Raw genomic sequence first — 57,671 nt, 5'->3', positions numbered from 1 at the left:
ACATACAACGTTTGGATGTGCGCGACTTATGCAAACAGCTCATCGCTCTCATACTATAGCATGTACAAAGACAAATAACAATCTTTTTTTAAGTTTCTTGGTCCTGTTGATAAGATTGTTTTGCTTTTTCTGACGCTTCTTTAACAATTGTCTTTAGTTCATCTTCATTCACTTTTTCAATATAATACGCTTCAGCTGCTTTTCCCATTGCATACGTGCCAGAGTAGGCAATCGTGCTTGAAATGACACTACCTGAACCAGGTAAGATCAGGTTTAAAAATTTACTGCCTTGTTGGGCGATCATACGAAAACTATACCCCATTGCACCGACACCACCTAAACTTAAAACAAAATCTTTTGCTGTTGATTTCGATACTTCAGCGCCGCTTAAATAAGCAATAAACGTCACAAGGACAATTTGTAATGGAATTAGAACCGACATATCACTGACCGGAATAGGAGTCAAGGCCACCGTGGATGCTGCAACAGAAAAGGCTTGAATAAGTTGCTTTGTCATTTTTTGAATAGCACGTTCGATCCGTGCCGACATTAAAAGATGGATCGACGCTTCAGGTTGTAAGTTTTGTTCGAAAAAATCAATCAACGCATCCATGTTGTATCGGCCATCAAAAGTAATCGATAGTTCCCGTTGTTCAGTTTCTGTTAGTGTGTGTGGTTCAAATGAATCCCATTCAATATAGGCTGATACAGGTATAATCGCTTTACTATCTACATCAAATTGATCAATCAGTTGCTCGACTTTTTCGACTTTATCATTTATATGTTGATGTTTAATAGCCGGGTACTCACTAGGATTTTTAATTCTTGCCGGCTCCAAATGATCGACATGCGTTAAGACAGTCACAAGTGGGATTGGCGCGTTCGCTTGCTTTTGAAGATACTGAACAGCCTTAAAATCATTATCCATATGCGCACGCTCAGTAGCATTCATGACAAAAAGCATCGCATCTGGCTGAAATGTTTCAATCGCTTTAACGAGATCTTTTTCAGCTGAAGTTTGGCTTGTTGAAACCGACTCAGCGATCCCTCTTGTGTCCATGACCTCAAACAATGTCTCACCATCAGATTCATACGTGTATGACTGTACATCCTTCGTCCCTATTTCAACCGGTGATGTTTCTGCCAAGTATTGACCAAAGATTGCATTGATTAAACTGGATTTTCCAACGCCTGTTCTTCCTACTAAAATTAAACGAGGTGGACGTCTCGAACGTATTGATTCCATTAATGACTCCAGCTCTTGATTATGAAAAATTATTTTTTCTAGTTGCTTTTTAGCTGCCTGTGGCATTTTGACAGGTAGATGTTCAATTAAACCATCAACATTCTCATATAGATCAATTAAACGCTCAAGGCGTTTATCAAGTACTCTTTTTTCCATATTCGCACCACCCTTTATTAAATTGATCATATCACATTTTACTGAATTAATCTGTCAATAAAAATCGAGCTTTGCTAATTGGTGAAGCATTCTTGATTCATCTGTGAAGATAAGTGATTCTTTTGATGATTGAATAATCCGATCATTTCCTTTCTTTCGTTTTTCATGTGATAATTGTAGTAAGGTATAAGATTTTATCCGTTCAATAGCTTTTGCTTCTTCCATTAATTCACGCTGATCATCTTCGTCTTTTACAAATGAATAGTAATAAATCTCGCCCTTTTGATCACCACTTAGGTAGCGAATGACACCCAAACCCAACCCAATCGCATCTTTAATGGATAATGGAACATCTAATTGATAGAAAATCACAGGTTTTCCTTTCTCTTGGATCGGTGTCGGAACCACGTAAATTGAGCTGTCTTTTGACATTTGATTCATGATGTAAGCAAATGTATCCATTTGAGAACGAAATCGACTGATCGTATAGGTATCAATATTTAAATAATGATCGATTGATCCTTTTATTTCATCTGGTGTCATCGCTAAAAATGACAACACCTCAAAATCGCTGTTTAATTGATCTTTCGCTCCAAATTCAACATTTTTTATGTAGTCATACCATTCTTTTTTCATCACAACACGTCCTATTCTTGTTTGTCTAGTATTTAATGATCACGAGTCATATATTTATAACTTAAGAACCATTACATATATCATAGTTATATATAACCTTTTTAGGACATGTTGAAAAGTCTTTTCTCAATAAAACGATCTATTTTTGTGTAAATGATATAATTTTTAGAAGAAGAGGAGTGATAAAATTGTTACAACTACAGCCAAAATGGGCCAAAACCATTGATTCTAATGATTTAACTTTTTATGAAAACTTATATGAGAGATTACAAGACCAAACACTTAAATCCAAAGCTTCTATCTCATCACCACGTTCATTCTCGTTCACACCATTAGTAAAAGCCTTTAATCATGAAGAAAAACTCCTCATTATTTGTTTTGTGACTAATATGAGTGATGAACCACTCGATCTAATTGATGTGCCGATTACTTTTTATGCTGAAGAACACTCATTGCAAACAGACGTAACGATTGACCAACTTAACTTAGATGCTGGAAATACAACGCTCTGGACGCTTATTTTTGAAAACCATCCTTATGAAATCAAAAAACAGCCATCATTCTTGTTTGAATGATGGCTTAATCTTCATCTTTCACATCTAAGCTTTCTGGAATTGGCTCATTTAAATAAGCCTGTATCTCACGTCGAATGCGCTCCATTTCTTTTAAATGGGTATCGAATTGTTGGGTGTTGATGAGTGGTACTTGGTTGTAGTACACAACTCGAATTTTATTTTGTAAAATCAATTGACGCAGTTTTGTTTCATCAATTTCCAAATAACTGGCCGCTTCTTCAATCGTCACGTACATTATACATCTCTCCTAACTCAGTTTGAATGACGACGGTTCATCTGACGTATAAGATACATATTCATTTGTAATCGGATGGTCAAAGGCTAAACTATATGCATGAAGGCCCAGTCGTTTAATGGGATTTGTTTTAGCGCCGTATTTTTTATCCCCAACAATCGGATGCCCTATTGAAGCTAATTGGACACGAATTTGATTTTTTCGACCTGTTTCTAACTGCACTTCGAGCAAGGATTGCTTGTGGGCACGCTCTAACACCTTAAAATGTAAGATCGCTTCTTTAGCACCTTTAGGTGAATGGGATACATACACTTGGTGGGTCTTCGATTCTTTTAACCACGAACGAATCGTTCCTTCATCTTTTTCCACATGACCTTCCACTCTCGCTAAATAGACACGTTTTTTGACACGCTCTTTCCACTCAGACTGAAGAATGTTTTTCGCCTTGGCAGATTTGGCAAATACTAACAATCCAGATGTATCTCGATCTAATCGATGGACGATGTAAATACGATTTTTGGGGTGTTTCGCTTTAACATACGCGTTTAACATACGATAAGCCGTTTTTTCATCTGCCATCTTGTTCGTGCTCATCGTTAAAAGTCCCGCTTCTTTATTGACGACTAAAATATGATCATCTTCATGGATCACTTCAAGCCCTTGTAAGGGACTCGGTTTACCGCTCTCGGTTTTAATTTCAATGACTTGTCCCTTTTTTAATGGATAATTATGTTTTGTGATGCAGTCCTGATCAACATACACTTGTTTTCGTTTTAAAAAAGCTTTCGTTGCATTGCGCCCCTTCGGACTTTTATCAAGTAGAAATTCTAATAACTCTGCTTCTTCTTCAACGATCCACTTCATTTTGACTTTCCCACTCTCGTCTTAACAAACTATAGACACAATGGTCAACGTACTGACCTTGAATCATTTCTGCTTCTCTTAAAACCCCTTCTTCTTTGAACTGAAGTTTTTCAGCAACACGTCGACTCGGTTTATTATAAAAAGCAGCCTTTAACTGAATTCGATTTAAATTAAAATGATGAAAACCGTAATCAATGATCGCTTGTGTCGCTTTTGTTGTAATCCCTTGGTTCAAATAAGGTTCAGCGATCCAATAACCAATTTCGCCCGTTTTATTTGTATGATCTAAACTATTAAATCCAACTAACCCACATACAGCTTCATCATATAACAATACCACGACAAACGATTTTTCTTCTGCGTTCTCGATGACTGTTTCATTGACAAATTTCCTTGTGTCATCTACTTTATACGTGTAATCGACAAACCCTAAAAATTCACGCAAATGTTGACGTGATTGTGAAATTAAATCAAAAAGTTTATCAGCATCTCTTTTTTCTAATAGTTTTAAAGCAATTGAGTCTGTCACGTTGTAACGAAACATATCTTTCCCCACCTTTATTTGATTTTCTAGTTTGTTGCTTGTTCTAACAGTCTTGGGGCGGTGAATTTAATTAAGAGCGCACCAATAGGGGCTGTCACGACAATTGATAAAACAGCGAAAGCTAAAATCGTTCCACCTGCATCAACGCCACTTGCTAAAGGGATTGAACCAATGGCAGCTTGAACCGTTGCCTTTGGCATATAGGCAATGACACAAAAGAGGCGTTCTTTATACGATAGATTGCTTCCCATTGTTGCGACCATCGTTCCAACACCACGGCCTACTAAGCCGATTAAAATGACAACTAAGCCGACTAACCCCGCTTCAAATGCAACTTCAAGATTCACTTCAGCCCCGACTAATGTAAATAAAATAATTTGAGCGAAGATCCATGTGCTCGCGAGTTGTCCAGAGAAAAATGCAGATTCTTTAGGGATTTTCTCAAGTAGGACAAAACCAAGCGTCATCACACCTAACAGACTCGCGATGCCAATCCATTCCCCAAATTCATAATACAAAATCGCTAAACTTAAGATTAACACCATTTTTTCCGTTTGATGATCAAATAGTGCTTTCCATTTAAAAACATAAATTAATAAAAAGGCGATAATAGCCCCACCTAAAACACCAAAAATAATGCTAAACGGGATATTAACAATTTCTAAGAAAACATTCGTATTTCCTGTTGTTGTGCCTAACCCTAAAAAGAATGTAAATAATGTAATCGCAAATACATCATCAATAGATGTTCCTGTTAAGAGTAAGGTTGGTACTTGTTTGTTTTCCCCGAGCCTCGCTTCTTTAAGTTCGAGCACACTTGGGACAACAACAGCTGGCGAAACAGCCGCTAAAACAAAGCCAAGCATACCCGCTTCTGCAAATGAAAAACCGAGCCAGTAATAAGCAATAGCAAGTACGGTAAAGCCTTCTAATAAACAAGGGATACTACTAATTTTAGCAACCAACACGCCGACTTTCTTTAGTTGTTGACGTTTAATCCCAAGACCTGCTCGTATTAAAATTACAATCAGCGCAAAACTACGCAAATCCTGTGACACGAGTAATAAGCCATCATCTAAAACATCCATGGCATAAGGACCGACAATGACTCCAATAACTAACATACCTAAAAGTCCTGGTAACTTAAAAGCAGATACAACTTTTGCCATGATAAATCCTAACAATAATAATAAAGCAATACTTTCTAACATGCCCTTTCCTCCAAACTCGATATCAAACAAAACTGTTATTGTTTTTCATTTTTTTCTCTTTTGAGTCGCCTAACATATCGGATTACTTCTTTTACAACAATTAAGGTAAATACACTAACTATTAACTGATGAATGAGCTCACTTAAATCACCCATGATGAGGTAAGTGACTAAACCGAGCACATAGAATGTAATCATAAGTCCGTGCACAAGTTTCCAGTCAAATTGAGTCCATTTCATCGGTCATCACCTGAAGAATCTTTAAATCGCTTTTTTCGATGATAGTAAAAGAAATAACCTAAATTCACCAATCCGACGACTAACTGAAAGTAGAACAGTTGCGTCAGTTCTGTCCGAACGGGGTCGTGAAGTGGTAGGTCAGGCTCGAACAACATATAAATATTGACAGAAAACAACAAGGAAGCGACGAGTAAGTAAATAAAATACGATCTTTCTTTAAGCCACTTCCAAACCGTTCTAAAACGTGTCATAAAATCATCCTTTTATCTTTGCTTTCATTATTTTAACACAGAATGATCATGAGCACCTTAAACGAAAAAATCATTTATTTCGATAAATATTTCGTATTTTTATAATCGCTTTTCGTTTCCAGTGCCGTACGGCGTTTGCACTCACACCTTGTTCAAGTGCGATATCAACTAAGCGCTTACCCTCAACGATTTCACCAACAAACCAAAACCATTCATTTTTTGTTAAACAATTTCGGATGTCTAATATCCATTCCGTTAAATTATGATCGACGCATACAAAACTCATATCTTCTGCTCTCAGACATTTTTTGAACCGTTCTTCACTTTCTTTCATTTTACTATTTTTACGTATTAAGTCTATTAAGCGAAATTGCATTGTTTGATAAGCATAAGTGGAGAATTTCATGCGCGCTTGATCATAGGATGTACTTGCTTTCCATAATGTAATCGAAAGCTCTTGAAAATAATCGCCATCTGAATCACGAATATGATACTTATTTAATAAGTGATAAATCATCGGTTTAAAATCTTCTAATAATTGTGTAAAGGAGACTTCCATCTATTAAACTCCTGCTGAGTCGGTACCAAACTCTTGTTTTTCCGCGGTAAGACAAGCTTAAGTTAGGGCGATGGTTTTGTCATATGCCGTTTTTGAAATATACATGCCTTCTTCGACAACATATTTGAAAAACACTTAGCGAAACATTAATAACGGTGTCTAATACATCAATATTTTTCAAAAACGGCCTTTTAACTAATATGTTATAATTTAAACAATCTTAATTTTTAAAAGGAGCGTTCACTATCTTTGCACAACTTATAATCGGCATTATTTTTATTTTTCGTGGCGTACGTAAAATGATCACGAAAAAACCATCTACATATCTAACTTCATCCACCCTATTAAAAGTACCTAAAGATCAACAAGAACGATATATTAAAAAAATGGGACTAAATGAGATTCTTTTAGGTTTGTTATTTGCGATTATGGGACAGGTTGAGGCTCATCTAAACATATCCACGCCTCTATTCATAACCCTATACGTAATACTAGCTTCTGTGTTGCTTGGACAAATTCTCGTCTTAAACAAAAAGTTTTTAGGCACCTTCCGCTAAAATGTGACGATTCTCTGACAATTCCCTTTTTGTTGATTAGATAACACGCCACCGGGTATAGACAATTGTAAGCGTTATGATCATCAAGAAGGGAGAACTAAACATGACGAAACAATTTGCTAACAAAACCGTTATTGTTACCGGAGGGGCAAGTGGAATTGGGGAAGCGAGTACGATTGAATTTGCAAACCGCGGAGCGAATGTTGTCATTTCTGACCTGTCAGACGAAGGGAAAACGCTTAGTGATGATTTAAACCAAAAAGGCCACAGCACAACGTTTATTAAAGCAAATGTCACCGACGAAGAAGAAGTTAAACTACTAGTTGCACAAACAGTTGAAAAGTACGGTAAGCTCGATGTGATGTTCGCTAATGCCGGTATCGGGGCGATGGGGGCAACACATGAAACAAGTTACGAAGACTGGAAGAAAACGATCGATGTTAACTTAAATGGGGTTTTCTTGTGTAACAAATATGCGATTGAACAAATGCTCACACAAGAATCTGGTGGTGCAATTGTGAATAATGATTCGATCCATGGTGTCGTCGGAAAAGCTGGTGTTGGTGCCTATGCTGCTTCTAAAGGGGGCGTAAAGCTACTCACCCAAACAGAAAGTGCAGAGTACTCACACAAAGGCATCCGCATCAATAACGTAAACCCTGGTTACATTGAAACGCCACTTTTAGAAAACGTACCAAAAGAAATAAAAGATGAACTCATCGGTCTACACCCGATTGGACGGTTAGGTAGACCTGAAGAAGTCGCAAAAGCCGTTGCCTTCTTAGCGAGTGACGATGCTTCCTTTATTACAGGCGCAAGTCTTCTCGTTGATGGTGGTTACACAGCTGTATAAATTATAGATATAGAAAAACCAGATCTCTGAAATGAGAGATCTGGTTTTTAAAATGCTTATTGTTTAGCCGTTTGACGGCGGTGAAGAATAAATAATGTTGCGCCACCTGCTAGAATGAATAGTAGACCAATCAACAACCCATTAAATGTTGAAGTTGCTGTATCAGGTAAGGTTTCACCTTCATCAGTCATTGTAACCTTATCATCTTCATCCTCTGACGTTTCAGTTTCTTCATCTGTTTCTTCAGATTCTTCTTCTACTTCCTCTTCTTGTTCGGAAACAGATTCATCAAGTGTTTGAACCCGATCCGCTAAATCATCAATCATCGCTTGTTGCTCATCATTATCTGCTTCTAATGTCTCAATTTCTTCATAGAGTTGCTCAACAGTATCCTCCAGCTCAGATGTATCCACACTGCTTTCTTCAAGTTCAGTTATGCGATCATCTAGATCTTCAATAACATCTAAGAGGTCATCAATTTCGACATCTTCTTCATCCTCAAATACACCGTAACGAGAGAATCCTGAAACAGCCAAACGAATCACACCATTCTCAGCTTCGCCGCCTCGACGTTCCCATTCGCTTTCTTCATCACTTGCGTAATAAATGGCTACATCGTCGTAGCTTTCATCATACTCAAGTTCAAGAATAAACTCGCCTTCATAAGCTTCTTGTTCCTCTGAATAGTCGATCGATACGTCAATTACATCACCAGCTTGAGTCAACTCAACACCAGAATCTGATGTAGACTCTTGTACTTCTTCTACAGTATTAACCTCTATTTCTGTATCAGCTGGTAAATCACTCGGTGTCGTGACCGATGAACTTGATTCACCTAAACGAACACGTTGGTTAGGGAAAACAGGTGATAAAACACCCTCTTCAACTTCAACTTCTTCAATTTCTTGTTCAAGTTCATCAACTAAATGTAAATTACCAAAGACTGAAGGGTCTTGCCATCCCTGTCCAGTTTCATCATTCCATAACGCGGCGCCTCGACGTTCTCCATCTTCAGCATCATTAACTTGCGCATCAAAGCCGACAGTTTGTCCAGTTTCTGGTGATATTTCAGTCCAAGGAATTTTAGCTTCAACTGTATAATTTGTGCCAGATAGACTTGTTGCTGACTCGAATCCCTCACTTATTTCTGGAGGATTGAAAGATGGAACATTTTCATAGTTTACACGGTATTGTCCAACACCATCCTCATAACTTGATGCTTTAGTGTTCTCTTGATCTAGGAAAATCTCAACAGAATCTTGTTCGTGTGCTTCTTCTGCTGATATATCTAATTCTGAGTTACTCACTTCCATGAAAACATATAAGTACTCTTCATCCCAAAGTGTACGCGCAATACCAGTACCAGTTTGCCACGCTTGATGCATGCGATCAACTGACAATGTTGATGCTTCATTCCAAACATCATCCATTTCTCCATCAATAGAAGGTGCTTCATCCGTATAAACCGATTCTGCTTCTCGTACTATATCTTCAGGCGGCTCATAACTATCTAAGAACCCTTCAGGATCGATTACAGCATGATAAGCTTCTTTAGCTTGTAAATCGTCATCAAATAATAATGGAGGTTGATCTGATCGCCAGCTAGACGCGTCATTTAATCCCCAAATTGTGACACGAGAAATATCATCTGCGTGTTCTTTATAAATTTCAAATAATCGAGCATAAATGTATGCTTGTTGCATTTCTTCCTCTTCAGTTAATACACCATCACTACCCGCTGTAACGTCTAATTCCGTCACACCAATTTCAACACCTAAATCAATAAAGCGCTCCATTGACGTTCTTACGTTTTCTGGGTTTAGTCCAAGACTATAATGACCTTGCATACCAACTCCATCAATAAGTAATTCACCATCATTTTCAGCTGCATGCTGCTCATTGATATCTTTTACCATGTAGTAAATGACTTGTGCTTTCGTTTGGATATGGTCGTTATAATCATTGTAGAACAATGTCATATCTAAATCGTTTTCTTCCATCGCATCACGCGCGATTTCAAATGCAATTTGAATATAATCTTCACCAATTGCCTCATACCAACCCGTATTTCTTAAATGTGCTTCCCAATTTTCCAGTGGTTCTGAGTTATCAACAACAATTGCTTCATTGACAACATCCCAGCTGTGCACATCATCGCCATAATGCGCCATGACAGTACGGATGTGCTCATCCATATTATCAATAGCCTCATCACGAGATAAGGGATTACCACCTTCATCTTCATACAATAAATCATGAGATTGTTCATGCCAAACTAATACATGACCATGTAATAGCAAGTTTTCTTCTCTTATTCTTTCAACTAAATCATACGTATGTGATGGATCTAACTCTTCTTCTGGATTATCATAATTGTATTCGGGTTTCATCGCATTTTCTGCTGTTACCATATTGTGATGATGTGTCAGTAATTCTAAACGATCACCTGACATTTCATTCATTGATACCGCATTACCAATGTAAAAGTCATCGGCATAAACATCTTTTATAGGTGTTAAACTCGTATCAACCGAAACATCTTCAGTATCTAGTGCCTCAAACATAACATCATCAATATAAAATGAAGCATCTTCATTGTCACTCTCAACATAAAGTGAGACGTAACCATCAGCACGAGATGAATAGCGATAAGTACCTGATAACTCAACCCACTCTTCATCAGTTACTTCAGCTGAACTAATGTTTTGATAGCTTGGGCTTGAATCACCAATTTGAGTGGATAATGTTAACTCAGCGCTTGATGGTTCATTTAGCTTCGCCCATAACGTAACTTCATATTCAGTTCCAGGATCAATATAATCTGCAACATTTATGGCCGGCCCTTCATGCGGCTCTTCTCGTCCTTCCACTTTTAATGCGTACTCACCATCTTCAGTATGATTCACTTCATTTGTAATACTTAAGTCTTCTACATCTTCTCTAGGATAGAAATCATTTAGTTCTTCATCCTCAAAATCAATGAATTCAAACTCTTCTGCATCTGAATAGTCTTCGTCTTCACCTTCTTCCTCATCATCTAAATCCAGATCAGAACCGACGACATATTCAATTTTAATTTCTCCAACATAAAACGGTACTTCTGCACCGTCCCCATTTGATTGAATACGAATGCCTTCATCTTCATCATTAGTGTATGGATACGTTCCAGAAACTGACATAGCATTGCCAGGCTCCATACCTGCATCTAAATACAAACTTTCATATTCTTCATAATCTTGTACGAGCATTTCTGAGCCTTCTGGAACCTCTGTATCTTCATCAACATAAGCATTAACAGTTACGACATATTCTTTACCTAGTTCCATGTCTAAATAAGACAAATCAAGATTAGCACCATGCCAATCGTCTGAGCGATCGTCAATAAAAATAGCTTCACCATTTTCATTTCCGTCAAATTCTTTGTCCGAGACATGTTCTAAATGTGCGTCCGCTCCACTTAGGTCACTTTCACCATCTTCAAACGTTTCATGATAAATCGTTTCTAACGCTTCATCCTCGTCATCAGCATCTTCTTCATCCGATTCCTCAGATTCAGTTTCTGTTGTGATTAACACGTTTGTAATATAGAACGGTGTTTCTTCTCCCTCTTCATTTGATTGAATACGAAATGCTGTTTGATCATCATCATAATCATCAAATTCTCTAGTCGTGTAGTCACCTTCATATTCGAATGCTTCACCACTTACAAATTTAGCTCCAGCTATATATTCATAACCATCAGCTGGTAATTGTAGCCATGATTCTGCATCTTCGGGAACTTCTACATCACCTGATACATAACCTTCAACTGAAATAGTATACGTTTCATTTGCCCTCAAGTCTAAATTATCAAAATGAATATCAGCACCATCATGATCACTTGCACGGTCATCGACATAGATTCCTGTTTCATCTCCATTAATGTCCGTTTCATGCTCAATTGATGCGTCACCATTTTCCTCTACATAACCATAACCATCCTCAAATGTTTCATGGTAAATAACCTCTTCACTTTCATCTTCTTCTGAACTTGCTTCTACAGGTTGAGCTAACAGTCCCTGAGGTAAAACAAGCAGTACGATCATTATCTTAACTAGAAAAGATTCTACTGATTTCCTTGACATGAAATGCCTCCTTCATAGTATTCGAACAATCGTGCCTAACTTGCCCCCTTTCTTGTATGTAAAACTACTGATGCCCATTCTATTAAACGCTTACATTATTGTTAACCTAATAGATTTAATTGAATATTTTAAAAATTAAAGATAGATTCTATTAAAAACCGTCACAGACACAAAAAAATCGACCGAAATTTTTTAGATTTCAGTCGATTTTTTTAATTATTTAATTGTTTGACGGCGGTGTATAACAAATAATGTTAAACCACCTGCAAGAATGAATAGTAGACCGATCATCAACCAATTAAATGTAAAGGTTGCTGTATCTGGTAAATATTCATCTTCGTCAGTCGTCGTAACCTCGTCATCTTCACTTTCATCTTCTGATGCCTCAGTTTCTTCGTCAGTTTCATCAGCTTCTTCTGCTACTTCCTCTTCTTGTTCGGTAACAGATTCTTCAAGTGATTGCACGCGAGCTAATAAATCATCAATCATAGCTTGCTGTGCTTCATCACTTGCTTCTAAAGCTTCAACAGCTTCGATAAGTTCACGAACTGTCTCTTCTAATTCTGAAGTATCGACACCACTTTCTTCAAGCTCACGAATACGCTCTTCTAATTCCTCAATTAAATCACTGATATCATCAATTGCATCTTCGACCTCAGCTTCAAAGACACCATACGTTGAGAATCCGGAAACTTTTAAGCTAATGACGTCTTCTTCAACCATACCGCCTCTATGCTCCCAACCATCTGCTCCTAAATAATAAATAGCAGGGTTTATAGCATCATCACTTATTCCTAATTCAAGTTCGAATTCACCTTCATAATCTTCTTCACCTTCTGGGAAGTTAAATGTAACCGTAATCATTTCACCAGCAGGAGTTAAGACTTCTCCTGAAACATTCGTTTCATTATCTGGTGAATACTTTTCAATCAATACCTCTGTACCAAATGGAATATCAGCTGGTACAGTGATTGAACCTTTTAGTTCGTTAATAATTAGTTTAGTGGCATCAACTAGTGTGACAGATTCACCTAATATAACTTCTGTTTCAGAAATTGTTTCTTCACGATCACTCACAAGAATTAATTCACCAAACAATGATGGATCTGAGAAACCTTGACCTGTTGTATCATTCCAAGCCATTACCCCTCTGCTTCCACCTTCATCATACATATCGTTCACTTGGAAATCAAAACCTAGTACATGACCATCAACTGGTTCAATCGCATAAAGTGGAATCTTCATTTCTACAACGTAGTTTGTACCGTCAACAGTAGTAGCCGTTTCAACACCATCATAAGGACCACCTGAACCTGTTGTAAATACATTATTGAAGTTAACACGATACTGACCAAATCCTTCATTTGAAGCATAGCTTGCTTGTTTTGTATTCGCTTGATCAAGGAATACTTCGACTGAATCTTGTTCCCAAGCATTTGCATTCGAATCATCTAACTCAGAAGCCGATACTTCAAGTAAGACATACAAGAAATCGTCATCCCATAAAGCACGTGTATCTGCTCTTGCCGTTTGCCAAGCTTGTTGTGCACGATTACTGTTCATAACAACAGCTTCATCCCACACTGAATCAATTTCACCATCTATCGTTGGTGCTTCATCAGCATATATTGCTTGACCTCGTCTTGGTGGTAAATCAACTTCCTCGTATCCATCTAGGAATTCAGTAGGATCTGCAACCGCATGAAATGCTGGTTTAGCTTGAAGTCTGTTGTCAAAGAGTAATGGATTTTGTTCCCCTCTCCAACTTGAACCATCGTCAAGTCCCCAGAATGTAACCCTAGAGATGTGTTCACTATGCTCTTTATAGATCTCAAAAATACTTGCGTAGACATAACCTTGTCTATTCGCTTCATCCTCTGTCAAGACATAGTCATCACCAGCCATGACATCAAGTTCAGTTACACCAATTTCTACGCCTAAACTAATGAAGCGTTCCATTGATTGTCTAACGTTTGCTGGATTCAAATTGTTATTGTAGTGTGATTGCATACCCACAGCTTCGATTAACAATTCATCAGTGTTATTTTCTGCTTGATAAGTTTCGTTAATATCCTTAACCATATAGTACATGATTTGTGCTTTATCTTGAAGATGATCATTATAATCATTGTAATATAATGTGAAGTCTAATCCTTCTCTATCTCTTACTTCTTTTGCTTTTTCAAAGATAATTTGGATATAGTCATCACCAATCACTTCAAGTGCACGTGTATCTCTTAAATGAGCAGTCCAATCATCATAAGGCTCACCTCTAACGACAATGGCTTCGTTTAAGATATCCCAAGAAACAATGTCATTGCCAAATTGTGCGTAGTTTTCGATTGCTGCTTCAATATAACTTTCCAAGCTCTCAATTGCCTCTTCCCGCTCAATGCCTTCAGGGAATAGAATATCGTAGTTCGATTGAGAGTGCCATGTAATGGCATGACCGTGAACTTTAAACCCTGCATCAATAGCCGTTTGAACAAATTCATTCTGAGTTTCAAAATCAAGGTTCCCATCTGCATCATGTACATATGCAGGTTTCATTGCATTCTCAGCCGTTACTAAATTGAAATGTTTATCCAACAATTCAGATCGAACACCTTCAAAATCAGGTAAGTTAACTGCATTACCGATCAAGAAGTCATCTTCATAAATCTCTTTTAGTGATGGTAAGTCATGTTGGATTTCAGTCGGTGCTGTATCAAGTTTTACCAAGCTAAAATCATCAATGTAGAAAGATTCGTTAGGATTATCTGTTTCAAGATAGACAGCTAGGTTACCACCACCAGAACTATTAAATGTATAAGTTCCTTCTAGATGAACCCATTCGCCATCAGTAACGGTTGCTGAAGCTATATCAGGATAGCTTGCCCCATCACCAGAACCAATTTGCGCTTTTAATTGAACGTTTGCACTTGCTGGTTCATCCATTTTCACCCAAACAGAAACTTCATACTCACTACCTAAATCAATGTATTCAAATACATCGATCATAACCCCATGCCATTCCTGGGTACGATTTTCCGTTAATAATGAGTAATTTCCATCTTCCGTATGGTTAACACCTTCAACAATTGATAGTTCCTCTTCACCACCACGTGCTTCGAAACCATTGAAAGTTTCATGCAAATCAGTATCTTCAAAGTCGATTGTTTCAAATTCTGGAGCAGGTTCTGAATCATCTAAATCTTCAGCAGGTGCAATCATTTCAAATGTAATATCATCTAAATAATATTCAGAAGTAACATCACTAGATTCAAAATACACTTGAAGATCTTCTGCTCCTATTTTTGTTTGATATTCACCAGTAAATTCTGTCCATTCGTCAGATGTGATATTTACCTGAGCAAATGTTGTATAATCACCATCATCTACTGTAGCTTTAAATTCTTCATCTTCAGTAAAGTCTTTTGATTTAACAAAGCCTGTCACTCGGTATGTGGCAGTTGGATAGATAGAGTCAGTAAGTTCTACTCTAGCTCCATGCCAATCAGCTGATCTATCAGTTACAAATAAACTATAATCACCAGTGTGACTTTCATCAGTTGATCTAGAGACTGTTGCATCTCCGTTTCCTGTAAATCCATCAGCATTCTCTTCAAAATCAAATGAACCAATAGTTATTGGTTCAAAAGGAACTTCATCTTCTTCCTCACCTGATTCTTCTTCACCCGGCTCTTCTTCATCTTCTGGGTAGTCATGATCCTCTTCATCTGAATCTTCTCCAGATCCATCAACCTCTTCAATTTTGATTTCTCCTATATAAAATGGTACTTCTACTACATCACCTTCTCCACCAAAATAGGTTTGAATACGAAGAGAATTATCGTCTGCAACATCCAATTCTGATGTATTAAAATTACCAGTTGATGTCATGGATTCTCCCGCTGTCATATGAGAACCTAAAAATAAGTCTACTGGATTACCATATGGAAGGTTCTGCACAACCATTTGATAACCCTCGGGAACGTCAACGTCTTCATCGACAAACCCATTAACTGTAATCACATATTCTTTTCCAATTTCTATACCTGCAATGTCGAAACTTAAATCTGCCCCGTCATAACTTGCTGATCGATTAGTGATCTCAAGAGCATAGCCATTATCATTACCTTCAAAGTGTTTATCAGATACATAATTATGTTCAGCACCACCTGATGCGATTAAATCTCCGTTATCAGAGCTGAAATCATTTTGATATACTACATTGTCATCTTGCTCTTCTGCGCGTGCTTCTGCGGGTTGTAATAATAACCCTTGAGGTAAAACAAGTAATACGATCATTAACTTAACTAGAAAAGATTCTATTGACTTCTTTGACATCGAATACCTCCTTCTTAGTGATCAAACAATCGAACTTTACTTGCCTCCTTTCTAGTATATGTAAACCTACCAACTCCTATTTTATAAAACGCTTACATTTAAAAGTACCCTACATACTTAAGGTAATCCTATAGAAACTTTAATCAATTAATTTAATTAATGTAAAAACTATAGATTTTTGCTTAAACTTAAAAAAATGCTCAAGTTAGTCACTTGAACATCTTCTTTATTAGTTTAAATATGTCAAAACTCGTTTTTCGGTAAACTTTGTTATAGGCATACTTTTTAGGGTTTCTTGCCCACCCTTTACCTTTTGGCATTTTGAGGTTTGTCCGATGAACCACTTGACGTTTTAGACTTGTTCGGGCTGAAACTCTTTTCTTTAAACTTGGTTTTCTCATGCCAAACTTCACTTGATCATCTCCCCTCGTTTAATTGCAGCGTACTTTCAATCGTTTGGCCTTCTAATCCTTTTTGAGCTAGTCGATCCGCTTCTTTGTTATCTTTTCGGTTAATTGCTTTTAAATGAAGTGATAACTTTCGCTTATTTACACGTGATTCAATGCGGTCTGCCCAACGCAACAACGTTTCATCATACACTGGCCATTCGTCCATTAATTGATTAATCACCACTTTGGAATCACCATAGACTTGCACCACGTCATGTTGCAGTTCCCACTCAACTAATCGCCTGATTGCTAAATCAAGCGCGGCATACTCTGCTTCATTGTTCGATGTTAATTCCGTTAACTGTGCACTTTCTCTTCTACGATATGATACCCCGCTTTGTTCATAGTAAATCACAAAACCTATACCAGCTACATGCGTCTTGTGATCGAACGACCCATCAAAATAAATCCTAACATTTTTGATTTCAAGTTGGGAAGTTTCTGCATACCATTTCAACTCTTTTAATGTCATGGTCGTATCGTGATCGTCCATTAACGTCATCTGTTTGTATCGGTTTGTCTCGATCATATCCTCACAAACATCAATCGCCTCTTTAACACGCATGGGATCTGTTTCAATTGGAACCGTTGTACCATTTTTAGATTGATAAATCGCTTGAATCGATACGTTCACGCTTTAACCTCTTTTCATTTATTGAGATAATCAACGATCCCTTGACTTGATATGTTGAGATCCACTTTTAAATACGGATCGACATCACTTAAATCAAACGAGTGCTCTTTTTTAATGGCTTCATAAAGGGCTTGTTCAACGAGCCCTACTTGCTCATTAATATCTTCTGTATTATGTTTAGCTAAAACGTCTTGACTGATCTCTACATAACGATCGATCCATGTTCTTAAAATTTTATAAACAGACTTAGGATCTGTCGTATGACCATAATGCCCGAAATAAATCGCATCCACACCCATCGCTTCGATTCGGTCAATCGATGCTTTCATATCTTCAGGATCAAATTGATTTGGTGATGTTGATGGGAGTATTAACGGATGATTTCCTGTTAATTCGAGTGGATACCTCATCCCTAACGTATCACCTGTAAACATACTGTTCGTTAGGCTATCATGTATGGATAAATGATGTTTCGCATGCCCCGGTGTATCATAGAACGTTAATGTTCGATCGGGGCCAATTTCTAATGTTTCTTGATCTTCTTTAACGATTAATCGATCTTCTTCTACTGGTTTTACTGGTTCAAATAATGGTTCAAAACGATCGCCATACACTGCTTTTGTTCCTTTAATCAATTTTGATGGATCTGCAAGATGGCGTTTACCCCTCGGATGAACGATGACTTTTGCATTTGGCAGTGATTCTAACAATACCCCAACACCACCTGCATGGTCCAAGTGAACGTGAGTCATAATCACATAGTCAATACTGGCGTAATCGATCCCTCTTTGATCTAAACCTTCCAATAAATGCGGGATCGATGGTGATGCGCTCGTTTCAATAATCGTCATTTTTTCAGCATTTAAAACATAACTTGCTGTACGTTCCTTCAAGTTCATATCATAAAGATCAATTGTTTCAATAAGATTTTCTGACATTTTTATATCACACCTTTTAAAATACATTTCTCATTCTAGTCTAACATTTGTCCTATAAATACTGAATAATGTTGTAAATATTGATAAATATAATACTTATAATCAGCACGTTAAATAGTATACCTACATGTTTAACCGATAAATACGGACGTATTCTTGATCCAATCAAACCACCACTAACACCGCCAACGAGCATGAATGGGAGCATGGATAGATCATAGCTACTTAAATCCGTTGTAAATAAGACAACTAGAATGCCAGATAATTGAGCGAAAAAAATAATGAAAATAGAGTTTAGTGCCGCTTTTTTTACATCCATCGAGAATAATAAAACAAGGACTGCCACATTTAACGGTCCGCCACCAATGCCTAAAAAGGCAGCAGAAAAGCCTAGAACCATTCCAACACCGATCACAATCAATGGATTTTGTAATTTAAGGGTTGTGATGTAGTCTTTGTATCGCATAAATAGAAAAATGATGACTAAAATAAAGACAAGAATCGTTGATTGAATCCAACCAACATGTTCAGCGACTTGATCATGAATCAGTAACTGATTAAAGATTTCCTTACCAATCGTACCACCCGTAATGGAGCCAAGTGAAATTAATAAACCTTGTTTGAATTCAATTGATTTTCCTTGTTTATAAGCCATTAAGATCGACATACTCGACATCGCAAGTACAGTACCACCTGATAATACACCGATCGTAGCCAAGTCGAAATGACCAAACATATCTAAAACAGGCTTCATAATGACCCCACCACTAATACCAGCCATTGAACCAATCATCGTGGTTAAAAGCCCAATAAGTAAATAGATAATAAACATATGACACTTCCTAACTCTTAAAATAATAATATTAAAATGCGTATAATCTAACGTTAATGCCTAAATCACTTAAAATCGTCGTAATATACTCTTGTTTAGGCACATAGTTTAATCGGTTCAAATCAAACTGATCAAAATATGGAATCTTTTGATCAATTGTCACAAGCTCTTTACTCATAAAAGCATCCTTCTTCCCTTCTGTTAATCGCTTGATCGATCGGTTGAACGTCGCATCCAATTCTGGCAATGCTTGATACAACTTTTCAACCGTTTGATAACGTTGAACTAAAGGCAAGGCTGATTTTTCACCAATCCCCTTCACCCCTGGAATATTGTCACCCTTATCACCCAGTAATGCCTTCACATCAATCCATTGATCTGGCGTGATCTGATAATCCGCTTCAAAATCAGATTGACTATATACATGTTCCTTTTTATTTTTAGCGATGATTTGACTAACATGCGGATTTAACAGCTGCAACAAATCCCGGTCATTACTGTAAATAAAACATGGGGATTGCATCACGTCTGCCCACTTATTCGACAGTGAACCGATCACATCATCCGCCTCATAAGGTGGAATTGTTAATTGTTCGATCCCTAAATCCGTCAAAGCAAATGTGAGTGTTTCATACTGTTGAATTAACGGTTCAGGTAATGCTTGACGACTTGATTTATAAAAATCATATTTTTGGCGTCTGTTCGTTTCTTCTCGTTTTACATCCCAAGCAATCGTAACATGGGACGTTTGGTGTGTATGAATTAAGTTAAATAACTTTTGAAAAAATACACGCAAAGCATTCGTATATAAGCCTTGATCGTTTTTGGGCAATTGATCCTCTGATTGGTGATAAGCCGTTGCAAAATAGCCCCGACTTAACAGATTAAACCCGTCTATAATTAATAATTTTTGTTCTTCCACTCAATCGACACCCCTTATAAGACAATAAAACTAGTATAGCATGAAAAAACCGAAAAAATCATTCGAAAAAATGTTTAAAGCGTTTACAAGTGGGTATAGTATAGTACAAGGCTAAATGCATGTGAGAGAGAAGGACATGGCCTAAAGCAAAGTTTGTTTTTGTGTAAGCCCTTGTTCGACTCACTTAATCAATGTGTTTTGAATGATTTGTTTAGGTGTTGACGTCACATGTGAACTGCACAGCCTTGGCGGAAAATTTGATTCGCTGGCGGCATATAACTCGTCAGGAACGTGGCTACTGATTTTGTAAGCGTTAAGTAAGATGGTTTGCAAGAAAGTTAGTAAGACGTTTTTCCGGTAAGTGCAACTGAAACATCTCTATTTTAGGTGAGATGAAATACCAAGCTTCAAGTACGACGGGTTCAGATCGTCAGAGACGTAACAGTTTGGTAAGTAACAAAATAACAAGACTTTAACAAATTTTCCGCACATCCCAAGAGGGGAGGAGAAAGGCATGCTCTAAATTATGAGCATGCCTTTTCTCTTGTTTGAAATTAGCCATTGTGAGACGATGTCATTATTAACATGACGGGAGTAGTTTGTATTGTGGGAGACGGTCTTTCTAAGTACATTGTTTACGTTCGTGATCTTAAAAAATATCTATATAGCTAGAAAATACATATTCATAGTTCAATTACAGACAACTACATGGGTGACGATAGCACTTGGTTGCTTTGTTTTCTTAATTATGGCTTACACATTAAAGCCTGATTTTGGTGGCTATACCGTGGCTATTTTGGCTTCTATTATGCTTATAACAAGCAATACTTCGGTTGGAATTAGCCGTGAAGGTATTCACATATTATATGGTAAAGGCTCTCTAGTTAAACGTGTGAAATGGGACAAGGTTGATCACGCAGAATTAATAAATAAACAGTCTAGAACAAGACTCAAAGTTACACTTAAAAGTAACTCATCATTCTTTCCAAAACCCAAAATCCAACATTTTTATCCAATTCAAGATTATGATGCCATCTATGATTTATTTGAAGAAAAAAAGATTCGTTTTGATATTTAAATAATGATTGAACCTTAAAAACAATGAGCCACGCGTAATAGCGATGGCTCATTGTTAATAGCACTTATTGTTTTGTCTGTTTACGTTTGTAAATCAATAATCCAATACCAGAAATAAGAAGCATCGCGCCTGCTAATAAATAATTAAACATGGACGTTGCTGTATCCGGTAATCCTTCTTCGTCTACTGCTTCAACTTCATCTAACATATCTTCGTCAAGCTCAACGACACCATAAGCACTGAAGTGGTCGACTTCTGCAATGACTCGACCTGTCTCTGCATCAAAAGATTGGATCGGATAATACGTTAAATCACCATCGTCATCTACATACACAAGATGTAGGCGTTCTGGATCATTAACAACATCTGAATCAATCACAAATTGTAGTTCCACCGGTTCATCGAATGGTCCCTCAATTTTTTCATCTCCAATCATCACAGTAAACCCGTATACATCACTTAAAAGGCGAATATCTGATAAAGATGCTACCTCAGATGTGTCAACTTGATTGATGGAGAAGCTAACAGATTCCCCACTTTCAAGCGCAAGACCTCTTACATTGCTTATTGGGAAATTAAATTGAACGGCTGAATTATCAAATGATACTTCAACTTTTTGATCATCACTCATCTGACTGATCGCTTCATTTGAGATCACGAGATCCGTCACATCATTCACGACTAGATTGCCTGAATCTTGATCGACATAATCATCAATCGTATCTGCTTCGATTGAAATGCTTTCGCGTTCTATTTCTTGATGTGGAAGTGATGGGCTCTCGTCCTCATCTTCTTCTGTCGGTGTGTCTTCATCTTCTGCTTCTTCTTCGTGCTCACCTTCTTGATCTTCATCTGGATCCTGCTCATCAACAGCTTCTTCTTGAATACGAACAACAGACGCTGTTAATGGCGCAAGCGTGATCTGATCAGAAGTAAGCTCAACACCAATTGGATCTTGAATTGCTTCTGTGCCTGCTGTTTCACTATCAACCACAATATCACCATTCGTGAAATCTGTATCAAGTGAAAGTACTCGTTCAGTGTCATCTGCATTAACGAAAACAGCATATATATCCCCTGATTCGTCTTTTGCTTCATAAGCAATGACTAGATCTTCTTCACCAATTTCAGGTGCTTCAATCATTGAAACAGATTCCTCAATCTCTTCGAGAGTACCTTTTCTAAAGGCATCTGTTGAACGTCTTAATTCGATTAAACCTTGCGTATAGGCTTGCGTCGTTGTTTGAATAGGATACATTTCTTCATTTGTTGCTTTGTCCCACTCAAACATATTGATCGCATCAGTAGAATCATACGAATCGTGAATGAAGTATGGATACTCAAATGGCTCGCCATTTTCATCCGTCATAAATGTTGATTTATATGGCGGTTCATCCACTTCGTCAATATAATATGGATCTCTAAACTGTTTTGTTCGACCAAATTCTTGCCCCGCATGGATAAACGGTGTGCCTTGCGCTGTTAACACCATCAAATTCCCAAGACGAATGCGATCATGAATCTCTTCTTGATGATCTTTTGGATCTTTTTGAATCGATTGAGCGATCACATCGTGTAAGGTCAAATTATCATGTGCAGCGATATACGGCACGACATCACCAGGGTTCGTTGCTTCAAAGTTATGCGGATTCGCAGTCAAATTATCAAAAATCTGTTCGACATTACGAGCGCCTCCAGTAATAAAGCGCGGTTCACCTTCACTACCAAAACCTGATTTTAACTCATTTCTAAATTCATCCGAGAATGAACCAACACTTTCTGTATCTTGCATCCACTGTTGATCAGCTGGTTGAACATCTGGGTCTGTCTCATCACCCACATATGTGACCCATCCTTCACCAATCATGACAATATCTGGGTTGACTTCTTTCGCTTCATCATAAGCGATTTGAATCGATTCTGCATCATGGTCGCCCATCATATCGAATCTAAATCCATCGACTTTATATTCTTCAACCCAATGCATAATCGAATCAACTAAAATGCGACGTGACATATGGTGTGTCGTGCCTAAACGGCCACCACCAAAGCTTGTGCGAGTCGTTCCATCAGCATCCATGAAATGATAATATTCAGGTTCAAGATCTTCAAAGATATGCTCACGTGCGGTATGGTTGTAGACAACGTCTAAAATAACGCCCATATCACGCTTGTGAATTTCATCAATTAACGTTTTAAATTCTTCAATTCGTTTTTCAGCATCGTCTGGATCTTCTGAATACATACCTGTTAATGAGAAATAACTATGTGGGTCATATCCCCAATTGTAGTTATTATTCGTTGATGAATAATCAAGTAAATGCTCATCATTATTAAATTCATCAGCGAAGTAGTAACTCATGACAGGTAGTAATTGAACATGTGTTACACCAAGTGATTCGATGTAATCGAGTTTTTCAATAAAGGCACTAAACGTTCCAAATTGGTGATCTAAGTCCTCTTCGATCGATGGATCCGATGTGAAGTCGCGTACATGCGCTTCATAAATAATCGCATCTTCTCTTTTTTCAAAGTTATCGATATCCGCAAAATCTAAATCTGGGCCAATTTGTGACGGGTCAACAATCGCAGCTTTTCCGATTCTATTATCATCATCTGAACTATCCCAAGTCGCCATAGATTGTGCATACGGATCAAGGGCCAAGACTTCTTCGCCATCACGTTCGATGCTGTAATGGTAATAGTAGCCTGTCAAGTCATCAATACCGGTGTTATTATAATCAAGATCAATTTCCCATACACCTCGGTCTTGACGTGTCATCGGTAAGTCTTCTGTTATAACCGCATCTTGATCATCTTTATCATAAAGAACAACATTCACATTATCAGCACTTGGTGACCAAACTTTCAAATTCGCCTCACCATCAGCTGATAAACTAACACCGAGATCGCCATCATAACTGTATAACTCGTCTTTCAAGCGCCAGCCGATGCGCGCTTCTATTTCTGATCCTCCGTACTCGATCATATAAGGTGCTAAATCAAGGTCAAAACCTCCTGTTAAGAGTACCTTGTCTGCTTCTTGTACAATTGTCGCATCATCAATCGTTACCTCTTCACCTGCTTCATTCATAACCTGAATTGCTTCTAATAGATCCTCTTCATCAATCGAATCGACTGAATTAAATGTGAGTTCAATTTCTGTCTCGGACAACAATTCAGCATATTGAATCCCTTCTTCTGATACGAAATAAGGATTTGTATAAACGGTATCATCACCCTCTCGTACAAACACTTGACTATGTTCATCTAGTTGATTAAACGTATAATCTGCTGTTTGCTCTTCTGTCTCTTTATTTACCATGAGAAAACCAATCTCTTCTGGATCTTCTGATAAGGCTAAGTCGTGGTAGGCACCATAAAGACCCTCTGTTAAATCATGTGCACCAGTTGGCCAATCTTCTGTTGGTGCTTCAACATCACCGAATGTCCATAAGCCCCAATCCGTATAATCTTCATCTTCCCGTTCATAGTTTATACGAATCATTGAGTCATCATCTATTGGTTCATAGTAAAAGACATCTAAATCTTCTGTTACCCAAGCTTCATTTGTGTCTTCTGTTAATAAGTCAATGATCACATCATCGGTAACATTCCCACCAGACTGCTCATTAATTAAAAAACCAATCTGTTCAGGATCTTCATCTAATTCAATATCTTTCGATAACCAACCTTCATTTTCTTCTGCTTGGTCAAGATTTAATGCGCCTGTCGGCCAGTCTTCTGACGGTGACGCCACATCTTCCCAAATCCATAAACCAAGATCACTGAGGTTATGATCATCAGTAAGATTTGCATCCAAGTGAAGCCGAAAAAAGCCATCTTCTACTTCATCTTGTGTCTCTTCCATCTCCTCTGTTGTGTCAATCAGTTGACCATTGTCTACAGATAAAAGTGCTGTTCCTCCATCATCCATTGCTGGTATTTCAAAGGAAACGAGGTGACTGTCATCATCTGATGTTTCTACACTGATCACATCATCTGAATAATAATTCATCAGCTCTGCATCGCTCTCTGTCACTTCTAAGTAAACCTCTTGTGCTTCATTTGCTTGGTTAAAAGCAACATAAACCGATTCACCATCATATTCTCTTTCAACGATTAAATAACCATCATCATTTGAACCTGCCACAACCGAACGATCACCACGGGATAAAATATGAGAATAGTCATCTCTAAATGATAAAATAGACTGATAATGATCAAGAATAGCACTATCTTCTACTTCTTCCCAAGCAAAATCATAACGGTTGTCATATTCAGGCCAATTATCGGCCCCTGATTGACCTAATTCTTCCCCGTAATAAATCACAGGTTGACCTTTTGCTGTTAACTGAAGTGTCGCAGCTAATTTAAGCTTCCCTACATCACCATCTTGATTGTATAAAAAGCCATCTTCATCATGACTACCTAGGAATTGACCCAATGTCGCATGGTTATCCATAAACGCATTTCGTTCTGTTAACGTCTCGTTTGCTTCTTCTAAACTTCCGTTAACAAATTGACTTGCATAATTTTTAAAATCAAAATCAAGCAAACTATCCATCGTACCCGTATTTAAATAGCCGTGGTCATCTTGATAATTTGCACCCCAAGATTCACCGATCAATTTAAATGCTGGATCTTCTTGAACGAGTTCATTTTTAAAATGTTGCCAGGTTGTGTCGTCAACATGTTTAACCGTATCGACACGATAGCTACTAATCCGATTACCACTATCTGTTGTTGATCGTTCGATCCAATCTACTTGCCAGTCAACAATTTGTTCCCTTACCTGTTGTTCTTCTGTTTTAAAATCAGGTAAACCAGCTAATTCCATTGTTAAATCATCAGAACCAGGATCTAGTCGTATCATATCTTCAAATTTTTCCCGATCTTCATTTGTTGGGTACGCTTCAGGTGCTCCCTCTTCAATTTCGTCATCAGGATGCATGCCATAACCGGGGTGGTTTAGTACCACATCAACCATGATGTCGATATCACGACTTGCCGCCTCATCAATTAATTCATGAAACTCATCAATGGTACCTAAATGTGGATTCAATTCTTCAAAATCTTTAGCCCAATAGCCATGATAGCCGTAGTAAGGTATTTCATCACTAGCATATTCAACATCATGCGCCACATTTTCTACAATGGGGCTCAACCAAACTGTATCAACACCTAGATCATCTAAATAATCAAGATTGTTTGTGACCCCTTTGAAATCGCCACCTTGATACGTCCCACGATCATTGTCATATTGATCATAGTCCAGGTCATAAGGGTCGTTATTTGACTCGTCACCATCACTGAAACGATCGGTTAACATGAAGTAGATGACTTCTTCATCCCAATCTTTCTCACCGTCAGCCTTCTCACGTTCAACGATTGTGACGGGCGTTTCCGTTGTATACTGTCCACCATTTTCATCGACAACTGTGACGGGTATTGAATACTCACCAGGTGATGTGTCACGACTTGCTGATAATGTCACACGATTTAACTCTGGTGATATATTAAGATTTGATGACCCACCTATTGCCGATGTATCCGCTTCAATACGGCTGATCGATAAATCAGATGCGTTATCAATCTCAACATCTAAAAGTGCATGCTCATTATAATGAAAGTCACGATTCACACTTGCTTCAACACTTATATCTTCTTCACCTTCATACTCTTCTGGTGCTTCTTCTTCCTCATCATCTGCGACATAATAAGGATTAGTAAATACTTCATCAATACCTTCTTTTACAAAGAATTGTTGATGCTCACTGACATTCGCCGTTAAATCGTCCGTCTGTTCATCAGTTTCTAAATTACTAAATAAAAACCCGAAACTCGATGTATCTTCATACACTTCCACATCAATATAAGCTCCGTAATCGCCTACTTGTTCATCACTCAAGGGGATACGACCTTCGTCCCATTCACCAGCATCTGTTGGGTTTGGAATGTTACCCCAGTTCCAAAGTGACCACGGTTCTGCCGATCCATCTTCCGTTAGAAAGTGCAGGCGAACGGTTGGTGTATCAAAATCAATCGGCTCATAGTAAAACACATTGCCCGATTCTTCAATCCACACTTCATCCATATCCTCTGATAAAATATCAACTTCAACCTCTGTTAGCTCATCTTCATCATCTGTCACTGCGATAAAGCTAACTTGTTCTGCTTCTTCTTCTATTTCAACATCAACATAACCAACGAAGTCTGTCATTTGTTCATTGTTAAAAGGTGTACCTTCTGGCCATTCACCTGCATCTTCTGAGAGTGTCGTCACATCCCCCCAAAGCCATAAGTACAAGTCGTCATAATCAACCTCATCTTGCTGATAATGAATCCGTAATTGTCTGGAATCCTCACTGTCTTGATTTTCTTCTGCATAGGTAACAGTAGGCGGTACTGCACTTGCTACCATGCTCAGCAGTAGCATACCGACTAACGTTACAGCAAACCAACGATCATACCAAGGTCTTTTTCGCATCCAATTCCCCTTTCAATTTATGGTCATAAGCGTTTTCATAACAATTAACGAAAACGTTTGCATAATAGTTATGAAAAAATTGCACAAATTGTTTTAACATTATGTGCAATCGCTTACAACATTTATTATAAAGATCATTCCAAAAAAATCAACCATTATTCCAAAATTTTTATGACAACGTTCTCAATTCATAGTATAATAGACATAGGGAAGGAGGCGGTTTTCCTTGATTAACAACCCAATGTTAATATTTGGTCACTTAATAGCGCTAGCGATTGCGCTTAATTGGGTGCGTTTTAAAATAAGTCCTTTTTGGAATCGTTTGCTTTTGTCAATCGGAATGGTTTATTTCTATTCATTTTCTATTCTTTACATCAATGATTGGCTTGCTTTTTTGTCCTTTGTTACCGTTTTGTTTTTTACATATACTTATAAATGGCTAGGCCTCGTTCTATCAAGCATTACTAGTATCATAATTTATTTCACGATTTTAGAATTTCGATTTCTTCCCTTGTCGATTGCTCTATTGATGATGTTCTCTGTTGGTTTCATTCTGCATTTTTCTATACAATTTTTCCGTAAACATCGGATATGGAAACAACTGTTACTTGATAATTCCAAGCAACTTAATATTTTAAGGGAAATCACAATGGCGATCCAGCAAACACAAGACTTAGAACGCATCATACATATTATCGTTACATCTATCACAGCCGGACATGGGTTAGGATTTAACCGAGCGATGGTATTCCTTCATGAACCTGATTTGAACGCACTCAAAGGGTTCTTAGCCATTGGGCCATTAGATATGTCAGAAGGCTTTGAGAAATGGAAAGATATTGCGCGACATAAGTATCGTTTAATTGACTTGTTAGATCGTATTGATAAAACTGACCTCGATCCTGAATTAAACACATTAGTTAAACAAATGCATTTTTCATTAAATGAAAAAACAGTTTTACGAAATGTTTTAATAAGTGGTGATTATCAATTGATCCAAACATCAGATTCAATAGATGCGACAACAACTCAATTAATGAATCAGTTTGATATGGATGAATTATTAATCATTCCAATGATTCATCAATCCAAAAGAATCGGTCTGATTTTAATTGATAATCCAGTCACTAAAAAGCCGATTACAGAATCAGATATTGATAATGTTATGCCTCTTGCCTCACAAGCTGCGCTAGCTGTTGAGCAAGCTAAACTCTATCAAGATATCGAAGCGATGACATTTAAAGATGGACTAACAAACTTATTTAATCAACGTGCCTTGCAGAGAGATTTGCAATCATTATTTGAAGGCGCTGTCCCTCAGAATCTTGCGATGATCATGATTGATATTGATCATTTTAAACATTATAACGATACAAATGGACACTTACTTGGCAATGATGTGCTTGAAAAATTAGCACAAACAATCAAACAAACGGTTCCTAGAAATGCGCTTAGTTATCGTTTTGGTGGTGAAGAATTTTGTGTGCTGTGCACGGACCATTCAACGACTGAAACCTTTAAAATAGCTGAAAACTTGAGAAAAACAATTGAAGAAACGTCTTTTCCTAATGAAAATACACAACCTAATAAAACACTTACAGTAACAATTGGTTTCGCACACATTAGTCATATTAGTCAAGCTAACCCGAGTCAATTAATTAATTGTGCAGATGATGCCCTGTATAAAGGCAAAAATACTGGTAAAAATCGCGTAACATCTTTTGAAGAGGTGGTAAAACAATGAGTTGGTTTTACGGAATTAGTCTACTGCTGGCTTTTGGTGTTACCATCATGACATCAAAGTATTTTTATTTTCTTAATATCACAAAAACAACTGAAAATTTATTAAACAAATACTGTACTAAACTTGAGGATTTAGATTATTCTTTTGAAGAAATTGTGTATTTTTACTCGTTACCAAGTCATATATCGGCGATTAATCAAGCAACTAAATCTCAATTTAAAATTAAACTCGATTATTCACATTTTTTAATGACACAATTAAACGGTGTCTATATTGAAATAGAATCCGATCACGCTTCCATTATGCTAGCTTACTTACCTGTTGATGATTTCATGTTACCGTTTTTAGATGAATTATTAAATGCAAAAAAAATTGGGCCTCGAACGAGTCAAAAAGTGAGCCAAGCAAAATTAATCCATCCCGATACCCTGAATGAAATCGTTAATGAAGTTTACAATCAAGTACAGTTTGGACGTTATAATTAAACAAACTCCCTAGCTAAAGTAGCTAGGGAGTTTGTTGTTACTTAACCTTTGGTTGCACCTGATGCTAAACCAGAGATTAAATATTTCTGTAAGAATAGATACACAGTTGCAATTGGAACAGCGATTAAGATTGCACCCGCTGCAAATCGCGTGAAATTATTCGAGAATTGATCATTAACAAAGTTGAATAAACCAAGTGCTAATGTGTAATTCTCAGGACTTCTTAACACAATTCGTGGCAAGATAAAGTCCATAAATGGATTCATAAAGTTAAACAATGCCACAACTGAAAGAATCGGTTTTGTTAGAGGCAATAGAATCTGGAAGAAGATTCTAAAGTGGCCTGCCCCGTCCATTTTAGCTGACTCATCTAGTTCTCTTGGTAACGTATCAATGTAACCCTTCACTAAGAAAGCGTTCATCGGGATCGTGTTACCAATATAGATAAGAATTAGACCCGTTAAGCTGTCTAACAATCCTATTGTATTAAGCAAGATATATAAGGCAACCATTGCCATTAATACAGGGAACATTTGAAGTAACAAGAATGCATATAAACCATACGTACGACCTCTGAAACGGTACCGACTAAATGCGTATGCTGTGAAGCTTGTAATTAGTGTACCTAAAAGTGATACAGATACAGCAACAAAGATCGTATTACGATACCATAACAAGTAGTTACTTCGAGGACTCGTAAATAGCCATTCATAGTGAACGAACGATGCATTTTCAGGAATAATCGATGCACCATAAAGGTTTGTACCTGGGTTAAGTGACATTCCAAATGCCCAAATTAGTGGATAGAATATGATCACAGTCATAACGGCTATCACTAAATACATGGCTGCAATTTCTAATCTGTTTTTTGTTTTGTAACTCATTGGTTGTCTAGCCATTTAGAAAGTCCCCTCCTCTTTAAAGGAACGTGAACGACGGAATTGGACAAACGCAAACGTCGCAACGATCATCCCTAAAATTAATGAAATAGCTGCTGCCATACTGTATTGTGAATTTGTAAAGGTTAAATCATAGATCCAGGATATCAAGATATCTGTACCACCCGCGGTTTGCCCCCGGACAGCTGGACCCCCTTCATTAAATAGGTAAATAATATTGAAGTTATTAAAGTTAAATGTGTACTGTGTAATCAATAGCGGTCCTGTTGCAAACATTAAGTGTGGGAACGTAATATGACGGAATTTTTGCATCCTTGTTGCCCCGTCCATATCAGCTGCTTCATACCAATCACTTGAAATACCTTGCAGAACGCCCGTGAATAATGCAAACACAAATGGGAAACCAAGCCAGGTTTGGATCATAATAAGCGCAATCCTGGTCCATGTCGGATCGGTCAGCCACGGTATACTGGTACCAAATAAAGGTTGTAGTATATCCGTATTAATGGCACCGAAATTATCATTAAACATCGCTGAGAAAATAATAATCGTAACAAACCCTGGTACGGCCCATGGTAAAATGAAAATAGTACGAATGATTTTCTTACCTTTTAATCGTTTGTCGTTTGTTAAAACGGCTAAGAACATTGCTAAACCAATCGCAAGTGTTGTCGCGAAAAATGTCCAAACTAACGTCCAAGATAAAACGCTCATAAACGTATTTCGCCATTCAGCAATTGTAAATAAATTAATAAAGTTATCAAATCCTACCCAGTCTAATAAGTGTCTAGGTGGTGAATTATATAAGTTATAATTCGTAAAGGCTAAGAATCCCATAAATAATAGTGGGAATAATACGACAAATATTAAGAACATAAGTCCTGGTCCTACAAGCATGTATGGAAATGCTGTATCCCATGCATTCTTAAATCCGGCCATTACACCGCCGACTTGCCACCCATTTTTGATCTTGATAGCATCTCTTCTAGCATCTTGGAGATTGACCCAATAGAAGATTAAATAAAATGTTAGAAATATGAGTGATAAGATCCCTTCACTTAAGAACACACGCGAATCATCTACACGCTCCTCAGTACCTAATGTAAATAGCCCTTGAAGACCATCTGACATAAAGTCAAACATAACAATGGCAAAAGCGGCAAATAAAACGAAGATTGCTGCACCTTTTAAATAACGCTTATTGTAAGCCTGTCCTAAACCAGGAATGATTGAGAGCAGCATTGCAAGTGTGGGGTTATGATTAGAGTTCTGATTATCTTGTCGATTCTTGTTCGTCTCTTGATCGTTCTTTGTAGCCATAACGGCTGTTCCCTCCTTTATAAAAAGAGAGAGGATTGAGAAGATTAATCATCTCTCAATCCCTTCTCTAAAGACTTATTGACCCATTATAGAAATTTCTGCTTCAATTTCTTCTACTGCTTCATCTAAGACTTCTTGAACATCTTCACCTGAAGAGATGAATTCTAATGCATCACCAATTGGCTCCCATACTTGACTCATTTCTGGAATGTTAGGCATTGGATAAGCATGCTCAGTTTGTTCGAAGATCGGCTCCATAAATTCATCATCAATTTCAACATCTAAGTGTGCCGGTAACTCACCTGCAGTTTCGTAATACAGCTCAGAATTCTCTGCATTTGTTAAGAATAGTGCAAGTTCAGTTGCCCAGTACTGATCTTCTGTATAATAGTTAACTAACCAACCTTTGTTACCTGCAAATGAACTTAAGTGCTCGCCATTATTTGTTGGAAGTGGTGCAACACCTAAATCATCGCCTAAAGCATCACGATAGTCTGGAATTGCCCATGGACCGTTAATAGCCATTGCAACTTGACCATCTGCGAAGAGACCATCAATAATATCTTGCTCAATACCCGTTGGAATTAAATCATCTTCAAACCAAGTTTGGATTGTTTCTGCACCAGCTACTGCTTCTGGTGTGTTAAGACCAATATCACTTGGATCATAAACGCCATCTGCATCTTGTCCGAAGATGTAACCACCTTCACTAGCTAAGAACGGATACACAAAGTATAAATCTAAAGCATTCATTAAGAAACCATAGTTTTCATCGTCTGTAATATCATATGCAATATCCATTAAATCATCTAACGTTTCTGGTGCTTCGTCAACATGTTGTTGGTTGTAGAATAAACCATATGTTTCTACAACTGCTGGAATACCATATTGAATACCATCATAGCTGAATGATTCAACTGCTTCTTCGTTATAACCAGCTAATCGCTCTTCTTGGTCTTCAGTTAGGTCTAACTCAGCTGCAACACCTAGTAAATCAATATCTCCCATACGGTCATGTGGTTGGAAGAATAGGTCCGGACCTTGTCCTGCAGGTGCATCAAGTTCCATACCATCTAATTGATCTAACATGCTGTATGGTGTGATGCTAACGCTAATTCCATACTCATCTTCAAAGCGCTCTACCATTTCTTCATGAGCATCTAATTGTTGTTCTTCATCATTCACCCAAATAGTCAGTTCTTCAGGTTTTTCAGGTGTATCATCACCATTTTCTTCTTCTGTTGTTTCTTCTCCTGTTTCCTCTGGAGTATCTGCCTCTTCTGTGTCGTCACCGCCACAAGCGACTAAAAACATTGACATAACCAACATTAATACTGCTGTGAACCAAAATGATTTACCTTTAAACATCTTTCTTCCCCCTCTTTAATGAGTAATTAAATTTAGCTAACCTTTCATCTGATTGATCAATATAAGCACCATTATGTTTAACGCTTACAATATTGAATGTTTCAGATCCAACAACTCATAAAATGTGCTGCCGATCAATCAAACGCTAGATTGCTTGAAATGGTACAACCCATTTGTGCACATATAGTGAAATCGCTTGCACCATTTATTAACTTCATTATACTATTGATTGATTTAAAATTACAACCCTTTTTTAGAAAAAAGTATAATTTTTTTGTAACCGCTTCACATATCTTTGTATCAATACTAACTTTCATCATTCAATCGATTAGCTGTCGTTTCTAATGACTTGATTTCATCTGTTAATGTTTCTTGACGTCTTGTTTGTTCTTCAACAATTGATGCGACATTTGTGCTACGTTCCTGCAAAACGGTTGCACCATTCACCAATTCAGTAACGGATGAAACGACATCTTCTATTGCTCGATTAATTTGAATAATTGATTCATTAATATCTTTTTGTTCTCGAGTTACTTTCGCATTATCAGTAGAGATTCGCTTAAATAACGCAGAAGATTCTGCTGTTTGGTCAAGCGTTTTTTGACTATGGGTCTTGAAGTCTTCGAATGCTTGACCAACTTCTGTTGCTTCTTTACTTAGTTCTTCTAATACTTCTTTTGTTTGATCTGAGAACTCGTTCGTACCTTGAGACAACTTACGGATCTCATCTGCAACAACAGCAAAGCTTCTGCCTTCTTTACCAGCTTTCGCCGCTTCGATTGATGCATTAATCGCTAGTAGATTCGTTTGATCTGCAATTCCGTCAATTCCTTGAATAAAGGATTGGATATGTTCTAACTGATTTTGCATACCCGAGACACGTCCAGCTGTAGTTGATGTTTGTTGATTTAACTGTTCGACAGTTGACTCGAGTTGACCCATTAATGTTAAACCTTGACTAGAGACAGTTTCCAATGTGTTTAATTGATCACTCATATAACGAACTGAATTTTGAATTTCCTCTGAACTTGCAGAAACTTCTTCTGTTGTTGCTGAAATCGTATTTGTGAAATCAGTTTGTTTCTCCATCTCATCCTGAAATCCATTCATCATTTCTTCAATCTCAGCCATTCCAGTTAATTGTTCATTTGATTTATTAGACGTTGATTGCACAACCCCCAATACATCCTGACTTATTTCTTTATTTCTAAGTAAAATCTGATGTAGTTGGTCACCCATTTCATTTAACCGTTGATCTATAATCGCAAATTCATCACGTCTTTTCACCGTTTGGCTAAATGATAAATCACCATTTCGATAAGCTTTAATACGTTTCATCACTAACTTCACACCACTACTCAATGATCGGGCAAATAAAATCAGTGAGACAAGTGGTACGACGATTAAAATCGATAAGGCAGTCATCATGATCACTTCAGATGTTGCCAAAGATTCTTGCATTGCTTGTGATACTTCTTCTCTTCTTGTTTCTAAATTGTCCTGTATACGCTCATTAACTGAATTAACCGCATCTTCATTTCGATTAATAATAGGCACAACACGACTTCTTATTTGTTCACTTTCATCTCCAAAAAAGGCCTCTGTGAAATTTTCTTCATAAACAGTCTGATAAGATTGAACAGCCTCATCAAGATGAATGAAGTAATTCTCAAACGTTTCAACATCACCCAACTGTGCTTCTAATTGATTAAATAATGTTGTTGCATTTTCTAACGAGGTTTCTGCTAACTCGACTTGGTCTTCACTATAACCTGATGTTGCCAATTGGTAATAGGCGATACTTGTTTGGTTTAATTGGTTTACCATATCAGCGAAATCTTGTTGCAAAGTCGCTGTATCCTCTAACCGTTCACTTTGGCGTGAAACATCTGAACTAAAATAATAAATTAACCCAGCAGCAACAATACATGTCGAGACGATAATCGTTATTAACGTATACAATTTTCGTATCAATCGATTATCTGTATTCGCTTTCATTTTTGACTGTTTTTTTGTGTTACCTTTCTTTCTTAATCTGCTCTTTAACTTTGTAATCAATATACTCCCCCCGTATGGTCATTATTGACATATGTACAAGTAGCGCAGTTTCCTTCCATTGCGCAACCGATTTCTCACACTTGTAGTTTATCATACGGATGACCATTTGACTATTCTTTTTTTGAATTTTTACTTATCAACACCTTTTCGTTTATAAATTAATTTAATTTAAATTGTTGATAAGTCTAGTATAAATCAAACCAAATAATGCCACAATATCAAAATGTTCTCTCAAATATTCATAATCTTAAACTTAATAGCACCCAAAAAAAGAGACCCTATTAAATAGAGTCTCTTCGCTATCATTCATTAATCGTTAAAATTATCTGTTACAGCACCAATTGATGAGCATGCTACGTTATGAGCGTATTTACCTAAGACACCTTTTTGATGTAATCTTGGTGGTTCATAGCTTTCTAAACGTTTCGCTATTTCATCATCTGAAAGACTGACTGTTAACTCTTGCGTATCTGAATCGATCGTTACTTCATCACCTTCATTTAAAATGGCAATTGGACCACGATCTTGAGCTTCTGGTGCAATATGACCTACGACCAGACCATGCGTTCCACCAGAGAACCTGCCGTCTGTTAAGAGGGCTACAGATTGTCCAAGTCCTTTTCCGACTAGGATCGCAGAAATGGAAAGCATCTCAGGCATTCCCGGGCCACCTTTAGGGCCAACTCCACGAATGACTAAAACATCTCCTTCGTTAATCTTATTATCCATCACGGCTTCTGTTGCTTCGCGCTCTGTTTCAAACACACGCGCAGGCCCAGTATGTCGTTTAACTTTTACCCCAGAAACTTTTGCAACTGCACCACTTGGGGCTAAATTACCTTTTAAAATCACAAGTGGCCCTGTTTTGCGATAAGGCTCTTCGAATGGTTTAATAATTTCTTGACCTTCTGCAAGGTCTTCAGCGTCTTTTAAGTTTTCAGCCACTGTTTTCCCAGTAACGGTTAAACAATCACCATGTAAGTATCCATTCTCTAAAAGTAATTTCATAACAGCCGGTACGCCGCCTACTTTATATAAATCTTCCATCACATATTGTCCACTTGGTTTAAGATCAGCTAAGTGAGGTACTTTCTTTTGAATACGATCGAAATCATCAAGTGTTAAATCAACTTCAGCTGCATTAGCAATCGCTAATAAGTGTAAAATCGCATTCGTAGAGCCACCTAAAGCCATGACAACGGTGATCGCATTTTCAAATGCTTCTTTCGTCATAATATCTTTTGGATAAATGCCTTTTTCTAATAATTTATAACTTGCTTTACCAGCTTCTTCTACATCTACATACTTATCTCCCGACTCGGCTGGGTGAGAAGAACTTCCTGGTAAGCTCATCCCCATCGCTTCAACGGCTGATGCCATCGTATTTGCAGTATACATACCACCACACGAACCTGCACCCGGACAAGCAGCACATTCGATACCGTGCAATTCTTCATCTGAAATTTGACCGTTGTTATGTTTTCCAACACCTTCAAATACCGATACGATGTCTAATTTCTCACCATTTCGATAGCCCGGTGCAATCGTACCTCCGTAAACGAATACAGCCGGTACATCTGATCTGGAGATCGCAATCATGCAACCTGGAATATTTTTATCACACCCTCCGATTGCAACATAACCATCTAAGTTTTCAGCACCCACAACCGTTTCAATCGAATCAGCAATTACATCACGACTTGGTAAAGAGTAACGCATGCCATCTGTTCCCATTGAAATACCATCAGAAACTGTAATTGTATTAAAGATTAAAGGGACACCGCCAGCCTCTTGCACCCCTGATTTCGCTTTTTCAGCTAGGCCATGAAGGTGAATGTTACATGGTGTGACTTCACTCCATGTACTCGCGATACCGATTTGTGGTTTTTTAAAGCTTTCATCGGTGAATCCGACAGCTCTTAACATCGCACGGTTTGGTGCGCGTTTAGCATCATCATATACTTGACTTTTAATTCTTAGATCTTTCGACATATCTCACCCTCCAATTGCTATTTATTATACTTTAAATCATCTTTAAGTAAATTTCAAACTTTTATTTTAATTCTGAAAACTTAAATTCATTTTCTTTTAAGGTGTTCACACATTCGTCATATTCACCAATGCACAATCATGCTAAACTAGTGATTAGAGATTGTCATGATAAGGAGAATTAGAGCCCATGTATTTTTACGATCGCCTTAAACAAAATCAACACACATTAAATGAAACGGAATCATTTATACTAGATGACTTACTTCAGAAAAAGAACAGTATTAAGGATATGACGATTCGTCAAGTCGCACAAAATCATTTTACTGCACCAAACACGATTACACGTTTATGTAAGAAACTAGGTTTTAAAGGTTTTACTGACTTTAGAGAAGCTCTCTACCAAACAGAACAGACTGAAAATGATTATATAGAGATCACATCTTTAGATGAGCAAATCGTTAAAACGAAACAACTCGTAAATATGGATACTGTGAATGATGTTTTAGATGCGATCCATCATGCTAATCGTATTCTTTTCTTTGCTGTAGGCTTATCTAGACTACCAGCAGATGAACTCGATGCGAGACTACAACTGGTCGGGAAACATTCTCAAACTTTTTTGGATCCCCATGTTATGAAATATAATGCAGAACTGTTAACTGAAAATGATTTAGCGATCGCCATTAGCTTAAGTGGTGAAACAGATAATATACTTAAAGCGACAACGATCGCACAAGTGGCTGGTGCAAAGACACTTAGCATTACTGGTTTTTCGACAAACTCACTCGCCAAACAAACTGATTTTCAATTGTATGGCTTTTCAAGTGATGTCCGCGTTAACGGAATCGATGCGACCGATCGCTTTAGTGTTCACTACCTTATCAACTTATTGTTCACGGAATATCTGAAAAGGTATCATTCGAAATCAAATTAAACGATCGTTTAACTGCTTTTCTTAATAAAGCAGGACCGTTTTTAATTGCTTCATCAACTGACATAGGCGCGTCAACAATTGGAAGTACAGCGGAGATTGATTCTTCTTTTAAATCAATGAGTCCGTCATCAATAATAGCTGCAAAAACAATGGTTGGAACATCTAACTTTCCAGCAAGTCGGCTAATCCCAACCGGGACTTTACCTTGAATCGATTGTGTATCAAATTTACCTTCTCCTGTGATGACGAGATCGGCATTTTCTATCAGTTGGGAAAGCCCCCCTTTTTCAGCCAATAACTGAAAGCCACTTTTAGGGGTTGCATTGAAAAATGCATACAAACAAAAGCCGATACCACCTGCTGCGCCTGAGCCTTCAGTATGCTTATAGTCGGTTCTCGTCACTTTGCTGATCCGTTCAGCAAAGTGCTGCATACTCTTTTCATGACAAATGAGCTCATGATCTCTTAATCCTTTTTGCGGTCCAAACACATAGGTTGCACCATTTTCTCCTAGCAACGGGTTTTCAACATCTGAACCGACAATAAATTCAACATCGTATAGCCGAGGATCAAGGTGTGTCGTATCCACACTATCAACAGCTGCGAGGTCGATCGGTAAGGTCGGTAGCTCTTCTTGATGTTTATTCAGAAAACGAACACCGAGCGCTTGAAGTAAACCGATCCCTCCATCAACAGTCGCACTCCCCCCTAGACCGATAATACATTTTTTCATCCCTCGTTCAAGTGCAGACATGATTTGCTCACCAACACCATAGCTTGTAGTGTAACGAGGATGGCGTTTGTCTCGATCTACTTTCGTAATTCCTGCCGCTTCTGCCACTTCAATAATCGATAAAGCTTCTTTTTCAAACCATCCATAATAACATCGTTCCGTTTCTCCCGTAGGTCCTGTAACCGGCTCTTCAATTAATTTACCAGGTAAAACATCTAAGAATGCTTCAACTGTCCCTTCACCGCCATCAGCAATCGGAAAAGTCGTCACCTGATGCTCAGGTTCTAAAGCTTCTTTTACAACGTTATTGGCTTGTTTACTTGTCATCGACCCTTTAAACGAATCAATAGCTGATAAAATTCGCATGTTTTTTCCTCTCCTTATTATATGTTAGAAAAATAGAGGCAATGACGCGAGCGTCTATTGCCTCTATTTTATCGGTCACTAGTTTAATGTTGGCCAATAATCTTTATTGGCTTCGATTAGCGCATCTAATACTTTTCTAGCTTTTTTCGCATCGACAATCGTACGATTTAGTGTTAATGCTTGAAGCGCTTTTGTATAAGAATTTTCTACATAAGCTTCAACTGTTAATTTCTCAAATGCATGTTGAGATTCAATTAACCCTTTGTAGAAGGTGTCAATTTTACCAACAGAATAAGGATGCGGGCCATTTTTACCGAGTGATGCTGCGACTTCAATCATCACATCATCATCTAAGTTTGATACAATACCATCATTTCTCACAATTACAACATACGTTTTTCTCAGGTTATTTGCAATAGAAGCTGCCACCTCTACCATCATATCACCATGTGCGTCATTATGAACAACTTTTGAGTCTTGTGTTGTATCATTTTTAACAATACGTTCACACTCAGCAAAGACTTTTTGTTCACGACCATTTCTCACTTCATCTGTACGTGTATAGTCAGGGTCAAGTGTTGACAACTTATAATCCGGATACAAGTAATATTGCAAGTACGTATTCGGTAAATAATCAGGGAAATCTCTTAACATATCTTCAACCATTGCATACGTATCTAACCATGATTGATCGCGCTGCTCAGCATCTACTGGACGGAACCCGCCATTTAACACAATTTCTTTGATTTTAGGCGCAACATCCATACCATTCTCATCATAGATAGCTGTAAACCATCCATAATGATTCAATCCGAAATACTCAGGCTCCAATTTATTCACATCATGATCGATGAGTTTTGCATATGAGCGCATTAAGTTAACTGGCTGATCACAAATATTTAAAATACGATCATCTTCTGGGAACAATTTATCTAATGCTAAGCCGACAATTGCAGCTGGATTTGTATAATTTAAAATCCAAGCATTAGGACTTAGGCTTCTCACATCTTTAACCATTTCTTCCATATCACGAATCGAACGAAGTCCGTATGCAAATCCGCCAGGTCCACATGTTTCTTGACCAATTAAGCCCATACTCAGTGGGATTTTCTCATCTTGTTCTCTCATATCGAAACCACCGGTACGCATTTGACAAAAGACAAAGTCAACATCACGATAAGCTTCTTCTTTATCTGTTGTGTAGGCGACTTCTACATCAGGTGCTTCTTCTCTAAAAAGGATTTTAGCAAATTCACCGATGATATTTTGACGTTCAGCGTCGATATCGTACAATGTTACTTTATTTAACGCAAATTGATCTAAATGCGTCGTCATGGCTTTCAAAATACCTGGTGTCCATGTCGAACCACCACCAACTAATACAATATTATTTTTCTTCATTTCCTGGCACCCCTTTAACTTTTTGAGCAATGCCTTCTACTTGTGGGCCATATATGACTTGTATATGTTTATCGTCAATCTTTACCACACCGGCTGCTCCTGTGTTTTTTAATTTCTGTTCATCTGCAACATTCGCATCTTTTACAACGAGACGAAGTCGAGTGAAGCAGTTCTCTATTTCTTCAATATTATTCACGCCACCTAAGGCCTCAACAATCGTTTCACCTAAGTGACCATCATCCTTCACTTCTACATCTTGTCCTTCGTCTAACTTTTCACGACCTGGCGTTTGAATATTTTTCTTCGTAATAATGAATTTGAAGAAGTAGTAATAAGCAAATGCATACCCAATACCAACGATCACAGCGAAGAACCAATTTGTTGCTGTACCTTGTAAGACACCAAACACCGTTAAATCAATCACACCACCTTGAACATTTCCGATCACAACATTAAAGAGATCCATTAACATAAACGATAGACCTGCCATAAATGCGTGGAATACAAATAGTAAAGGTGATACAAAGATAAACGCAAATTCAATCGGTTCTGTAATACCTGTTGTAAACGCTGCTAAAATCGCTGCGAATAATAAACCTTTCACGCGTTTTTTCTCACCAAGTCTTGCCGTGTTTATCATCGCAAAACCAGCAGCAGGTAAACCAAATACCATAAACGGTACTTTACCTTGAGCTAAGAAGCGTGTAGCAGTAGACATAAGGTCAAAATCTAATACATCTTGAGCCAGTGCTGTATTGAAAATGTTTAACGCACCTACGACTTGATCACCATCAATCATGGCAATACCACCGATTGGTGTGAAACGAACAAGTTGGTTTAAAATGTGGTGTAAACCTGTTGGAATAAGTAAACGTTCTAAGAAACCGAACAAGAATGTACCAAACAGTCCTGAATCAGCAATGACGTTACCTAGTGATTCAATCGCACCACCAACAAATGGCCAAATATAGTACATAGCAAGTGATAATACGGGAACAGCTACTGTTGTGATAATCGGTACAAATCTCTTTCCACCAAAGAAGCTGATGGCTACAGGTAACTCGACGTTATAAAACTTATTATGAAGAATAGCAACTAAACCACCGGCTAAAATACCAGCAAATACGTTCATTCTTAAAGTAAAGATACCTAAAACTGTTTCATACTGAGAGTTTACCTGAGTCGCTTCTAATTCTGACATGCCCTCAGCCATTAAGTAATCAATTGATGTTGTTTCTGCTGTCACACCGTTAAGACCTAAAATATACTCTAATGTCACATGGAAAATAATAAATCCGATAACAGCTGAGAATGCTGCAGTTGGCTTCTCTTTTCTAGCCATGCCAATCGCAATCGATACAGCGAATAAAATCGGTAAATTACCAAATAAAGAACCGGATAGCGACCTTACAAAACCAATCACGTTTTGAACGCCTTCAAACGAAACGAATGTTTCACCGACAATATCAGGATTCTGTAGTACCGATGCCAGCCCTAGAAAAATACCGGCTGCTGCAATAATTGAAATGGGCATCATTAATGATTTACCTAACTTCTGAAAAAAATCTTTCATGTTTGTTCCCTCCCTTTAATGTTTCGACACGTTAACTATAATCTCATTTAAAAGCGTTTACAATGCTTTTAGGACGATTGAAAACGCCATCATCAAATTGTAGTTTGTACACAATTCAGTTGTTTTGTACACGAAATAACTAAACACATTAACATTTGTATGTTTAAACTTAAGTTGATTAGGATAGATAATCAATATAGTGGTGATTATTTCTAAAAGGAGTCGATGTTAAAGATGAATATGAATAAAGAAATCAAACGATTAGAAAGTCTCTATTTAGAAAAACCGGAACGCGTATTCAGCATGTACTTAAATACAGATCCTTCAGACCCTGAACAACAAGGGGGCGAATGGCGAATCCACCTAAAAAATGGATTGCAACGATTCGAGAAATATTTAAAAAATGATGGGAATAAAGATGAATTAGAAAATTTCCAAAAAGTGAAGAAAAAAGTAAAAGACTATGTTGCGGAAAATGAGCTTGACTTTGCTAAAAGTGTCGTCATCTTTGCAACACCTGATGATTCTGTTTGGTTTGCTGAAATTTTCCAAGTACCAGTTAAGACAGAATTCTTCTGGGAGGAAATTGCGAAGGTGGATCAACTCATTCAACTGCATCAAGATTATCCAAAAGCGGGGATTATATTAACTCAAAAAGAGGCCATACGTGTCGTGGAAACTGAACTAGGAAGACCATTAGATGATGTGTTATATGAACTTGACTTGGATACAGAAGATTGGAGACGACACACTGGACCACATCGTGCACAAGCCACTGTTGGCTCAGGAGGTAAGAGTAAAAAACGAGAACAATTCATTGCTCGTTTCGAGGCAAATCGTCATCGTTGGTATAAATCAATTGCTCCAGACCTTGACAAATTAGCCAAAGATCACGGCTGGGATTACATTTACATGATGGGGCCAAGTGAAGAAACACATGAACTCGGTGAAGAAATGAATAAAACAATTAATGCTTATATCGATAAAAACATGTTAGACCAAGAAGAGTCTAAAATTATAACGAAAGCGTTGAATGAAATTTCAAACTCATAAAAAAAGAGCTCGTATTGGTTTCAATTGAAGCCAATACGAGCTTTCTCTTTAAAATTACCTTGATTGATCGGTTAACTTAAACCAGTCGAAATAAGCTTTTTCTTGTGCTTTTTTACCATTACCTGTAGCGTAAAGGCCAACCATCACGCCTGTGAATACTCCACCAAATCCACCATTATGTTCTGTTGAAAGACTGGCAACAGATAGTTTAGCAACTTCCTGAGCTTCTCCTTCTTCTGGTTGAATGGAATACGTATAATAAGAACCATCACATTCAACTTTTAGATCGATGATATCCGTATCTACTTCAATTTCTTTTACGATGCGTTTATGTTGGGCTACTTCTGTGACGGTGATTATCCGCTTTTCGTCTACAAACTTTTCGCCAATCGTTTGATGTGCATATTCATTTAACCAGACGACAAGTCCAGCCTCGCAATCTTCAAATTCACCTTTTAAATACACACGAGTCTCAGCTTTAAAATGATGCGACGGTTGTCTTTGTAATAGAATCGTTGGATGAGCTTGTTCATCTGTTAATTTATCTGCTCGTCCGTCTAATCTTAACCAACCATTGCGACTTGGAAAGACAAAATAGGCATCTCGTTTTTTACGCAAATACGTCCACGTTACATCAAGTTCATGTTCAGTGAAATCAGTAAAGAATTCGCTATTTTTCTTTTGCTCTACCTTCAATTGAGGCGTCTCCATTACTTCTTGTACTGTACCATCATTATTATCGACATAGGGCCAGCCGTCTTCAGTAAATTCAACAGGCGCTAAGAAAGTTTCACGTCCCATTAATGTGTACTTTCCATTGGCTGGTCGTGTTCCTAAAAACACCATCCACCAGTTGCCATCAGGATCATCGACTAAATCCGCGTGACCAATTGTTTGGATCGGATGTTCTCTAATTTCCCGGTGCGTCAAAATCGGTTGTTCATACAATTCAAACGGCCCATATGGATTCTCGCTTCTAGCAATGATTTCCCGGTGATCTTCACCTGTTCCACCGCAAGCACACATTAAATAATATGTTGAATCAATTTTATACAGGTGAGGCCCTTCTGTCCACTGGCCACCATCTCCAGAGAAGATTTTAACTGGCTCAGTTAACGCTTCGCCCGTTTCTTTATCGATTTCATATTGAATAATATGTGAACCATATCCTTCTCCGTTTTGGATCGTTACATAAGTTGTATCACCAATAAATGTTAGGGAAGGATCAATGTTTCCATAAGGAATCGTTATAGGCTCTGACCACGGACCTCTTGGGTCTGTCGCTGTCACATAAAAGTTACCAATTCCATCTGTATCCGTTGTAATCATATAAAACACACCGTCATGATATCTCAACGTCGGCGCAAATATACCTTTTGATCCTTTTCTTGATTCTAAATTAAATTGATCGGTTAAAACGTACCCGATTTGATCCCAATTGACGAGATCTTTACTGTGAAAAATGGGGACACCTGGATAATACTCAAATGAACTTAGTACTAAATAGTAATCATCTCCGACTCTTTCAATACTCGGATCCGGATAAAATCCACTTAGTATAGGATTATTAAATTTCAAAACTGTCAGCTCCTTAATTTTTACCATAGTCTCGCCCCCCATGGTAACATTTCCACATTAAAAATGAACCGGTTACATTTATATCTTATTTAAAAAAGTAAAGGAATTCATTCAATCATGAATTCTGCACCGATTGGTGTTTGCAAACTAGGGTATCCTTCTACGTTAATTCGCTTAATAACACGATAATGACCTGGTGATAGCTCTGATAGATCCACGGTTTGTTCATGCATCTCTCCTGGTGCCAACATCAGTGCAATTTGTATAAAGGCTAAATCTAGCGGAATCACGTACCACTCATCATCAATGTTTTTCTCGATGGTATAACTCATACCTAAGGTTAATGTCGTTGGGCCATAATTTTTCAAAGTTAGCTCTGCTTCATCATCATGATCATAAAGTTCTTTGTCCAGTATCAATTCAGCGTTCATCTCTTCTTTAGGCACAACAATAACCCCAAGCATTGAATCTTCAACTTCACCATCTTCAGAAAGAATATCCATCGTTAATAAATACCGTGAGTTCACTTCATCCGGTAAATTTCCTTCATAAACCATAGTGTTCTCATCAACTTTTTCAATCATTACCGTCTCAGATACAAGCTCCTGTTCTATTTCTAAAGTATCACTTAATTCATACAATTGAATGCGAACCTCTTGATTAAAATCAGTCGGTTCAGCTTCGTGAGCTATTAATTGAACGGAAAAAGATTCACCTGGTTGCTTTTGGCCTTGTGTTAAACCATAACCAAATACACCTTCACCATTTCCCATAAACCACTCATACGTAGGAGAAGGTAGATTTGTGTGTTCTGCTATTCTTTTAGGATCTTGAATCATTGACTGATCAATAGAATCATCGATAATGGATTCGACCTCTGTCGAACCGATTAATGAAGACACCTCTTTTTCACCTTTTTCAAGTTCATCAGCAGAAAAACTTCCCCGGTCATGCTCCCCACAAGCGGTAAGAAAAATAAGTGAGACCATTATAAATAAGCTAACATGTAACCATCTCATCATTTACGCCTCCTTTAATACATCAGTCGATTTCGGATTTCATCTGTTACAAAAGGATTCCCTTTTTCCAATTAATATAGACATAAAAGAATAGGTTTTTCCCTCATGAAATAAGGGAAGAGAACTATACAAGGCTACTCAGATGAATGGTTCTGTTTTTCTATTTAATCTGCAAAGCCTTAGCGGGAGTCCAGATTAATTAAACAACATATGGTTTGAATTATTCAAACAACACCACCAGAAAAATCGGATCTCCCGCTACTACTAAAAAAAGACTTAATCGAGCACGTATTGGTTATCAATACGTGCTTTTTAGACTGATGATAAGGAGCGATTCGAAAATGGAAAAGCAGAACCCTGACGAGAAGCTCAATAACCTTTTAGATCATGACGAACTTGAGCAATACTGTTTTCACAATCATACGGAAATAACTGAAGACGGTGAGTATGTCTTTTTCAATTCTTGTCTAAGTGTAATAATTCATCGTTAAGAAACCGATGATTCGTTTCTAATTCTCCATAAATTTTTTTAACCCACACTTTTTCGCCCTTCAAAAATTGATTGAAGTCGAGTAATACTGGTTGTCGATCTGCTCCTAAACTAATGCGCATTGTTAATTTGTCAGGTTCATACAGCGTCGTGTGCAATGTTCCAGACCATTTTTTATAGGTCGTTTGGAAAATAGACGCTCTCTTTTGATTCAAAGCCTGATAAGCATTTTGTGGTGATTGATGTGGATTCCATTTTTTATGGATTTGTTCTAGTCGTTGAATGGATTCATCGTTTTGATAACGATTTTCTTCGGTTAAATGATGAAAATGATTAGTGCATGCCAAACTATCCCGCGTAACGACTGATCTTGGCGTTGCTTCCACAATTTTTGATTGATGGTTTTTATCAAATAATACATAAGAAAAAGATGTCCGATGAGGCATTGATTGTAATAAATCGATCGCTTCAGAGACATTTGCAGCTTTCTCAAGTAAAATACGCGCAATCGTATGACAAATAAACCCGTCACCAGCACCAATTCGATTCGTAAAATTATAACCCACAACTAAACCTTTCTCGTTCATCCCATCTGTTCTTCCCGTCACGAACATAGAAGGACCTAGACTTCCGTACCCACCATCTGTCGGTTGATACAGGACGACTCTACCATCATAACCACTCGGATGTGAGTCATAATTTCTTACGAGATAATTCTCACCTGTCACAATGGAACAACCGCTTTTTCCATATTCAAAATAATAGCCACTAAAATAACGCATCGCTTGATCTATAGACCAGTCCAAGCCTTCCGCTAATCCTGCTAATTCATCTAACAGTTCAGGCGCAAAGCGATTGAGTAATTTTTCCGCTTCATTAACATCCGTTTGAAAATGACGCTTTTCTCTATGTTGAAATTGCTTCACTCTATTTTTAAGTAACGTTGATTGTTTAAGTTTCTTACCTTGTTCTAAGCCAAATTCGAAATGTGTGCCTCTAAATTGATAAACATCACTATAGACTGACATGAATTAAAACTCCTATCTCTCTGAAATATAGACCACTATAACACAATTATAGAAAAAAGCCCCTTCATTCGCTTTAAGAATGAAAAGGCTTTTTGTGAGTGACTCTGGCTGGGTTCGAACCAGCGACCCCTTGCCTGTCAAGCAAGTGCTCTCCCGCTGAGCTACAGAGTCATATTAAAATTAACTGTTCCTATAATATAATTGATCTGTTCATGATCGTCAAGGACTATTTTGTTATCGAATTATCTTTCATTTAACAATTCGTCTTCATTTTTTGGTATGATATAGGAAGAATTCTGCATCATGCAGATACTCTAAACTAATAACTTAGAATGAGGAACGATACATGCAATCTAAAAAATTACCAATTGATTATACATTAGTCTTCTTGTTAGGCTGTTTATTTATATTTAGTTTATTAGCTATATACAGTGGCTCAGGACAATATGCTAGCGGTAACCCTATGTTTTTTGTTCAAAGACAAATTATGTGGTACGTCATCGGGTTTGGCGTTATGATGGGAGTTGCGTATTTAGATTTTGAACTATTAGAAAAATGGACACTTCCCTTTTATATAAGTGGCGTCTTATTGTTAATTCTCGTACGTTTTATTGGGATTGAACGTAATGGTGCTCAAAGGTGGCTTGACTTAGTAGTTATTGAAATTCAGCCGTCCGAATTTATGAAAATCTTTCTCGTCTTACACATAGCTGCCCTCTTAACAAAAGTGGGAAAATATAAGCTGGACTTTAAAGAAAGTATACCCGTAACATCAAAGATCTTACTATATACTTTATTACCGACGTATTTAATACTTGATCAACCAGATTTAGGTACGACAATGATGATTTTATTTGCCGTTTTCGGTTTAATCTTCGCATCAAGTATCTCGATGAAAATGGTCATGCTTCTGTTCTCGTTAGGAATAGCAGGTGTGATGACTTTAGTCTACCTGTTCTTTAACAATTTCGAATTATTTAATGAAATAATTGCTGATCACCAATTATCAAGGATTTATGGTTGGCTTAATCCTGCTGAATATTCTCAAGGATTTGGCTATCAACTCCAACAAGCGCTTCTCGGTATTGGTTCAGGGCAGTTGTCTGGTTCAGGATTCACTGCTGGATACCAAGTTCAAAGTGGTCGTATTCCTGAGGCACATACTGACTTTATTTTTGCTGTGATTGGTGAAGATTTTGGGTTTGTTGGCGCTAGTATATTAGTGATTCTATTCTTCTTGCTCATTTATCGCATTATTACAATCGCCTTTCACGCAAGCTCATTATTCGGGGTGTACATTTGTATTGGTGTGATCGGATTATTTGCATTCCAAGTCTTTCAAAACATAGGCATGACAATTGGTTTAATGCCCATTACAGGTTTAGCTCTTCCTTTTGTTAGTTACGGGGGGAGTGCATTATTGACCAATATGATGGCAATTGGACTTGTGACGAGCGTTCATTTAAGAACAAAAGAATACATGTTTAGTAGTGAAGAAACAATTTAACCATTAAGGAGACATCATAATGAAAAACCGCTTAAAAAAATTTGACTATGGGTTAATTATTGTTATTTTGGCCCTATCGGTCTTTGGATTAATCATGGTCTATAGTTCTAGCTATACATTAGCTACAAGAAACTTTGGTAGTGGCCATTTCTTTTTCCTCAGACAATTACAGTGGTTTGGGATCGGGCTCATTGTCTTTGTTGTGATGTCATTTATTTCATTAAAGAAATTAGGTGAAATGAGCCCACTCTTAGTTGGACTAGCCATTATATTACTTGCCCTTGTCTTAATTCCAGGTGTTGGTGTCGTTCGAAACCAAGCACAACGTTGGATCGGGGCTGGCCCAATTGTCTTCCAACCGTCTGAAATTGTTAAAGTGTTTATGATCATTTATTTCGCCCATATTTATACGAGAAAACAAAAGTATATTAATGATTTTAAAAAGGGCGTCATGCCACCTCTTGTTATTTTAGCCTTTGTTTTCGGATTGATTTTGATGCAACCAGACTTAGGAACCGGTACACACATCGTCCTCATATGTGGACTCATTGTATTATTCAGTGGTGTTAAGTTTTATCATATTGCCCTACTCGGTTCAGTAGCAGCTGGTGGCTTTTATTTCTTTGCTCAAAGTCAACCGTATCGTTTACAACGGCTGACCTCTTTTGCTAATGCATTTGATGATCCATCTGGAGATGGGTTCCAATTAATCAACTCTTACGTGTCGATTGGTACGAGCGGACTTACAGGTAACGGTCTTGGAAACAGTGTACAAAAATTAGGTTACCTACCAGAAGCACACACTGATTTTATTATGTCTGTTATTGTTGAAGAATTGGGCATTATCGGGGTCACGTTTGTAATAGGAGGTTATCTATTCATTCTGTACAGAGGCATTCAAATCTCTAAAGAAGTGGACTCCCTTTATTTACGACTGTTAGCATTAGGTATTACTTTTCAATTCATCACGCAAGCTTTCTTTAATTTAGGAGCTGTCAGTGGCTTATTACCAATTACAGGTATACCGCTTCCTTTTATTAGTTATGGTGGTACATCACTCGTTTTCACCTTATTAGCAGCTGGTATCTTAGTCAATGTATCCGGACGACGAACACAACCATCTACGACACAACAGGAAACACGTTAACTCTAGGAGGTAACAATTATGCATATTGCAGAAGCTATAACTAAAGAACAAATCGAAGACGCATTCTCCGTTCGAGATCAAGTTTTTATAAAAGAACAGGGCGTCTCACCCGATATTGAACACGATGAACACGATAAAGATGCGATTCACATTATTGGTTACATAGATGAAGTGCCAATTGCAGCAGCAAGAGTAAGAATTGTTGATCAAATTGGAAAAGTTGAACGTGTATCTGTTATTAAATCATATCGTAATAAAGGGTATGGTAAGCAAATGATGAAGGCTATTGAGCTCATACTCATTCGACATGATTTGAAAAAAGTACGATTAAACGCTCAAACACGTGCGCTCGATTTTTATCAAACGCTACACTACATCCAGACATCAGAACCATTTTATGAAGCTAACATTGAACATGTCTCAATGGAAAAAACGCTATAAACGTATAATTCCCTCCTGATTCGATCATCATGATGATACAGGGGGGATTTTTGTGCATTTAGGGTCAATCTTTATTGAAATCATTTTTGGTTTTATTATATTATTTGTGCTCACCAAATTGTTAGGAAAAACACAAATTAGACAGTTAACCGCCTTCGATTTTATTTCAGCACTTATATTGGGGGAATTCGTTGGGAATGCGCTCTATGATGAGGGCGTTGGAATAAAGGAAGTTGGGTTTGCTGTCGGTTTGTGGAGTTTGCTCATGCTAATTACAGAGTGGATCTCACAGAGGTTTAAAGGTTCTAGAGCTTTAATTGAAGGTATGCCTGCTATGGTCATTCATAAAGGTAAATTACAGCGCGATGTCATGAAGAAAAATAAATTGGACATCAATCAATTGTTGCATTTATTAAGATTGAAAGATGTTTTTTCGATTCGAGACGTTTATTATGCTATTTTGGAAACCGACGGTACAGTATCAATCCTCAAAAGTTCTTCAAAAGAGGCACCTGTAAGGTCTGATTTTAATTTACCTGCACAATCCGTTACACTTCCAGTACCTCTAATAAATGATGGTGAAATTATTGATGATAATCTAACTGAAATTAACCAAACCACCACCTGGTTACTTGAACAATTAAAAAAAGAGAAAGTCGATGACATTAAAAATGTATTTTATGCCGAGTACGAACCAAATAAACCCCTTTACATCGAAACAATGTAAAGGGGTTTAACTTATACATATTCATTAACCTGACCACCAATTCCAGTCATCTCAGCATACAATTTGTTCGTCTCTTGAGAGATGACATGTTTAGGTTGTCCGTTAAAATGATCTTTAGGTTCATTAAAATCTTGACCCGTGAACATGTTAGAATGCGTATTGCTTGCTGAAATTTTTTCTAATTGTACTGGATAAGGTTTCTCGATAGAAACTGGATCGTGATCCGGTATGATCACACGTTCATGATAATTTTGAGCTGTAAAGTTCACAATTGGTGCTATATAACCCATCAGTCATCCCTCCTTTAGTATGTATATACCCGCTCTCATAAAAAATATGCTTTAGAAACAATGAAACTTAAGAGCTTTTTATTATCTTTAAACATTCGCCCACACTGAGATGTGCAACCAGCATACTCTATAATTGATCATACTTTTAATATTGAAAGGAGCCGATTGTTAATGTCGTGTGGAGGAAAATATCATTCAGGTCATTGCGTTTCAGACATATTACGTGAAATTGCTGATGCTCAAAATAACATTCATGATTGCGCATGTGATTCAAGTTGTGAGCAATCAATCGCTGATTTACTCGGTGATACATCACCAGCAAGCAATTTAGATACTGTACCAGTTATTTTGTATTGTAAAGATTGTAAGCCATTTAAAGGGTATGGTGCCCCTTTAAATCAAGTTCAAAATGTATTTGGAAGCTTTTATTTCAGAGTTAAATGTATCGATAAAGACCAATGTGCAGTTCTTGAACTATTAAAAACACCTAGCTGTCAAAAACGCGACCCAAGATCTCCGGTCGAACAAGACACAAGTAACCTAAGAGGCACAGGCGTATGTATTACAGTTGATGTGAAATGCTTCTGTCATATCACATGCCTACCTGCTATTAATGCACTATAAATGACACCACTTAAAAAACGAGCGACTTCATGAAGTCGCTCGTTTTCACTCCCTATGACTTAAAACTAATAATACGAATAGCTTTTAGTTGATCAATTGACAACGATTGTCGTCTTCTTGTTCGATTATTTATAATAATTAATTGACCGTCTCTTGTTGAGAGTGCTTGACCTTCTATCTTTTCGTTTCCAACTTCAAATTGACAAACAAAAGATAGCATCGATTGTTTAGAAGGTATAATATAATCGATCTTTTCTCGAATCGTCAGGTGTTCAAAAGATTGATCCTTTTCTTCTTCATCAGCTGAAGTCACGGTTTCAAATGGTTCATACTCTTCTCGCTTAATTGAAACTGGCAAACCATCTCTTCTACTTTCATAATCTGCATCCCAAGATTTATATTCATCTTGCATTGAAGGGGATGGGCGTTCAAATGTCGGTTGATCGATATAGTAAATGGGCCGGTTCTTCATCCGTTCACCTCCTATTCGTGACAGTATATGAAACGGCAGGTCATCATGTGAAAAGTCCATAAGCTGATATTTTTCATAAAAAAACACTCAATCTACAATATAAAATGAGATCGAGTGTTTATACTTACTATAATATTTAAGATAGGCCGAGAATACTGTAGCCTGAGTCTACATGAATAATCTCACCGGTTACCCCTTTAGAAAGGTCACTTAATAGATAATAAGCTGTTGAACCGACTTCTTCTTGTGTGACGGTTTTTCTTAGCGGTGCTTTTTCTTCTATTTTCTTAAGAATTGAGTTAAAGTCACCTACACCTTTAGCTGAAAGAGTACGAATAGGACCTGCAGATACGGCATTGATTCGAATACCATCTTTGCCTAGATCATTCGCTAAATATTTCATACTTGCATCTAAACTTGCCTTTGCAACACCCATCACATTATAGTTCTGAACAACACGCTCGCCACCTAAATAAGTTAACGTAACAACACTTCCGCCTTCTGTCATTAATGGTGCTGCTTCTCTTGTTGCTGCAATTAACGAATAAGAACTGATGTTATGAGCCGTTAAAAACCCTTCTCTTGAGGTTTCAACGAATTCACCCTTTAGGTCTTCTTTATCAGCGAATGCAATACAATGAGCCAACCCATGAATCACACCGACATCCTCTTTAATTGATTGAAAAGCTGATTTGATATCAGCATCATCTGTTACATCACATGGATAAAAAAGTGAGTCACTTTTCGTTAATGTATCCGCTAATTGTTTGACTGGTTTTTCGAATCGTTCGTTTGCATACGTGAAAATTAAGCGAGCACCCATTTTATCAAGTGCTTGAGCAATACCCCAAGCAATACTTCTCTTATTCGCAACGCCCATGACAACATAGGTTTTTCCTTCTAATGAAACATTCATCGTGTGGATCCTCCTTGATTTTAAAACTTGTTATTAGTACCTGATACTATTTTAACCGATAAGTCGGTGAATCTCAATCATTTCTAGTCAATTCACTCGCATATTTTTCAAATCTCATGTTAAGCTATGTTTACGAAACAATGGAGGCTAGATAAATGAAATTTGATATCATTGGAGATGTACACGGTTGTAAACAAGAACTGATTGAATTAATAAATAAACTAGGTTACCAAAAACAAAATGGGCATTACTATCATCCAGATGATCGACAACTTATTTTCGCCGGTGATATTACCGATCGAGGACCACAATCCATTCAAACCATAGGACTCGTTTACCAACTCGTTTATCACGATAAAATTGCTATTTATATTCCAGGTAACCATTGTGATAAATTGTATCGTTATTTCCTAGGAAATAACGTGCAAATTCGACATGGTTTAGAGACAACAGTTGAAGAGTTTTTAGCTTTATCAGAAAAAAATAAGACACACGTAAAGGAACAATTTATGAGTCTATATGAAAATGCACCGCTATATTTCAAATTTGAACCACTCAAATTGATTGTTGCACATGCGGGTATACCTGAAAAAGCGATTGGTCGCAAAGACAAAAAGGTGAAATCTTTCGTCCTATATGGTGATGTGACAGGACAAACACATGAAGACGGTCGACCTGTTAGAAGAGATTGGGCAGCTGATTATCAAGGTGAGTATTGGATTGTGTATGGCCATACCCCTGTATTAGAACCTCGCTTTTTAAACAAGACCGTTAATATTGATTTAGGTTGTGTCTTTGGTCATCGTTTAGCAGCGTTTCGATTCCCTGAAAAACAAATTGAAACAGTCGATTCAACTCTCCCTTTCCAAGCTGAGAAATTTACAAATTTCGATTAAAAAGCACCTTTTTCATTGAAAAGGTGCTAAATCATCTGGAATCTGACTCTTTAATTGGACATATTCTTTTGTGATCGGATGAAAAAAACGGAGGTAATCACAATGAAGGGCGTGACGTTTCAATAACTGACAATCTCCCCCATATAAATCATCACCGATAAGCGGATAGCCGATATGAGCTAAATGCACACGAATTTGATGCGTGCGTCCCGTATCAAGTTTTAAATCGACCCATGTGTAGTCATTAGTTTGGTGCCTTCTTTTAAAATGGGTGATAGCTTTTTTACCTTCATCTGATACTTCTCTTTCAATTATAGAATCCGATTTTCTCCCAATCGGGGCATCTATAACGCCTTCTTCTTGTGGTAACTCTCCATTCACTAAAGCCTTGTAGCCCCGATCAATTTCTGAGTTGTGTAATAGACCGTGAAAGAAGGCATACTTCGCGACCAACATAAGCCCAGAAGTATCTCTGTCTAATCGTGTAACTATATGAATAGTTGACGATAAACCAATCTTGTCATAATAGTAAATCAATCGATTCGCAATCGTACCACTTTTATGTATAGGCGACGGTATGGTTGCTATACCTGCAGGCTTATTTACGACAAGCAAAAAATCATCTTCATAAACAATGTCTAGTTCCCCGCCCTCAGGAAATAACAACGGCCCACGTGTCTCCGTTGGAAAGGTGATCTCAACACGATCCCCATTTTTTAAAGGGTGACGAACATCGACACGTTTACCATTAACTTTAAGTTCTCCTCCATTGAACTTAACCGATCTCAACGTATTACGTGAAAGACCAATCGAATAGCGAATAAAATCTCGAACTGTTTTATAATCTGTGTCGTTTACTTCCCACTTCACGCTCTCAGTCCCCCACTCAATTATCGCTCATCTGATATGAAGGATTCATGGACACGTTTCCAGAAAGGAAATGGTCTAAACCGGGCGAAACGAATCCTTTCTTTAGCGACGGAACATTCAATCGCTTGAACATTGTCTAAATTCTTCGTTATATGATCAATGGTAATGAAAAAGTTATTACTTTTGGTTGTTGGTTTAAATTGAGTAACATGGTGGCTCGGTAATATTAAAGGTGACCCAATCGTTCGGTAAACACGATTGTTAATCGAAGACATCTCAGTAATTTGCATCGTAGCAAGCGATGGGTGAATAATCGCACCACCAAGTGCTTTATTATAAGCTGTGCTACCAGAAGGCGTCGAAACGCATAGTCCGTCTCCACGGAATCGTTCGAATAATTCACCGTTAATCATTACATCCACAACAACAGATCCTTCAATTTTTTTAATTGTCATTTCATTTAAGGCTAAGTAACGGTCCGGTTCTTCCTGATTCTCTTGATAAATCTCAGTAGAAAGCAAAGGATATTCGACAATTTCAAATGTTTCTTTAGCAATTTCCAGCACAAGTTTCTCAACTTCTTCCGGTAACCAATCAGCATAAAACCCTAAATGACCCGTATGAAGACCAATAAACGCTGTCTCTTTTAAACGATGGAAGTAATAATGGACAGCATGGAGGAATGTTCCATCTCCTCCAACCGTTATGACAATTTCTGGTTCTTCTTCATCAATCTCTAAATCGAAATCTAACAGATATTGCTCAATAATCATCTTAATTTTATTTGACTTATGGTCTCCTTTAGTTGTAACGGCAAATTTCATATTCTAAGCGGCCTCCTTTATGTTCAAACCCAACAACGAATCACTCATGTTTTTTACTTTTTAATTGATGGAATATCCATTGTGCCTCTTGTACTTCATCTTTAATTTTAGCCATTTCCTCATCTAGTTGAAAGGCCGCTTCTGAAGCTCGTTTAAGACGAGCTTTTATATCAGAAGGGATTTGACCACTATATTTATAGTTCAATGAATGTTCATTCGTTGCCCAAAAATTCATAGCTAGTGTCCGAATTTGAATTTCTGCTAATACATGTCTTTCACCATGAATAGTTGCAACAGGATAGCGAATAATAAGATGGTAAGATCTATAACCACTTTCTTTTTTGTTTTTTATGTAATCTTTCTCTTCTATAATGTTAAAATCATGTCTTGCTTTTAAAAGGTGAACGATTGAATAAATATCATCAACAAACTGACAGACAACCCGAACACCTGCAATATCTTGAAGCTCTTCTCCAATTTCTTCAACCTTAATGCCTTTTCGTTTTGCTTTATCCAATATACTTGCGACAGGTTTTACACGTCCTGTCACTAATTCAATCGGTGAATGCATCGCTTCAATTTCATATTGCGTTCGCATACCTCTCAATTTCACTTTTAATTCTTCAACCACTTGTGTATAAGGTACTAAAAATGTTGACCAATTTGCATTTTGCTCCATAACGTCACCACCTTATATCCATTTTAGCACAATCGATATGATTTCTAATAGCGAAAATCTCGACTTTTATTGTCACCTTCTACTATAATTAAATGGATAAGACAGTGAAAAGGAGACCTATATATGTCACAAGAAATTGAAATTGAACTAAAAAATTTATTAACAAAAGATGAATATCATCGTTTACTCAAAGCCTACACGACTGAACAAAGTAAAATCGAAAAACAAGTCAATCACTACTTTGAAACCCCTAATTTCGACCTGAAAAAAAACGGAGCAGCTTTACGCATTCGACTAAAAAACCAAAAGTACACAGTAACCCTTAAACAACCGCATACTGATGGATTACTTGAAACACATGCCGATATTAATGAGGATATATTCAAAAAATGGATCAACAATCAGCCAACACGTGTGCCAGAAATTGAACAAGCGTTATCTAAACTTAGCATCGACTATCAAGATCTCGAGTATGGTGGTTCTCTAACAACAGAACGTATGGAAACAGAAGAAAA

48 protein-coding genes and 1 tRNA gene (1 of these 49 only partly in view) are annotated in these 57,671 nt (G+C 37.5%); 14 read left to right on the top strand and 35 right to left on the bottom strand.

Annotation, left to right across the window (positions count from 1 at the left end; genetic code table 11):
* Positions 1 to 88: 88 nt before the first annotated feature.
* Entirely contained in the window at positions 89 to 1,402 is a 1,314-nt protein-coding gene (locus tag BLR62_RS08830) for a GTPase (RefSeq protein ID WP_090795958.1), read from the bottom strand.
* Between the two features lie 54 nt (positions 1,403 to 1,456).
* Entirely contained in the window at positions 1,457 to 2,038 is a 582-nt protein-coding gene (locus BLR62_RS08825) for a hypothetical protein (RefSeq protein ID WP_090795957.1), read from the bottom strand.
* 188 nt (positions 2,039 to 2,226) lie between these two features.
* Here BLR62_RS08825 and BLR62_RS08820 point away from each other — a divergent pair, with 188 nt between their 5' ends.
* Positions 2,227 to 2,613: an SLAP domain-containing protein gene (locus BLR62_RS08820; protein ID WP_090795954.1), complete on the top strand. Its 387-nt coding sequence runs from the start codon at positions 2,227 to 2,229 to the stop codon at positions 2,611 to 2,613.
* A 4-nt stretch (positions 2,614 to 2,617) separates the two neighbouring features.
* Here the strand turns inward: BLR62_RS08820 and BLR62_RS08815 are convergent, their stop codons facing one another.
* The 7 genes from BLR62_RS08815 to BLR62_RS08785 form a co-directional block, all read right to left on the bottom strand.
* Complete coding sequence (locus BLR62_RS08815) at positions 2,618 to 2,848, bottom strand: hypothetical protein (RefSeq protein WP_090795952.1); 231 nt, start codon at positions 2,846 to 2,848, stop codon at positions 2,618 to 2,620.
* A gap of 12 nt (positions 2,849 to 2,860) precedes the next feature.
* Positions 2,861 to 3,712, bottom strand: coding sequence for an RluA family pseudouridine synthase (locus tag BLR62_RS08810; protein ID WP_090795950.1), 852 nt, complete (start codon positions 3,710 to 3,712; stop codon positions 2,861 to 2,863).
* Positions 3,696 to 4,256, bottom strand: a complete 561-nt coding sequence (locus BLR62_RS08805) for a GNAT family N-acetyltransferase (RefSeq protein WP_090795948.1) — start codon at positions 4,254 to 4,256, stop codon at positions 3,696 to 3,698. Before BLR62_RS08805 ends, BLR62_RS08810 begins: the two co-directional genes overlap by 17 nt.
* Before the next feature lie 26 nt (positions 4,257 to 4,282).
* The gene (locus BLR62_RS08800; RefSeq protein WP_090795945.1) at positions 4,283 to 5,467 is read right to left on the bottom strand and encodes a cation:proton antiporter domain-containing protein; all 1,185 of its coding nucleotides are present in this window, start codon (positions 5,465 to 5,467) and stop codon (positions 4,283 to 4,285) included.
* A gap of 35 nt (positions 5,468 to 5,502) precedes the next feature.
* Positions 5,503 to 5,706 (bottom strand): hypothetical protein, encoded by a 204-nt coding sequence (locus tag BLR62_RS08795; protein ID WP_090795944.1) that lies wholly within the window; start codon positions 5,704 to 5,706, stop codon positions 5,503 to 5,505.
* Complete coding sequence (locus BLR62_RS08790; protein ID WP_090795941.1) at positions 5,703 to 5,957, bottom strand: hypothetical protein; 255 nt, start codon at positions 5,955 to 5,957, stop codon at positions 5,703 to 5,705. The genes BLR62_RS08795 and BLR62_RS08790 overlap by 4 nt, the downstream gene beginning before the upstream one ends.
* 70 nt (positions 5,958 to 6,027) lie before the next feature.
* Complete coding sequence (locus BLR62_RS08785; RefSeq protein WP_090795939.1) at positions 6,028 to 6,516, bottom strand: sigma-70 family RNA polymerase sigma factor; 489 nt, start codon at positions 6,514 to 6,516, stop codon at positions 6,028 to 6,030.
* Between the two features lie 660 nt (positions 6,517 to 7,176).
* On the opposite strand from BLR62_RS08785, the gene BLR62_RS08775 reads away from it, so the two are divergent.
* The gene (locus BLR62_RS08775; RefSeq protein WP_090795934.1) at positions 7,177 to 7,926 is read left to right on the top strand and encodes an SDR family NAD(P)-dependent oxidoreductase; all 750 of its coding nucleotides are present in this window, start codon (positions 7,177 to 7,179) and stop codon (positions 7,924 to 7,926) included.
* 56 nt (positions 7,927 to 7,982) lie between these two features.
* Here BLR62_RS08775 and BLR62_RS08770 read toward each other — a convergent pair whose 3' ends face one another.
* From BLR62_RS08770 to BLR62_RS08740, 7 genes are all read right to left on the bottom strand, one after another.
* Positions 7,983 to 12,050: an endo-1,4-beta-xylanase gene (locus BLR62_RS08770; RefSeq protein WP_090795932.1), complete on the bottom strand. Its 4,068-nt coding sequence runs from the start codon at positions 12,048 to 12,050 to the stop codon at positions 7,983 to 7,985.
* 216 nt (positions 12,051 to 12,266) lie between these two features.
* Positions 12,267 to 16,379, bottom strand: a complete 4,113-nt coding sequence (locus BLR62_RS08765; protein ID WP_090795930.1) for an endo-1,4-beta-xylanase — start codon at positions 16,377 to 16,379, stop codon at positions 12,267 to 12,269.
* Between the two features lie 209 nt (positions 16,380 to 16,588).
* Positions 16,589 to 16,792, bottom strand: a complete 204-nt coding sequence (locus BLR62_RS12590) for a hypothetical protein (RefSeq protein WP_090795928.1) — start codon at positions 16,790 to 16,792, stop codon at positions 16,589 to 16,591.
* A gap of 4 nt (positions 16,793 to 16,796) precedes the next feature.
* Complete coding sequence (locus tag BLR62_RS08755) at positions 16,797 to 17,462, bottom strand: reverse transcriptase-like protein (protein WP_090795925.1); 666 nt, start codon at positions 17,460 to 17,462, stop codon at positions 16,797 to 16,799.
* Between the two features lie 14 nt (positions 17,463 to 17,476).
* Positions 17,477 to 18,400, bottom strand: a complete 924-nt coding sequence (locus BLR62_RS08750; RefSeq protein ID WP_090795923.1) for an MBL fold metallo-hydrolase — start codon at positions 18,398 to 18,400, stop codon at positions 17,477 to 17,479.
* A 52-nt stretch (positions 18,401 to 18,452) separates the two neighbouring features.
* Positions 18,453 to 19,232, bottom strand: coding sequence for a sulfite exporter TauE/SafE family protein (locus BLR62_RS08745; RefSeq protein ID WP_090795921.1), 780 nt, complete (start codon positions 19,230 to 19,232; stop codon positions 18,453 to 18,455).
* 31 nt (positions 19,233 to 19,263) lie between these two features.
* Positions 19,264 to 20,154, bottom strand: a complete 891-nt coding sequence (locus BLR62_RS08740; RefSeq protein WP_090795919.1) for a 5'-3' exonuclease — start codon at positions 20,152 to 20,154, stop codon at positions 19,264 to 19,266.
* 748 nt (positions 20,155 to 20,902) lie between these two features.
* Between BLR62_RS08740 and BLR62_RS12375 the strand changes: the two genes are divergently transcribed.
* Positions 20,903 to 21,232, top strand: coding sequence for a hypothetical protein (locus tag BLR62_RS12375; RefSeq protein WP_176759263.1), 330 nt, complete (start codon positions 20,903 to 20,905; stop codon positions 21,230 to 21,232).
* 64 nt (positions 21,233 to 21,296) lie between these two features.
* Here BLR62_RS12375 and BLR62_RS08730 read toward each other — a convergent pair whose 3' ends face one another.
* Positions 21,297 to 27,722, bottom strand: coding sequence for a pullulanase (locus BLR62_RS08730; RefSeq protein WP_090795915.1), 6,426 nt, complete (start codon positions 27,720 to 27,722; stop codon positions 21,297 to 21,299).
* Between the two features lie 226 nt (positions 27,723 to 27,948).
* Here BLR62_RS08730 and BLR62_RS08725 point away from each other — a divergent pair, with 226 nt between their 5' ends.
* Both BLR62_RS08725 and BLR62_RS08720 read left to right on the top strand, forming a co-directional pair.
* Positions 27,949 to 29,466, top strand: coding sequence for a sensor domain-containing diguanylate cyclase (locus tag BLR62_RS08725; protein ID WP_090795913.1), 1,518 nt, complete (start codon positions 27,949 to 27,951; stop codon positions 29,464 to 29,466).
* A complete protein-coding gene (locus tag BLR62_RS08720; RefSeq protein WP_090795910.1) occupies positions 29,463 to 29,951 on the top strand; it encodes a hypothetical protein in 489 nt (162 codons plus the stop codon). Before BLR62_RS08725 ends, BLR62_RS08720 begins: the two co-directional genes overlap by 4 nt.
* A gap of 41 nt (positions 29,952 to 29,992) precedes the next feature.
* On the opposite strand, the gene BLR62_RS08715 is transcribed toward BLR62_RS08720, so the two are convergent.
* The 5 genes from BLR62_RS08715 to ilvD form a co-directional block, all read right to left on the bottom strand.
* The gene (locus BLR62_RS08715) at positions 29,993 to 30,835 is read right to left on the bottom strand and encodes a sugar ABC transporter permease (protein WP_090796098.1); all 843 of its coding nucleotides are present in this window, start codon (positions 30,833 to 30,835) and stop codon (positions 29,993 to 29,995) included.
* Positions 30,836 to 30,850: 15 nt separating this feature from the next.
* Positions 30,851 to 32,170 (bottom strand): sugar ABC transporter permease, encoded by a 1,320-nt coding sequence (locus BLR62_RS08710; protein ID WP_090795909.1) that lies wholly within the window; start codon positions 32,168 to 32,170, stop codon positions 30,851 to 30,853.
* Between the two features lie 75 nt (positions 32,171 to 32,245).
* Positions 32,246 to 33,538 carry a sugar ABC transporter substrate-binding protein gene (locus BLR62_RS08705; RefSeq protein ID WP_090795906.1) on the bottom strand — a complete coding sequence of 431 codons (1,293 nt, stop codon included), beginning with the start codon at positions 33,536 to 33,538 and terminating at the stop codon, positions 32,246 to 32,248.
* A gap of 306 nt (positions 33,539 to 33,844) precedes the next feature.
* On the bottom strand, positions 33,845 to 35,596 hold the full coding sequence (locus BLR62_RS08700) for a methyl-accepting chemotaxis protein (protein ID WP_245719441.1): 1,752 nt from the start codon (positions 35,594 to 35,596) through the stop codon (positions 33,845 to 33,847).
* Positions 35,597 to 35,905: 309 nt separating this feature from the next.
* Entirely contained in the window at positions 35,906 to 37,588 is a 1,683-nt protein-coding gene (gene ilvD, locus BLR62_RS08695; RefSeq protein WP_090795903.1) for a dihydroxy-acid dehydratase, read from the bottom strand.
* Between the two features lie 187 nt (positions 37,589 to 37,775).
* On the opposite strand from ilvD, the gene BLR62_RS08690 reads away from it, so the two are divergent.
* Positions 37,776 to 38,522, top strand: coding sequence for a MurR/RpiR family transcriptional regulator (locus BLR62_RS08690; protein WP_090795901.1), 747 nt, complete (start codon positions 37,776 to 37,778; stop codon positions 38,520 to 38,522).
* Here the strand turns inward: BLR62_RS08690 and BLR62_RS08685 are convergent.
* The 3 genes from BLR62_RS08685 to BLR62_RS08675 form a co-directional block, all read right to left on the bottom strand.
* Positions 38,482 to 39,621, bottom strand: a complete 1,140-nt coding sequence (locus tag BLR62_RS08685) for a glycerate kinase (RefSeq protein ID WP_090795899.1) — start codon at positions 39,619 to 39,621, stop codon at positions 38,482 to 38,484. The genes BLR62_RS08690 and BLR62_RS08685 overlap by 41 nt on opposite strands.
* A 78-nt stretch (positions 39,622 to 39,699) precedes the next feature.
* On the bottom strand, positions 39,700 to 41,022 hold the full coding sequence (locus tag BLR62_RS08680) for a 6-phospho-alpha-glucosidase (RefSeq protein ID WP_090795897.1): 1,323 nt from the start codon (positions 41,020 to 41,022) through the stop codon (positions 39,700 to 39,702).
* The gene (locus BLR62_RS08675; protein WP_090795894.1) at positions 41,009 to 42,595 is read right to left on the bottom strand and encodes a PTS transporter subunit EIIC; all 1,587 of its coding nucleotides are present in this window, start codon (positions 42,593 to 42,595) and stop codon (positions 41,009 to 41,011) included. Before BLR62_RS08675 ends, BLR62_RS08680 begins: the two co-directional genes overlap by 14 nt.
* Before the next feature lie 240 nt (positions 42,596 to 42,835).
* On the opposite strand from BLR62_RS08675, the gene BLR62_RS08670 reads away from it, so the two are divergent.
* A complete protein-coding gene (locus BLR62_RS08670; protein ID WP_342706543.1) occupies positions 42,836 to 43,648 on the top strand; it encodes a VLRF1 family aeRF1-type release factor in 813 nt (270 codons plus the stop codon).
* 54 nt (positions 43,649 to 43,702) lie between these two features.
* Here BLR62_RS08670 and BLR62_RS08665 read toward each other — a convergent pair whose 3' ends face one another.
* The 4 genes from BLR62_RS08665 to BLR62_RS08650 all read right to left on the bottom strand — a co-directional run bounded on the left by BLR62_RS08665 (position 43,703) and on the right by BLR62_RS08650 (position 47,934).
* The gene (locus tag BLR62_RS08665) at positions 43,703 to 45,253 is read right to left on the bottom strand and encodes a glycoside hydrolase family 43 protein (RefSeq protein WP_176759262.1); all 1,551 of its coding nucleotides are present in this window, start codon (positions 45,251 to 45,253) and stop codon (positions 43,703 to 43,705) included.
* Between the two features lie 80 nt (positions 45,254 to 45,333).
* Entirely contained in the window at positions 45,334 to 46,245 is a 912-nt protein-coding gene (locus BLR62_RS08660) for an immunoglobulin-like domain-containing protein (RefSeq protein WP_090795890.1), read from the bottom strand.
* Positions 46,246 to 46,701: 456 nt separating this feature from the next.
* Positions 46,702 to 47,763, bottom strand: a complete 1,062-nt coding sequence (locus BLR62_RS08655; RefSeq protein ID WP_090795889.1) for a C45 family autoproteolytic acyltransferase/hydrolase — start codon at positions 47,761 to 47,763, stop codon at positions 46,702 to 46,704.
* A gap of 99 nt (positions 47,764 to 47,862) precedes the next feature.
* A tRNA-Val gene (locus tag BLR62_RS08650) sits at positions 47,863 to 47,934 on the bottom strand.
* 175 nt (positions 47,935 to 48,109) lie between these two features.
* Between BLR62_RS08650 and rodA the strand changes: the two genes are divergently transcribed.
* From rodA to BLR62_RS08630, 4 genes are read left to right on the top strand one after another with little or no spacing between them, the layout of a single operon-like run.
* Entirely contained in the window at positions 48,110 to 49,270 is a 1,161-nt protein-coding gene (gene rodA / locus BLR62_RS08645; protein ID WP_090795886.1) for a rod shape-determining protein RodA, read from the top strand.
* A 19-nt stretch (positions 49,271 to 49,289) separates the two neighbouring features.
* The gene (gene ftsW, locus BLR62_RS08640; protein WP_090795884.1) at positions 49,290 to 50,417 is read left to right on the top strand and encodes a putative lipid II flippase FtsW; all 1,128 of its coding nucleotides are present in this window, start codon (positions 49,290 to 49,292) and stop codon (positions 50,415 to 50,417) included.
* An 18-nt stretch (positions 50,418 to 50,435) separates the two neighbouring features.
* Complete coding sequence (locus BLR62_RS08635; RefSeq protein ID WP_090795882.1) at positions 50,436 to 50,858, top strand: GNAT family N-acetyltransferase; 423 nt, start codon at positions 50,436 to 50,438, stop codon at positions 50,856 to 50,858.
* A 52-nt stretch (positions 50,859 to 50,910) separates the two neighbouring features.
* Positions 50,911 to 51,585 carry a YetF domain-containing protein gene (locus BLR62_RS08630; RefSeq protein ID WP_090795880.1) on the top strand — a complete coding sequence of 225 codons (675 nt, stop codon included), beginning with the start codon at positions 50,911 to 50,913 and terminating at the stop codon, positions 51,583 to 51,585.
* An 11-nt stretch (positions 51,586 to 51,596) separates the two neighbouring features.
* Here the strand turns inward: BLR62_RS08630 and BLR62_RS08625 are convergent, their stop codons facing one another.
* Entirely contained in the window at positions 51,597 to 51,875 is a 279-nt protein-coding gene (locus tag BLR62_RS08625) for a hypothetical protein (protein WP_090795877.1), read from the bottom strand.
* Positions 51,876 to 52,046: 171 nt separating this feature from the next.
* On the opposite strand from BLR62_RS08625, the gene BLR62_RS08620 reads away from it, so the two are divergent.
* Positions 52,047 to 52,499, top strand: coding sequence for a CotY/CotZ family spore coat protein (locus tag BLR62_RS08620; protein WP_090795875.1), 453 nt, complete (start codon positions 52,047 to 52,049; stop codon positions 52,497 to 52,499).
* A 52-nt stretch (positions 52,500 to 52,551) separates the two neighbouring features.
* Here BLR62_RS08620 and BLR62_RS08615 read toward each other — a convergent pair whose 3' ends face one another.
* Positions 52,552 to 52,971 (bottom strand): hypothetical protein, encoded by a 420-nt coding sequence (locus BLR62_RS08615; RefSeq protein WP_090795873.1) that lies wholly within the window; start codon positions 52,969 to 52,971, stop codon positions 52,552 to 52,554.
* A 136-nt stretch (positions 52,972 to 53,107) separates the two neighbouring features.
* Positions 53,108 to 53,887, bottom strand: a complete 780-nt coding sequence (gene fabI, locus BLR62_RS08610) for an enoyl-ACP reductase FabI (protein WP_090795871.1) — start codon at positions 53,885 to 53,887, stop codon at positions 53,108 to 53,110.
* 155 nt (positions 53,888 to 54,042) lie between these two features.
* Here fabI and prpE point away from each other — a divergent pair, with 155 nt between their 5' ends.
* On the top strand, positions 54,043 to 54,783 hold the full coding sequence (gene prpE / locus BLR62_RS08605; RefSeq protein ID WP_090795869.1) for a bis(5'-nucleosyl)-tetraphosphatase PrpE: 741 nt from the start codon (positions 54,043 to 54,045) through the stop codon (positions 54,781 to 54,783).
* 12 nt (positions 54,784 to 54,795) lie between these two features.
* Here the strand turns inward: prpE and BLR62_RS08600 are convergent, their stop codons facing one another.
* The 3 genes from BLR62_RS08600 to yjbM are packed head-to-tail and all read right to left on the bottom strand — an operon-like array spanning position 54,796 to position 57,156.
* Positions 54,796 to 55,653 carry an RluA family pseudouridine synthase gene (locus BLR62_RS08600; RefSeq protein ID WP_090795866.1) on the bottom strand — a complete coding sequence of 286 codons (858 nt, stop codon included), beginning with the start codon at positions 55,651 to 55,653 and terminating at the stop codon, positions 54,796 to 54,798.
* 20 nt (positions 55,654 to 55,673) lie between these two features.
* Entirely contained in the window at positions 55,674 to 56,477 is an 804-nt protein-coding gene (locus BLR62_RS08595) for an NAD kinase (protein ID WP_090795865.1), read from the bottom strand.
* Positions 56,478 to 56,517: 40 nt separating this feature from the next.
* A complete protein-coding gene (gene yjbM / locus BLR62_RS08590; protein ID WP_090795862.1) occupies positions 56,518 to 57,156 on the bottom strand; it encodes a GTP diphosphokinase in 639 nt (212 codons plus the stop codon).
* Positions 57,157 to 57,279: 123 nt separating this feature from the next.
* Here yjbM and BLR62_RS08585 point away from each other — a divergent pair, with 123 nt between their 5' ends.
* Positions 57,280 to 57,671, top strand: the 5' portion of a protein-coding gene (locus BLR62_RS08585; RefSeq protein WP_090795860.1) for a CYTH domain-containing protein. It continues 184 nt past the right edge of the window; only the first 392 of its 576 coding nucleotides appear in the window; it begins with the start codon at positions 57,280 to 57,282; the stop codon falls past the right edge of the window.

This window comes from Pelagirhabdus alkalitolerans, assembly GCF_900096905.1.
Classification (GTDB): Bacteria; Bacillota; Bacilli; order Bacillales; family Amphibacillaceae; genus Pelagirhabdus; species Pelagirhabdus alkalitolerans.
The sequence above is the reverse complement of the archived record's forward strand: the minus strand, read 5'-3'. Positions and strand labels throughout refer to the sequence as shown.

What these genes read in the sequence shown, in the direction of transcription:
- BLR62_RS08830 (WP_090795958.1), bottom strand. Translation starts at nt 1,402, where the DNA reads ATGGAAAAAAGAGTACTTGATAAACGCCTTGAGCGTTTAATTGATCTA.
- BLR62_RS08825 (WP_090795957.1), bottom strand. Translation starts at nt 2,038, where the DNA reads ATGAAAAAAGAATGGTATGACTACATAAAAAATGTTGAATTTGGAGCG.
- BLR62_RS08815 (WP_090795952.1), bottom strand. Translation starts at nt 2,848, where the DNA reads ATGTACGTGACGATTGAAGAAGCGGCCAGTTATTTGGAAATTGATGAA.
- BLR62_RS08810 (WP_090795950.1), bottom strand. Translation starts at nt 3,712, where the DNA reads ATGAAGTGGATCGTTGAAGAAGAAGCAGAGTTATTAGAATTTCTACTT.
- BLR62_RS08805 (WP_090795948.1), bottom strand. Translation starts at nt 4,256, where the DNA reads ATGTTTCGTTACAACGTGACAGACTCAATTGCTTTAAAACTATTAGAA.
- BLR62_RS08800 (WP_090795945.1), bottom strand. Translation starts at nt 5,467, where the DNA reads ATGTTAGAAAGTATTGCTTTATTATTATTGTTAGGATTTATCATGGCA.
- BLR62_RS08795 (WP_090795944.1), bottom strand. Translation starts at nt 5,706, where the DNA reads ATGAAATGGACTCAATTTGACTGGAAACTTGTGCACGGACTTATGATT.
- BLR62_RS08790 (WP_090795941.1), bottom strand. Translation starts at nt 5,957, where the DNA reads ATGACACGTTTTAGAACGGTTTGGAAGTGGCTTAAAGAAAGATCGTAT.
- BLR62_RS08785 (WP_090795939.1), bottom strand. Translation starts at nt 6,516, where the DNA reads ATGGAAGTCTCCTTTACACAATTATTAGAAGATTTTAAACCGATGATT.
- BLR62_RS08775 (WP_090795934.1), top strand. Translation starts at nt 7,177, where the DNA reads ATGACGAAACAATTTGCTAACAAAACCGTTATTGTTACCGGAGGGGCA.
- BLR62_RS08770 (WP_090795932.1), bottom strand. Translation starts at nt 12,050, where the DNA reads ATGTCAAGGAAATCAGTAGAATCTTTTCTAGTTAAGATAATGATCGTA.
- BLR62_RS08765 (WP_090795930.1), bottom strand. Translation starts at nt 16,379, where the DNA reads ATGTCAAAGAAGTCAATAGAATCTTTTCTAGTTAAGTTAATGATCGTA.
- BLR62_RS08750 (WP_090795923.1), bottom strand. Translation starts at nt 18,400, where the DNA reads ATGTCAGAAAATCTTATTGAAACAATTGATCTTTATGATATGAACTTG.
- BLR62_RS08745 (WP_090795921.1), bottom strand. Translation starts at nt 19,232, where the DNA reads ATGTTTATTATCTATTTACTTATTGGGCTTTTAACCACGATGATTGGT.
- BLR62_RS12375 (WP_176759263.1), top strand. Translation starts at nt 20,903, where the DNA reads ATGGCTTACACATTAAAGCCTGATTTTGGTGGCTATACCGTGGCTATT.
- BLR62_RS08730 (WP_090795915.1), bottom strand. Translation starts at nt 27,722, where the DNA reads ATGCGAAAAAGACCTTGGTATGATCGTTGGTTTGCTGTAACGTTAGTC.
- BLR62_RS08720 (WP_090795910.1), top strand. Translation starts at nt 29,463, where the DNA reads ATGAGTTGGTTTTACGGAATTAGTCTACTGCTGGCTTTTGGTGTTACC.
- BLR62_RS08715 (WP_090796098.1), bottom strand. Translation starts at nt 30,835, where the DNA reads ATGAGTTACAAAACAAAAAACAGATTAGAAATTGCAGCCATGTATTTA.
- BLR62_RS08710 (WP_090795909.1), bottom strand. Translation starts at nt 32,170, where the DNA reads ATGGCTACAAAGAACGATCAAGAGACGAACAAGAATCGACAAGATAAT.
- BLR62_RS08705 (WP_090795906.1), bottom strand. Translation starts at nt 33,538, where the DNA reads ATGTTTAAAGGTAAATCATTTTGGTTCACAGCAGTATTAATGTTGGTT.
- ilvD (WP_090795903.1), bottom strand. Translation starts at nt 37,588, where the DNA reads ATGTCGAAAGATCTAAGAATTAAAAGTCAAGTATATGATGATGCTAAA.
- BLR62_RS08690 (WP_090795901.1), top strand. Translation starts at nt 37,776, where the DNA reads ATGTATTTTTACGATCGCCTTAAACAAAATCAACACACATTAAATGAA.
- BLR62_RS08685 (WP_090795899.1), bottom strand. Translation starts at nt 39,621, where the DNA reads ATGCGAATTTTATCAGCTATTGATTCGTTTAAAGGGTCGATGACAAGT.
- BLR62_RS08680 (WP_090795897.1), bottom strand. Translation starts at nt 41,022, where the DNA reads ATGAAGAAAAATAATATTGTATTAGTTGGTGGTGGTTCGACATGGACA.
- BLR62_RS08675 (WP_090795894.1), bottom strand. Translation starts at nt 42,595, where the DNA reads ATGAAAGATTTTTTTCAGAAGTTAGGTAAATCATTAATGATGCCCATT.
- BLR62_RS08670 (WP_342706543.1), top strand. Translation starts at nt 42,836, where the DNA reads ATGAATAAAGAAATCAAACGATTAGAAAGTCTCTATTTAGAAAAACCG.
- BLR62_RS08665 (WP_176759262.1), bottom strand. Translation starts at nt 45,253, where the DNA reads ATGGTAAAAATTAAGGAGCTGACAGTTTTGAAATTTAATAATCCTATA.
- BLR62_RS08660 (WP_090795890.1), bottom strand. Translation starts at nt 46,245, where the DNA reads ATGAGATGGTTACATGTTAGCTTATTTATAATGGTCTCACTTATTTTT.
- BLR62_RS08655 (WP_090795889.1), bottom strand. Translation starts at nt 47,763, where the DNA reads ATGTCAGTCTATAGTGATGTTTATCAATTTAGAGGCACACATTTCGAA.
- rodA (WP_090795886.1), top strand. Translation starts at nt 48,110, where the DNA reads ATGCAATCTAAAAAATTACCAATTGATTATACATTAGTCTTCTTGTTA.
- ftsW (WP_090795884.1), top strand. Translation starts at nt 49,290, where the DNA reads ATGAAAAACCGCTTAAAAAAATTTGACTATGGGTTAATTATTGTTATT.
- BLR62_RS08635 (WP_090795882.1), top strand. Translation starts at nt 50,436, where the DNA reads ATGCATATTGCAGAAGCTATAACTAAAGAACAAATCGAAGACGCATTC.
- BLR62_RS08625 (WP_090795877.1), bottom strand. Translation starts at nt 51,875, where the DNA reads ATGGGTTATATAGCACCAATTGTGAACTTTACAGCTCAAAATTATCAT.
- BLR62_RS08620 (WP_090795875.1), top strand. Translation starts at nt 52,047, where the DNA reads ATGTCGTGTGGAGGAAAATATCATTCAGGTCATTGCGTTTCAGACATA.
- BLR62_RS08615 (WP_090795873.1), bottom strand. Translation starts at nt 52,971, where the DNA reads ATGAAGAACCGGCCCATTTACTATATCGATCAACCGACATTTGAACGC.
- fabI (WP_090795871.1), bottom strand. Translation starts at nt 53,887, where the DNA reads ATGAATGTTTCATTAGAAGGAAAAACCTATGTTGTCATGGGCGTTGCG.
- prpE (WP_090795869.1), top strand. Translation starts at nt 54,043, where the DNA reads ATGAAATTTGATATCATTGGAGATGTACACGGTTGTAAACAAGAACTG.
- BLR62_RS08595 (WP_090795865.1), bottom strand. Translation starts at nt 56,477, where the DNA reads ATGAAATTTGCCGTTACAACTAAAGGAGACCATAAGTCAAATAAAATT.
- yjbM (WP_090795862.1), bottom strand. Translation starts at nt 57,156, where the DNA reads ATGGAGCAAAATGCAAATTGGTCAACATTTTTAGTACCTTATACACAA.